The organism is Desulfobacter sp. (assembly GCA_028768545.1).
Classification (GTDB): Bacteria; Desulfobacterota; Desulfobacteria; order Desulfobacterales; family Desulfobacteraceae; genus Desulfobacter.
On sequence record CP054838.1, the window covers coordinates 3885687 to 3943357 of the forward strand.

The 57671-nt window shown below is 47.6% G+C and carries 61 protein-coding genes, 1 tRNA gene and 2 pseudogenes (1 of these 64 only partly in view); 32 read left to right on the forward strand and 32 right to left on the reverse strand.

The features are described from left to right. Positions 1-1030 carry the 3' portion of a site-specific integrase gene (locus HUN05_18780; GenBank protein WDP86916.1) on the forward strand. It extends 62 nt beyond the left edge of the window, so the window shows 1030 of its 1092 coding nt (coding positions 63-1092); its start codon lies beyond the left edge, outside the window; the stop codon is at positions 1028-1030. Positions 1031-1053: 23 nt separating this feature from the next. Here the strand turns inward: HUN05_18780 and HUN05_18785 are convergent. Beyond that, positions 1054-1130: transfer RNA gene (locus tag HUN05_18785), tRNA-Arg, on the reverse strand. Positions 1131-1272: 142 nt separating this feature from the next. On the opposite strand from HUN05_18785, the gene HUN05_18790 reads away from it, so the two are divergent. The 6 genes from HUN05_18790 (at position 1273) to HUN05_18815 (ending at position 7648) form a co-directional block, all read left to right on the forward strand. Continuing rightward, positions 1273-2232, forward strand: coding sequence for an RNA polymerase factor sigma-32 (locus tag HUN05_18790; protein ID WDP86917.1), 960 nt, complete (start codon positions 1273-1275; stop codon positions 2230-2232). A 35-nt stretch (positions 2233-2267) separates the two neighbouring features. Beyond that, positions 2268-4025, forward strand: coding sequence for a tetratricopeptide repeat protein (locus HUN05_18795; protein WDP86918.1), 1758 nt, complete (start codon positions 2268-2270; stop codon positions 4023-4025). Positions 4026-4152: 127 nt separating this feature from the next. Further along, positions 4153-4803 (forward strand): DUF4292 domain-containing protein, encoded by a 651-nt coding sequence (locus tag HUN05_18800; GenBank protein WDP86919.1) that lies wholly within the window; start codon positions 4153-4155, stop codon positions 4801-4803. Between the two features lie 56 nt (positions 4804-4859). After that, a complete protein-coding gene (locus HUN05_18805; protein WDP86920.1) occupies positions 4860-5735 on the forward strand; it encodes an Mrp/NBP35 family ATP-binding protein in 876 nt (291 codons plus the stop codon). A gap of 9 nt (positions 5736-5744) precedes the next feature. Then, a complete protein-coding gene (locus HUN05_18810) occupies positions 5745-6911 on the forward strand; it encodes an HD domain-containing protein (GenBank protein WDP86921.1) in 1167 nt (388 codons plus the stop codon). An 8-nt stretch (positions 6912-6919) separates the two neighbouring features. Continuing rightward, the gene (locus tag HUN05_18815; protein WDP86922.1) at positions 6920-7648 is read left to right on the forward strand and encodes a UPF0280 family protein; all 729 of its coding nucleotides are present in this window, start codon (positions 6920-6922) and stop codon (positions 7646-7648) included. Positions 7649-7686: 38 nt separating this feature from the next. Here the strand turns inward: HUN05_18815 and HUN05_18820 are convergent. Both HUN05_18820 and hutC read right to left on the reverse strand, forming a co-directional pair. Next, positions 7687-9067, reverse strand: a pseudogene (locus tag HUN05_18820) (histidine ammonia-lyase). Between the two features lie 46 nt (positions 9068-9113). Then, positions 9114-9830 (reverse strand): histidine utilization repressor, encoded by a 717-nt coding sequence (gene hutC / locus HUN05_18825; protein ID WDP86923.1) that lies wholly within the window; start codon positions 9828-9830, stop codon positions 9114-9116. 223 nt (positions 9831-10053) lie between these two features. On the opposite strand from hutC, the gene HUN05_18830 reads away from it, so the two are divergent. The 11 genes from HUN05_18830 (at position 10054) to HUN05_18880 (ending at position 21713) form a co-directional block, all read left to right on the forward strand. Further along, positions 10054-11244, forward strand: a complete 1191-nt coding sequence (locus HUN05_18830) for an imidazolonepropionase (GenBank protein ID WDP88140.1) — start codon at positions 10054-10056, stop codon at positions 11242-11244. A 35-nt stretch (positions 11245-11279) separates the two neighbouring features. After that, positions 11280-12467 (forward strand): 4Fe-4S dicluster domain-containing protein, encoded by a 1188-nt coding sequence (locus tag HUN05_18835; GenBank protein ID WDP86924.1) that lies wholly within the window; start codon positions 11280-11282, stop codon positions 12465-12467. An 82-nt stretch (positions 12468-12549) separates the two neighbouring features. After that, positions 12550-13203, forward strand: coding sequence for a metallophosphoesterase family protein (locus HUN05_18840; GenBank protein WDP86925.1), 654 nt, complete (start codon positions 12550-12552; stop codon positions 13201-13203). 45 nt (positions 13204-13248) lie between these two features. Continuing rightward, the gene (locus tag HUN05_18845; GenBank protein ID WDP86926.1) at positions 13249-13440 is read left to right on the forward strand and encodes a CooT family nickel-binding protein; all 192 of its coding nucleotides are present in this window, start codon (positions 13249-13251) and stop codon (positions 13438-13440) included. Then, complete coding sequence (locus tag HUN05_18850; GenBank protein ID WDP86927.1) at positions 13440-14084, forward strand: hypothetical protein; 645 nt, start codon at positions 13440-13442, stop codon at positions 14082-14084. Before HUN05_18845 ends, HUN05_18850 begins: the two co-directional genes overlap by 1 nt. A gap of 150 nt (positions 14085-14234) precedes the next feature. Next, complete coding sequence (locus HUN05_18855; GenBank protein WDP86928.1) at positions 14235-14663, forward strand: hypothetical protein; 429 nt, start codon at positions 14235-14237, stop codon at positions 14661-14663. Between the two features lie 15 nt (positions 14664-14678). After that, the gene (gene mutS, locus HUN05_18860) at positions 14679-17336 is read left to right on the forward strand and encodes a DNA mismatch repair protein MutS (GenBank protein WDP86929.1); all 2658 of its coding nucleotides are present in this window, start codon (positions 14679-14681) and stop codon (positions 17334-17336) included. Continuing rightward, positions 17333-19099, forward strand: coding sequence for an N-acetylmuramoyl-L-alanine amidase (locus tag HUN05_18865; GenBank protein ID WDP86930.1), 1767 nt, complete (start codon positions 17333-17335; stop codon positions 19097-19099). The genes mutS and HUN05_18865 overlap by 4 nt, the downstream gene beginning before the upstream one ends. 21 nt (positions 19100-19120) lie before the next feature. Beyond that, positions 19121-19909 (forward strand): enoyl-CoA hydratase/isomerase family protein, encoded by a 789-nt coding sequence (locus tag HUN05_18870; protein WDP86931.1) that lies wholly within the window; start codon positions 19121-19123, stop codon positions 19907-19909. A gap of 32 nt (positions 19910-19941) precedes the next feature. After that, positions 19942-21246 carry a phenylacetate--CoA ligase gene (locus HUN05_18875; GenBank protein ID WDP86932.1) on the forward strand — a complete coding sequence of 435 codons (1305 nt, stop codon included), beginning with the start codon at positions 19942-19944 and terminating at the stop codon, positions 21244-21246. 35 nt (positions 21247-21281) lie between these two features. Further along, the gene (locus HUN05_18880; GenBank protein ID WDP86933.1) at positions 21282-21713 is read left to right on the forward strand and encodes an amino acid-binding protein; all 432 of its coding nucleotides are present in this window, start codon (positions 21282-21284) and stop codon (positions 21711-21713) included. 110 nt (positions 21714-21823) lie between these two features. Here the strand turns inward: HUN05_18880 and HUN05_18885 are convergent, their stop codons facing one another. The 13 genes from HUN05_18885 to HUN05_18945 form a co-directional block, all read right to left on the reverse strand. Beyond that, complete coding sequence (locus HUN05_18885; GenBank protein ID WDP86934.1) at positions 21824-23017, reverse strand: GAF domain-containing protein; 1194 nt, start codon at positions 23015-23017, stop codon at positions 21824-21826. After that, positions 22984-23634, reverse strand: coding sequence for a HAMP domain-containing protein (locus tag HUN05_18890; GenBank protein WDP86935.1), 651 nt, complete (start codon positions 23632-23634; stop codon positions 22984-22986). Before HUN05_18890 ends, HUN05_18885 begins: the two co-directional genes overlap by 34 nt. Beyond that, positions 23631-23864 carry a hypothetical protein gene (locus HUN05_18895; GenBank protein ID WDP86936.1) on the reverse strand — a complete coding sequence of 78 codons (234 nt, stop codon included), beginning with the start codon at positions 23862-23864 and terminating at the stop codon, positions 23631-23633. Before HUN05_18895 ends, HUN05_18890 begins: the two co-directional genes overlap by 4 nt. A 78-nt stretch (positions 23865-23942) precedes the next feature. Continuing rightward, positions 23943-24875 carry an AAA family ATPase gene (locus HUN05_18900; protein ID WDP86937.1) on the reverse strand — a complete coding sequence of 311 codons (933 nt, stop codon included), beginning with the start codon at positions 24873-24875 and terminating at the stop codon, positions 23943-23945. Beyond that, positions 24876-25187, reverse strand: coding sequence for a hypothetical protein (locus HUN05_18905; protein ID WDP86938.1), 312 nt, complete (start codon positions 25185-25187; stop codon positions 24876-24878). It lies immediately after the preceding gene. Positions 25188-25201: 14 nt separating this feature from the next. Further along, a complete protein-coding gene (locus HUN05_18910; GenBank protein WDP86939.1) occupies positions 25202-25624 on the reverse strand; it encodes a PilZ domain-containing protein in 423 nt (140 codons plus the stop codon). A gap of 183 nt (positions 25625-25807) precedes the next feature. Beyond that, the gene (gene atpE / locus HUN05_18915; protein ID WDP86940.1) at positions 25808-26077 is read right to left on the reverse strand and encodes an ATP synthase F0 subunit C; all 270 of its coding nucleotides are present in this window, start codon (positions 26075-26077) and stop codon (positions 25808-25810) included. Positions 26078-26149: 72 nt separating this feature from the next. After that, positions 26150-26839 (reverse strand): F0F1 ATP synthase subunit A, encoded by a 690-nt coding sequence (gene atpB, locus HUN05_18920; GenBank protein ID WDP86941.1) that lies wholly within the window; start codon positions 26837-26839, stop codon positions 26150-26152. 1 nt (position 26840) lies between these two features. Further along, the gene (locus tag HUN05_18925; protein WDP86942.1) at positions 26841-27242 is read right to left on the reverse strand and encodes an ATP synthase subunit I; all 402 of its coding nucleotides are present in this window, start codon (positions 27240-27242) and stop codon (positions 26841-26843) included. Beyond that, complete coding sequence (locus tag HUN05_18930; protein WDP86943.1) at positions 27229-27459, reverse strand: AtpZ/AtpI family protein; 231 nt, start codon at positions 27457-27459, stop codon at positions 27229-27231. The genes HUN05_18925 and HUN05_18930 overlap by 14 nt, the downstream gene beginning before the upstream one ends. Positions 27460-27619: 160 nt before the next feature. Beyond that, positions 27620-28411, reverse strand: coding sequence for a peptidoglycan editing factor PgeF (gene pgeF / locus HUN05_18935; protein ID WDP86944.1), 792 nt, complete (start codon positions 28409-28411; stop codon positions 27620-27622). Further along, positions 28398-28886 (reverse strand): D-glycero-beta-D-manno-heptose 1-phosphate adenylyltransferase, encoded by a 489-nt coding sequence (gene rfaE2 / locus HUN05_18940; GenBank protein WDP86945.1) that lies wholly within the window; start codon positions 28884-28886, stop codon positions 28398-28400. The genes pgeF and rfaE2 overlap by 14 nt, the downstream gene beginning before the upstream one ends. Continuing rightward, positions 28879-29667: a carbon-nitrogen family hydrolase gene (locus HUN05_18945; GenBank protein ID WDP86946.1), complete on the reverse strand. Its 789-nt coding sequence runs from the start codon at positions 29665-29667 to the stop codon at positions 28879-28881. The genes rfaE2 and HUN05_18945 overlap by 8 nt, the downstream gene beginning before the upstream one ends. 554 nt (positions 29668-30221) lie before the next feature. Here HUN05_18945 and HUN05_18950 point away from each other — a divergent pair. Continuing rightward, positions 30222-31391 carry an IS4 family transposase gene (locus HUN05_18950; protein WDP88141.1) on the forward strand — a complete coding sequence of 390 codons (1170 nt, stop codon included), beginning with the start codon at positions 30222-30224 and terminating at the stop codon, positions 31389-31391. Between the two features lie 408 nt (positions 31392-31799). Here HUN05_18950 and HUN05_18955 read toward each other — a convergent pair whose 3' ends face one another. Continuing rightward, positions 31800-32195 (reverse strand): HD domain-containing protein, encoded by a 396-nt coding sequence (locus HUN05_18955; protein WDP86947.1) that lies wholly within the window; start codon positions 32193-32195, stop codon positions 31800-31802. A gap of 121 nt (positions 32196-32316) precedes the next feature. Here HUN05_18955 and HUN05_18960 point away from each other — a divergent pair, with 121 nt between their 5' ends. The 3 genes from HUN05_18960 (at position 32317) to HUN05_18970 (ending at position 33734) form a co-directional block, all read left to right on the forward strand. Further along, complete coding sequence (locus HUN05_18960) at positions 32317-32499, forward strand: hypothetical protein (GenBank protein WDP86948.1); 183 nt, start codon at positions 32317-32319, stop codon at positions 32497-32499. A 56-nt stretch (positions 32500-32555) separates the two neighbouring features. Then, positions 32556-32855, forward strand: a complete 300-nt coding sequence (locus HUN05_18965) for a hypothetical protein (protein ID WDP86949.1) — start codon at positions 32556-32558, stop codon at positions 32853-32855. Positions 32856-33035: 180 nt separating this feature from the next. Continuing rightward, positions 33036-33734 (forward strand): hypothetical protein, encoded by a 699-nt coding sequence (locus HUN05_18970; protein ID WDP86950.1) that lies wholly within the window; start codon positions 33036-33038, stop codon positions 33732-33734. 7 nt (positions 33735-33741) lie between these two features. Here the strand turns inward: HUN05_18970 and HUN05_18975 are convergent, their stop codons facing one another. Both HUN05_18975 and HUN05_18980 read right to left on the reverse strand, forming a co-directional pair. Then, a complete protein-coding gene (locus HUN05_18975; protein WDP86951.1) occupies positions 33742-34953 on the reverse strand; it encodes an IS256 family transposase in 1212 nt (403 codons plus the stop codon). A 152-nt stretch (positions 34954-35105) separates the two neighbouring features. Beyond that, on the reverse strand, positions 35106-36221 hold the full coding sequence (locus HUN05_18980) for a PAS domain S-box protein (protein ID WDP86952.1): 1116 nt from the start codon (positions 36219-36221) through the stop codon (positions 35106-35108). Between the two features lie 602 nt (positions 36222-36823). Between HUN05_18980 and HUN05_18985 the strand changes: the two genes are divergently transcribed. The 7 genes and pseudogenes from HUN05_18985 to HUN05_19015 all read left to right on the forward strand — a co-directional run bounded on the left by HUN05_18985 (position 36824) and on the right by HUN05_19015 (position 44166). Beyond that, positions 36824-37720 (forward strand): radical SAM protein, encoded by an 897-nt coding sequence (locus tag HUN05_18985; protein ID WDP86953.1) that lies wholly within the window; start codon positions 36824-36826, stop codon positions 37718-37720. A 585-nt stretch (positions 37721-38305) separates the two neighbouring features. Next, positions 38306-39445 (forward strand): annotated as a pseudogene (locus HUN05_18990) (ABC transporter substrate-binding protein). A gap of 48 nt (positions 39446-39493) precedes the next feature. Further along, the gene (locus HUN05_18995; protein WDP86954.1) at positions 39494-40369 is read left to right on the forward strand and encodes a branched-chain amino acid ABC transporter permease; all 876 of its coding nucleotides are present in this window, start codon (positions 39494-39496) and stop codon (positions 40367-40369) included. Between the two features lies 1 nt (position 40370). Further along, positions 40371-41327, forward strand: a complete 957-nt coding sequence (locus HUN05_19000; GenBank protein WDP86955.1) for a branched-chain amino acid ABC transporter permease — start codon at positions 40371-40373, stop codon at positions 41325-41327. 20 nt (positions 41328-41347) lie between these two features. Then, on the forward strand, positions 41348-42142 hold the full coding sequence (locus HUN05_19005; GenBank protein WDP88142.1) for an ABC transporter ATP-binding protein: 795 nt from the start codon (positions 41348-41350) through the stop codon (positions 42140-42142). Positions 42143-42145: 3 nt separating this feature from the next. Further along, the gene (locus HUN05_19010) at positions 42146-42889 is read left to right on the forward strand and encodes an ABC transporter ATP-binding protein (protein WDP86956.1); all 744 of its coding nucleotides are present in this window, start codon (positions 42146-42148) and stop codon (positions 42887-42889) included. After that, positions 42889-44166, forward strand: a complete 1278-nt coding sequence (locus tag HUN05_19015; protein ID WDP86957.1) for an AMP-binding protein — start codon at positions 42889-42891, stop codon at positions 44164-44166. The genes HUN05_19010 and HUN05_19015 overlap by 1 nt, the downstream gene beginning before the upstream one ends. A 141-nt stretch (positions 44167-44307) precedes the next feature. On the opposite strand, the gene HUN05_19020 is transcribed toward HUN05_19015, so the two are convergent. Further along, entirely contained in the window at positions 44308-44616 is a 309-nt protein-coding gene (locus HUN05_19020) for a hypothetical protein (protein ID WDP86958.1), read from the reverse strand. A 159-nt stretch (positions 44617-44775) separates the two neighbouring features. On the opposite strand from HUN05_19020, the gene HUN05_19025 reads away from it, so the two are divergent. After that, positions 44776-45987 carry an IS256 family transposase gene (locus HUN05_19025; protein WDP86959.1) on the forward strand — a complete coding sequence of 404 codons (1212 nt, stop codon included), beginning with the start codon at positions 44776-44778 and terminating at the stop codon, positions 45985-45987. A gap of 7 nt (positions 45988-45994) precedes the next feature. Here HUN05_19025 and HUN05_19030 read toward each other — a convergent pair whose 3' ends face one another. The 3 genes from HUN05_19030 to HUN05_19040 all read right to left on the reverse strand — a co-directional run bounded on the left by HUN05_19030 (position 45995) and on the right by HUN05_19040 (position 47696). Then, complete coding sequence (locus HUN05_19030) at positions 45995-46441, reverse strand: hypothetical protein (protein ID WDP86960.1); 447 nt, start codon at positions 46439-46441, stop codon at positions 45995-45997. Between the two features lie 108 nt (positions 46442-46549). Then, complete coding sequence (locus tag HUN05_19035; protein ID WDP86961.1) at positions 46550-46771, reverse strand: hypothetical protein; 222 nt, start codon at positions 46769-46771, stop codon at positions 46550-46552. 448 nt (positions 46772-47219) lie between these two features. After that, positions 47220-47696 carry an Lrp/AsnC family transcriptional regulator gene (locus HUN05_19040; GenBank protein WDP86962.1) on the reverse strand — a complete coding sequence of 159 codons (477 nt, stop codon included), beginning with the start codon at positions 47694-47696 and terminating at the stop codon, positions 47220-47222. A gap of 305 nt (positions 47697-48001) precedes the next feature. Between HUN05_19040 and HUN05_19045 the strand changes: the two genes are divergently transcribed. Continuing rightward, entirely contained in the window at positions 48002-48460 is a 459-nt protein-coding gene (locus tag HUN05_19045) for a 1-acyl-sn-glycerol-3-phosphate acyltransferase (protein ID WDP86963.1), read from the forward strand. Positions 48461-48513: 53 nt separating this feature from the next. On the opposite strand, the gene HUN05_19050 is transcribed toward HUN05_19045, so the two are convergent. The 5 genes from HUN05_19050 to HUN05_19070 all read right to left on the reverse strand — a co-directional run bounded on the left by HUN05_19050 (position 48514) and on the right by HUN05_19070 (position 53781). Next, positions 48514-49017: an alpha/beta fold hydrolase gene (locus tag HUN05_19050; GenBank protein ID WDP86964.1), complete on the reverse strand. Its 504-nt coding sequence runs from the start codon at positions 49015-49017 to the stop codon at positions 48514-48516. 14 nt (positions 49018-49031) lie between these two features. Beyond that, positions 49032-50192, reverse strand: a complete 1161-nt coding sequence (locus HUN05_19055) for a hypothetical protein (protein ID WDP86965.1) — start codon at positions 50190-50192, stop codon at positions 49032-49034. A 56-nt stretch (positions 50193-50248) separates the two neighbouring features. Beyond that, positions 50249-50431 (reverse strand): hypothetical protein, encoded by a 183-nt coding sequence (locus HUN05_19060; GenBank protein ID WDP86966.1) that lies wholly within the window; start codon positions 50429-50431, stop codon positions 50249-50251. Between the two features lie 185 nt (positions 50432-50616). Beyond that, positions 50617-51561, reverse strand: a complete 945-nt coding sequence (locus HUN05_19065) for a hypothetical protein (protein ID WDP86967.1) — start codon at positions 51559-51561, stop codon at positions 50617-50619. A gap of 132 nt (positions 51562-51693) precedes the next feature. Beyond that, complete coding sequence (locus HUN05_19070) at positions 51694-53781, reverse strand: carboxypeptidase regulatory-like domain-containing protein (GenBank protein WDP86968.1); 2088 nt, start codon at positions 53779-53781, stop codon at positions 51694-51696. A 137-nt stretch (positions 53782-53918) separates the two neighbouring features. Between HUN05_19070 and HUN05_19075 the strand changes: the two genes are divergently transcribed. Then, a complete protein-coding gene (locus HUN05_19075) occupies positions 53919-55088 on the forward strand; it encodes an IS4 family transposase (GenBank protein WDP88143.1) in 1170 nt (389 codons plus the stop codon). A 7-nt stretch (positions 55089-55095) separates the two neighbouring features. Here the strand turns inward: HUN05_19075 and HUN05_19080 are convergent, their stop codons facing one another. From HUN05_19080 to HUN05_19095, 4 genes are all read right to left on the reverse strand, one after another. Beyond that, a complete protein-coding gene (locus HUN05_19080; protein ID WDP86969.1) occupies positions 55096-55347 on the reverse strand; it encodes a hypothetical protein in 252 nt (83 codons plus the stop codon). 4 nt (positions 55348-55351) lie between these two features. Further along, entirely contained in the window at positions 55352-55528 is a 177-nt protein-coding gene (locus tag HUN05_19085; protein WDP86970.1) for a hypothetical protein, read from the reverse strand. 14 nt (positions 55529-55542) lie between these two features. Next, the gene (locus HUN05_19090; protein ID WDP86971.1) at positions 55543-56310 is read right to left on the reverse strand and encodes a hypothetical protein; all 768 of its coding nucleotides are present in this window, start codon (positions 56308-56310) and stop codon (positions 55543-55545) included. A 226-nt stretch (positions 56311-56536) separates the two neighbouring features. Further along, entirely contained in the window at positions 56537-57658 is a 1122-nt protein-coding gene (locus HUN05_19095; GenBank protein ID WDP86972.1) for a hypothetical protein, read from the reverse strand. Between the last annotated feature and the right edge of the window lie 13 nt (positions 57659-57671).

Consider the following 57671-nt stretch of genomic DNA (forward strand, 5'->3'; position numbering starts at 1 on the left):
GTTTACCGAGTCGGGTTTCAAAACCAAACGGGAAGCAAAGCAAGCCGAAGCGCAAAAACGGGAAAAACTGGACAGCCCGATAATTCAAAAGGATGGGCAGACAATCCCAACCGACATGGCATTCTTGGATCTGGTCAATAAACGGCTGGATTATATGCAGGCATATAATTCCCAACGCCATTACCAAGACCATACCTATCTTGCCAGACGCTGGGTAAAACAATGGGGGAAATTTCATTGCAGTCAAATCAGCCTGGAAATGGTTGAACACTATCTTTTGAAACGGAAACGGGCAACATCGGGGATTACAGCAAATAAGGATCTCAGAAATTTAAGAGCATTATTTAATTTTGGTCTGCATCCCAAACGCAAATGGATACAAGCCAACCCTACAACAGGCATTGATTTTTTCCCTGTTGAAAAACGAATTAGATATGTTCCCCCCAAAGAAGATGTTTTAAAGGTCATCTTGGCAGCCGATAAGGACACCCAGGATTATTTATGGACTATCTTTCATACCATGGGCAGAATGACTGAGATTAACCGCCTGACCTGGCAGGATATCAATTTTGAAGAGCAATGCCTTATCCTGTATACCAGAAAGAAAAAAGGCGGTCACTTAACGCCCCGTAAAGTACCCATGACCGAAAAGCTATTTGATGTTTTATCCTATCGGTACAAGTCTCGTGATAAAAGGAAACCCTGGGTATTCTGGCACCGGTATTGGAGTAGAAAAGCCAAAGAATGGATAGAAGGCCCTTTCATTGATCGCAAGTCCATAATGAAAAGCCTTTGCAAAAAAGCCGGTGTTAAATATTTCAGGTATCATGCCTTGCGACACTGCGGTGCTTCACTGCTCGATAATGCCAATGTCCCGATTGGGTCAATTCAAAGGTTTCTGGGTCATGAGAACAGACAGACCACGGAAATTTACCTTCATTCAATTGGTAACTCGGAAAGGGAACAGATTAGAGTGTTAGACATGGATTATGAAAAAGTCTCACCCCAAATAAAAAAGCTCCTGGGGTAAAACCCCAAGAGCCTTGATATCAATGGTACGCCTGACAGGATTCGAACCTGTGGCCTACGGATTAGAAGTCCGTTGCTCTATCCAGCTGAGCTACAGGCGCAAACAAGAGACTCTTTTACCAAAAAGAGATGGTTTTGTCCACAAAAAAATAATGACCATCTGATAATTTTCAAAATATATTGCTTTTAAGAAAACTGTGATAATGGTATACTTACTTTTTAATTCAACTTAAGGTTCTTTGAATGAAAAAAACAGCTGACCAGAACAACTCCAAGAAAAATAAGCGACTGACCAAAAAAGATTTCCTGGTGCCTGCCAAATCAAGGACAACCAATACAAAGGCCCTGGTGAAATCCGATCCCATTCAAAGCTACCTCAATGAGATCAACCGGTACAAGCTTTTGACCCGGGATCAGGAAGTGGAACTGGGCAAACGGATCCAGGAAGAAGGGGACCAGGAAGCCGCCTATATCATGACCACCTCCAACCTGCGGCTGGTGGTGAAAATTGCCCTGGAATTTCAGCGGATCTGGATGCAGAACCTTCTGGACCTTATCCAGGAGGGCAATATCGGCCTTGTCCAGGCGGTTAAAAAATTCAACCCCTATAAGAATGTCAAATTTTCCTATTATGCCTCGTTCTGGATCAAGGCCTATATATTAAAGTTTATCATGGACAATTGGCGGATGGTGAAAATCGGCACCACCCAGGGCCAGAGAAAATTATTCTTCAGGCTGAAAAAAGAAAAGGCAAGGCTGATTGAACAGGGATTTGATCCCAAGCCAAAGCTTTTATCCGAGCGGCTGGGCGTCTCTGAAAAAGAGGTGGTGGAAATGGACCAGCGCCTGGCCAACTGGGATCTGTCTTTGGACGAACCTCTGAAAAATGATTCCAATACCGAGCGAATTGAATTTATCAATGTGGAAACCGACTCCTCCGAGGACCGGGTGGCCAAAAAAGAAATCGAAGATATTCTACATGCCAAGGTGGCTGAATTCAAAAAGACCCTGAATGAAAGGGAGTTGGATATTTTTGACAGGAGAATCTTTTCCGATTCACCCCAGACCCTTCAGGAAATCGGAGAAATTTACTCTATCTCCAGAGAGCGGGTCAGACAGATTGAAAATAATATTCTTAAAAAAATGAAGGCCTATTTTAAAAAAGACATGCCGGATTTTGACATGTACGATCATACCCAATAACAGCGATACAATTGTGCACAAAAGGTGACGTGTTCATGAAAAAAACCAGTCTCTGGATTTTGATATCAATCCTACCTCTTTTTTTGTCCAACGGGTGTGTCCAGGGCACGGCAACGACATCGCCCCAGGGCCAGGACAGCTTAAGTGCAGGCCCTGACGGATTTCAATCTGACCCGGATGAGAATCTGACAGCCCCGTATTTTTATCTGATTGCCAGAACCCATGTAAACAAGGGCAACCTGGATCTTGCAGAACGAGCCCTTGAGACTGCCATTAAAAAGGACGAGGCATCTTCCTTTCTCAAACGCGAACTCATCCGCATCCTTCAGGCCCGTAAAAAAACAGACCAGGCCATGGCCTTGGCAGAAGCACTTGCCCAAGCAGCCCCGGATGATGTGGAAAATCTTTTACTTTTGGCCAGGCTGAAAAAGGGCAATGACCCGGAGTTGTCCACTATTCTCAAGCAGATCCTGAAAATAGATCCTGAAAACAAAGAGACCTTTTTACGTCTTGGCAAAATTTACATGGATATGGAAAACGTGACCGAGGCCCTGTCTCTGTTCAAAAAGATGGTCAAGGTCTTTCCAGACTATTATGTGGCAAGATTTTATCTGGGAGAGGCCCTGCTCATGACCGGACAGCCGGCCAAGGCGGAACAGGCCTTTTTAGAAACCTTGGAATTGGAACCCGAACTTGTGGAGCCCAGGTTCAAACTCATTGACATCTACCAGACCACAGATCCCAAAAAATACCAGAAAAAAATCATAGACAATTTTCATATGGTTCTGGAAACAGAGCCGGGCAATGAACGTGCGGCCCTTGAGCTGGCCCTGTTCCACTATAAAGCCCAGAACATGAAAAAGGCAGATCCTTTGTTTACCCAGATGGGCCAGGAACTCAAGGAAAATCCAAGACTGGTCATGACTGCAGTGGATATCTTAATTACCCGGAAACGGTATGAAGATGCCGTGATCGTCTTTTCCCAGCTTCGCCAGGCAGACCCGGCAAATACCAACCTTAATTTTTTCCTGGGCATGGCCCATGAGGCTTTGGACCATAAGGATCAGGCCATTGAATACTATCTCAAGGTGACCCCGGATCATCCCCAATATAAAAAAACCATTTTAAGCATTGCCTTTTTATACCGGGATAAGGGCAATATAGACGAGGCATTGCAGTTCCTCGAGCAGCACCACCAGCAGAGCCCTGCAGATATTGACATCCTTTCCTACCTGGCCTCTTTTTATGAAGATGCCGCCCGGTACAATACAGCCATGACCCTGCTTCAAAGGGGGTTAAAAACCAGTCCGGACAACACCACCCTGCTGTTCAAGCTCGGGGCGATCCAGGACAAGGCAGGGCTTCGCCAGGACTGCATCAAAACCATGAAATCCCTGATCCGGCTGGACCCGGAACATGCCAGCGCCTTAAATTACCTGGGGTATACCTATGCGGAAATGGGCATCCTTTTGGATGAAGCCCTGGACCTTGTAAAGCGGGCCATGAAAATCAGGCCGGATGACGGATATATCACCGACAGCTTAGGCTGGGTCTATTACCAGAAAAAAGAGTATGAACAGGCCGTTGTCTACCTTGAAAAAGCGGCACGGATTTCAAATTTTGAAACCATTATTGCAGCGCATCTAGGCGATGCCTATGAAAAAACAGGCAAATTAAAAAAAGCCATGACCGCCTATCAACAGGCCCTGGCAAATGCAAAAAAAGATCAGCAAGAACAGGTTAAAGCCATCAAGGAAAAGATCAAACGCCTTGAAAAACGGGCAGATGAATAAGCCGAGGATTAAGGGATCTTCCCGGTTTATACTACTGGAACTCTTATGCCTGGCACTCCTTGGGGCAGGTCTTTCAGGATGCGCTTCAATCTCATCTTCTCCCCGGCCTGCCCCGGACCAGCACGCCATGAACCAGGTTTTAAAGGCCAGGTCCCAAAACGCCCAGGTCACCACGTCCAAAGGCATTGGCCGGCTGACCCTGAACAACGGCACCCAAAAAGAACAATTTAAAATGGCCTGGGCAGCCCAGGCTCCGAACCGCCTTCGCCTGACCCTGCTGTTGTCGGGCCATCTCTTTGAAACCATTGCCGCCTCAGGCAACTGGGTCAGCTTTGTTTCCCATACCGGAAGGCACAAACGCCACTCTGCCGTGTCCACGGACCCGGATTTGGCCCCCTATATCCAAATCCCCATGCGGCTTTCCCAGATGATTGCCCTACTTTTGGGCCGGGTTCCGGTCCGGGAGGCTGACAGGGCCTGGATATCGGAAAAGAATCCAGACCTCATTCTTGCCGGTAAATCATTTTTCTCAACCCTCCAGAGCATTGAGTTCAACCGTCAAGGACAGGTATCAGAATACAGGCTGATGGACAAGGAGAAACACCTGATTTTCGGCATCCGTTACAAAGACTACACCCCGCAAAAAGGCGTGCTTATGCCAAGTGCGATCCTGATCTATGACCCCTCGGGCAGAACCATTGAGATCGCCCTGCCCCGGATAATTCCCAATGCACCGGTAAAAGAATCCATGTTCAGGTTGACTATTCCCGGATCATGATCATTATGTAAGAGGATTTTTATTAATACCATATCTCATAAGGAGAAACATATATCATGATTCACGACAATCCAGAACAGGCAAAACAAAGTAAGGGCTGCCCCTCCCAGGGCGGTGGAAACGACCGGGCCCAAAAACAGCAGGAACAAGAGGCCATGATCAAATCCAACCTGGCCAAAATCAAACACAAGGTCTTTGTCCTTTCCGGCAAAGGCGGGGTGGGCAAAAGCTCTGTTTCTGCCAATCTGGCCGCAAGCCTCTCCCAAAAAGGGTATAAAACAGGACTGATGGATGTGGATGTTCACGGTCCTTCCATTGCCGGAATGTTCGGCATGACCGAGCTTCTGGACATCAGCCCGGACCAGCATCTGCTCATGCCCAAACAGATCAATGAAAACCTGAAAGTGGTATCGGTCCAGGCCCTGATGCAGGACAAGGACCAGGCCATTATCTGGCGGGGCCCTGCCAAAACCGGCATGATCCAGCAGTTTGTGGGATCTGTGGAATGGGGAGAACTTGATTTTCTGGTCATTGACGCCCCTCCGGGAACCGGTGACGAGCCTCTGACCGTTGTACAGACCATCCCCGAAGCCCAGGGCGTGATTGTGACCACCCCCCAGGAAGTGGCCCTGGCAGACATTAGAAAATCCATCTCCTTTTGCAAAACCGTTAAAATGAAAACCCTGGGCATTGTTGAAAATATGTCAGGGTTTACCTGCCCCCACTGCAACGAGCACATTGACCTGTTCAAAAACGGTGGCGGAGAAAGAACGGCCAAGGCCCAGGGCTTAAATTTTCTGGGATCGATCCCCTTTGACACCCGGGTGGTGGACTCGGGTGACAATGGTGTGCCCCTGATGATGGAAAAGGCTGAAACCGATTTTACCAAAGCCTTTGCAAAAATCGTGGACAATATCCTTGAACAATTATAGCATTTTGGGATGATCCCGGACACTTCAGCCAGGGCACTCAAGGCCCGCCTCGACCAGAGGGAAGAAATCTCCTTTGGTGCCCTGGCCTGTTTTTCCCATGCCGCTGTCCGGCGGCACCCGGAACCTCGTTCCAAGACCGAGTACCGCCTGGCGTTTTCCGCAGACGCAGACCGAATTCTTAACTCCATGGCCTATACAAGGTACTCGGATAAAACCCAAGTTTTTTCCCTGATCAACAATGACCACCTCACCCACAGGGTCCTCCATGTCCAGATGGTGGCAAGGGTGGCCAGGACCATTGGCCGATATCTGGGCCTGAACACCGATTTAATCGAAGCCTCAAGCCTGGGGCATGATATCGGTCACCCCCCCTTCGGCCATGACGGGGAACGGTTTTTATCCAGGCTGACCTTGGCCTGCGGGGCTGGAAAATTTTTCCACAACCTCCAGTCCATCCAGTTTCTGGACCGGATTGAACGAAGGGGAAACGGATGGAACCTGAGCCTCCAGACCATGGATGCCATTCTCTGCCACAACGGGGAAACCCACACGGCCAGGCTCACCCCCGAACCCAGAACCCGGTTTCATGATTTTGACGCCCTTGTCAGGGATCTCAAAAACGGGAACCGAACAGACCCGATTCCCATGACCATGGAAGGATGCGTGGTCCGCATGGCAGACACCATCTCCTATATCGGCCGTGACCTGGAAGATGCCATCCGTCTCAAGCTCATCACCCGGGACCAATTGCCCGGGGAATGCAAATCCCTTTTAGGCCAGACCCAGGGCAGCATTGTATTCAACCTGGTCACCGACTTGATCCAGACCAGCCTTGACCAGGACTTTATCGGTTTTTCCCCCAAAGTCTCCAATACCTTAAAAATTCTGAAAACCTTCAACTACCGCCATATATACAAAAACCCGGCCATTAAAAAGCACCTGACCAGTATTGAAGATATTTTCAAGCATCTCTTTGAGAGCTACCTTGAGGATATTGACAAAGAAAACCGTGAATCCGTGATCTTTACCGAATTTCTCCAGGGCATGGATGAACAGTATAAAACAAGTCATAAACCCGGGGAAATTGTCAGGGACTTTATCTCGGGCATGACAGATTCCTATTTTATCCGCCAGGCCCCGGCGCATCTCAGGCCGGATACCATTGACCATGTGTGAGGCAGATCATGTTTGACAATAGAAAAACATACCGCCGATGCCACGGGAAAAAAGGGCTGACCGCCTTTACAATCACGGTCAAAGAGACCAACCTTAATATCCAGGCCCAAACAAATCTGACAGATACTGCCCTGAGGTCAATTTTAAAGTACAGGCAGCATATTGAAGCCCATATTGCCCAATATCCCGAGTTTGCCCAAAGCCTTGCCCCTTTAAAGGATCCCGGGCCTGCACCGGCCATCGTCAATGAAATGATTCACGCCGGTAACATTGCCGGTGTCGGCCCCATGGCTGGTGTGGCAGGGGCAGTGGCTGAATTTACAGGCAAAGATCTTCTGGAATTTTCGCCTGAGGTGGTGGTGGAAAACGGAGGGGATATCTTTGTAAAATCCGACTCTGAAATGGTGTTTACCATCTACGCAGGCCAAAGTCCTTTGAGCATGAAAACAGGGATCCTTGTGGCCCAGCGACACACCCCCTTTGCCATGTGCACCTCGTCGGGCACCATCGGCCATTCCAAAAGCTTTGGCCGGGCAGATGCTGCCTGTGTGCTGGCAGACTCCTGCGCCCTGGCCGATGCCGCAGCCACGGCCATAGGCAACCAGGTCAGCAGCCCCAAAAAAATCGAAGCTGCCATCGCAACCGGCCGTACCATGGAAGGGGTCCAGGGCATCGCTATCATTGCAGGCAAGCAGATCGGACTCTGGGGGGACTTAAAACTGGTCCGGATCCCGTGACTTTCGCCCAAACAAGAACATAAACACAGGGCTAAACCCTAGTAAAGCCCCCCCACCTTTTCTTCCACTGCCCTGACAATTTGTCCAGAGCAAAGCAAGGCCTTGACCTTGGCAATATCCCGGGACAATTGGCGGTCTTCTTTCATATAATCCACCTGGGTGCGGATGGCCTCATAGGCGGCCATGGTGCCTTTGCCGGCCTTGAGGTTGGTAAAAAGGTCAATGGCCTGGGCCCCGCAGAGCAGTTCAATGGCAATGACCTGTTCGACATTTTCAACAATATCCCGGCATTTTCTTGCGGCCACCGCCCCCATGGAGACATCGTCTTCCTTGTTGGCCGAGGTGGGGATGGAATCCACAGAGGCTGGATGGGCAATCACCTTATTTTCAGAGACCAGGGAGGCGGCCGCATACTGGGCAATCATGAATCCTGAGTTCAACCCCCCGTCTTCCACGAGAAAGGCGGGCAGGCCGGAGAGCTGGGGATTGACCAGGCGCTCGATCCTCCGCTCTGAAATATTGGCCAGTTCGGCGATGGCAATCCCGAGAAAATCGCAAGCCAGGGCCAAAGGCTGACCATGGAAGTTCCCCCCGGACAAAAACTCCCCGGATTCAGGGAAAATCAAAGGATTTTCAGTCGAAGAATTCATTTCCACCCGTATGACCCGGTCCACATAGGCAAAGGCATCCCAGGATGCCCCGTGGACCTGGGGAGAACACCTCAGGGTATAGGCATCCTGAACCCTGGAGCAATCATGGTGTGAAGAGATGATCTCGGAATTTTCAGTGACCTTGAGCATGTTCTGGGCCGCCTTGATCTGGCCTGAATGGGGTCTTGCCTGGTGAATCCTGGGATCAAAGGCGCTCCTTGTGCCCATGAGGGTTCAAGGGTCATGGAGGCGGCAATGTCCGCATGTTTGCAGACATTCAAGGCATCCTAGGGCAATCATGAACTGGGTGCCGTTGATCAGGGCCAGGGCCAGGTGGGCCATGGGCACAAGATCTCCCGAAGCCCCCACAGAGCCTTTTTCGGGCACCAGGGGGATGATGCCCGAATTGAGCACCTGGGCCAGGGTTTCAATGGTTTCAAGGCGCAGGCCTGAATTTCCCCGGCAAAAATCATTGATCCGCAGGGCCATCATGGCCCTGACCACATCATCATCCATGGGAGCGCCCATGCCGGCAGCATGGGACAGCAAAATTTTTTTCTGCAGCTTTTGGGTATCTTCATAGGAGATGGTTACATCGGAAAGCGCACCAAATCCCGTGGTCACCCCGTAAATTCGTTCTCCTTTTTTCACCCAGTTGTCCACCAGGTCCCTGGCCTTTTGAGGACGAAGAAACCGCAACCGTTTCCCCTTTTCTGGCAATGGTCACCAATTGTTCAAGCTGAAAACTTTTTCCGTCTAATTGAATCATGCGCCCCACCTTCCCTCGCTTAATGTATCAGGCTTATCTTCATTTATCATCGTTTGAACCGGCCCTTGAGTGTAAACCGGCTGCCCGGAGACACCAGGCGTGAATAGGTGGCAACCCTGTCAAAGGACCAGGTCCTCCGGGTCAGACAAAGACAGGGCTCTTGTGGCCCGATCTCCAGGGTCTGCCTGAGATCCGGATCCGGCTGAACCGCTTCAATCACATGTTCAGCTTCCTGGAGCGGGGCGATTTCCAGCAGATAATCACTGGGGGTAATCTGGGTAAAGTCCTGTTCCAGATAAAGGGGGGCCACCTTTGGATTGACATACCGCTCTGAATACTGAACAGGTACGCCTCTGTCCAGGTGCAGAAGAATTGAATGAAACACCTTGTCCCCGGATTCAAGCTTCATCTTACCGGCAATCTCAGGCCCCAAAGATTTTGATTCCAAAGCCAGAATCCGGGCGCAGTGCTCCCCGCCCCATTCTTTGATCTCTCGTGCAATACTCTTGATTTCAAAAAGAGAGGCTTCGGGCTTGGGCCTTGCCACAAAGGTGCCCACCCCCTGAACCCTTAAAATCCGGTTCTCTTCGGTCAATTCCTTCAACGCCCGGTTCGCCGTCATTCTTGATGCATTAAAGGTCTTTGCCAGTTGAGTCTCAGAAGGGATTCGATCATCTGGTTTTAATTTTCCGGATTCAATATCCTTGATCACGCTTTGTTTGATTCTTTCATACAGGGCAAAACTTCGTTCAGGTTTTATCATTTAATTTGCAATCTCCGGGGTTTTTGGCCAGCCCCTGGTTTATTTTATCTGCTTGACTTCACTTCTATACTTGTATAGACAAGTACTATAAAATCAATGGATAAATGTCAACACTATATAATAAAGGTGTCAAGCACCATGAAGGAGAAAAAAAGTGACTTCATCCAAAGGCCGTGACCAGGGCTCCTGGGACCTGTTATTCATCCATGCCAACCTGGCCTGCATGACAGATGCCAAATACACGACGATTAAAAACGGGGCACTGGCCGTTTCAGGCGATAAAATTGCCTGGATTGGCCGAACAGATGAATTAAACAAAGAGATATCTGACCTGGCAGACCAGGTGATTGACTGCAGGGGCAAATGGATACTTCCCGGATTTGTTGACTGCCATACCCATTTAATCTGGGCAGGATCCAGGTCCACTGAATTTGAAATGCGGCTGGCAGGCAAGACCTACGAACAGATCGCCTCCCAGGGCGGGGGAATATTTTCTACGGTAAATGCCGTGCGCAAAGCGTCCCAAACCCAGTTGTTTGATACTGCTGCCAAACGGGTCCAATATTTTTTAACCCAGGGCATCACCTGTGTGGAAATCAAATCCGGGTACGGACTGGATCTTGAAAATGAGCTTAAAATGCTGGCCGTGGCCCGGCGGCTCGGCCGGGAACTGCCCGTTCATGTTGAGCCCACATTTTTAGGGGCCCATGCCCTGCCCCCTGAATTTTCAGGCAGGTCCGACGATTATGTGGATCTTGTAACAGAGACCATGCTGCCCTGTGTCAAGGATCAGAACATTGCAACGGCAGTGGATGTGTTCTGCGAAACCATTGCCTTTTCCAAAGACCAGACCCGCACCCTGTTCAGCAAGGCCCGTGATCTCGGGTTCAGGGTCAAACTTCATGCAGAGCAGCTTTCAGACAACAAGGGCGCACAATTGGCCTCAGAATTTGAGGCGCTCTCCTGTGATCATTTGGAATACCTCTCCCTGGACGGGGTCAGGGCCATGGCCCGGAAAAATGTTGTGGCCGTTCTTCTGCCAGGAGCCTTTTATATGTTAAAAGAGACCCAAACACCTCCCATTGACCTTTTAAGGCAGTATGGGGTGCCCATGGCGCTGGCCACAGACCTTAACCCTGGCACAAGCCCCGTGTTCAGCATGGCTCCGGTCATCAACATGGGCTGCCTGCTCTTTGGCATGACCTGTGAAGAGGCCGTTGCCAGGGCCACCATCAACGGGGCAAAGGCATTGGGACTGGACTCAAAAAAAGGGAGTTTGGAAATTGGAAAGGATGCTGACCTTGTGGTCTGGGATATTGATTCTCCTGCCGATTTAGCCTACCTTATCGGCCGGGCGCCGGTAAATATGGTGGCTGTTTCAGGTAAAATCGAGTATAAGGCAAAATCCTGTTAACCCTTAATCCCAATTGCCCTCCAGGGTATGCACCCTTGGGGGAAACCCGGGCCGCCTGGATCTCCCTGGATCTGGCAGCAGCGGCCCTTATCTTCTGGTGCCTTGTGATCCCGTCCACCACTCTTTTTTTCAACAGCCTTGCCATTGGAACCCTTTTGGCTGCAGTTGCAGTCTCCCTGGTCTCTTTTTTCCCGGGCACGCCTTTAAGAAAAACACCCACGGCCCTGTATGATGAACGGGACACCATGTTTGCCAGGAACAATATCCAGCATTATCCCGACCTCATGGAGGCCTATTATACCCTGCGGCCTGAAAATTATTCCAAAGACAAGCAGATTCACAACAAACCCGAATTCGGTGACCGCAGCCAGCGTTTTCACGATGACTATGCCGCCCCCTGCTATGGGGCAGCCTTTGACTACCTGGAAAAAACCATCCCCTTGTCCCAGGGAGAACCTGCCCCTGAAAAAAAACAGGTCAACCCAGATGCGTTTAACCATGCCCTCAAAGAGATGATCCTCTTTTACGGGGGGTGTGATATGGGCGTCATCCGCCTTTGCCCCTATCATTTTTACACGCACAAGGGGCGGCATGAAAAAAACTGGGGAGAAAAAACAGACCAGAGGTTTACCACGGCCATTGTTATTGTGGTGCCCATGCGGGTTGAGATGATCAAACAGGCCCCGACCTCAACGGTGATCCAGGAATCCGCCCAAAAATACGTGGAAGCCGATAAAATTTCCAATATCATGGCCGGGTATCTCCGGCAGTTCGGGTATGGTGCCCGTGCCCACAACGATGCCAACTATGAAACCCTCTGCGTTCCCCTGGCCGTGATCACAACCGATCTGGATCTGCCCGTCACCCGCCCTGGCAAAAATATGCACATGGCAAATTTTTGCCTCATCTGTAAAAAATGTGCGGACAACTGCCCGTCCGGCTCCATCACCCACGGGCCCGAACCCGAATCCAGAGGGTTCCGGCATTGGACCATTGACCAGGAACGCTGCTTTTCATATTGGAAAACCATTGGATCTGACTGCGGCATGTGCATTTCAGTCTGCCCCTATACCAAACCCAACACCCTGATCCACAAACTGGTCAGATTCTATATTTCCAGAAACGGGATCAACCAGCGCCTGGCACTGCTCATGGACGATCTTTTATACGGACGGAAAAAAATTATACCCAAGACAAACCCAAAAAAAATTTTCAGGTGTTAAAAAATATAAAAAACCGCTTCCCTCCCTGGCCCATGAGTCCTATAATCACCCCTGTTGGCGTGTATTCAACCAGAGGAAAAATATGAGAATTTATGCCATTGCCGATATTCACGGCAAGCAGACCCATATTAAAAGCATTTATTCGGTGATCAAGGCCTTTGATCCGGACCTTGTTGTAGCGGCCGGGGATTTGACCCATTTTTTAAACTTTCGGACCTGCCTGGCCCAGCTGGACAGTCTGCCCGTAAAGGTTTTAGCCGTCCGGGGCAACACGGACTTAAAACGGATTAACTCCCACATAGACCGGGCCTCCAACATGACAACCCTCACCCATATCCCCTTAAAAATAAAAGATTTTTCCTTTGTGGGTGCAGGCGGAACATGGGTGCTGCCCTTTGCCTCCCGCATCTGCCTTAGGGAAAGGCAGAAACTTGCCGCCTTTGCCTCTCCCATGACCTTGGAAACCATCATGGTGGTCCATCCCCCGCCCAAAGGAATCTGCGACCGGGTGGGAAAAAGGTTCAGTGCAGGAAGTAAAAACATTAAAAATTTTATTCAAAAGGCCTGTCCCGGCCTTGTGATCTGCGGTCACATCCATGAGGATCCGGGATGGGCGCGACTGGGAAAAACAATTGTGGTCAACTGCAGCATGGGAAAAACCTGTGCCGGTGCCATCATTGACCTTGAACAAGGGATTGAGCCCAAGGTGACGCTAGTGCATCCGGACAGGATCTGACCTTGTTTTAAGGCCGACATAATTAAATTGATAAAGGAAAACAAGATGTGCGAATCCAATGTATATTTAAAGCAGGGAGATCAGGAAAAACTGATCATGGAAAATGTAGCGGCCATTACACCGGCAGAACCGGGCAAATTTATTCTCAAAGGACTTTTAGGGGAACAAATGGAAATTACCGGGATCATCCATGACATTAACCTCATGGGGCATAAAATTATCCTGAAATCCGTATAATGCAAAATTTTTCAAACTATCTTAAGGCCATTGCCCAGGCCAACGCTATTGGTGTGCCATCTTGCCCCCAGGCGCTTGAACCCTCCCAGGATTGTCCGGACCAAGAGCCCTTTCAGCCTTCCGGGATCGCATGGATTTTCCATCCCGGCATGCTCCAGGACAGCCCGGACAAATGGTGGGCGGATTTTAAATTTCGAAAGACCCTTCACGAGGGTATTGATATCTGCTTTTACAAAACAAAAACCAAACTCAAAGCCCTTAAACCCGGATCTAAGGTGCCGGCCATGGCCCACGGCATTCTTTTAAATATTTCCTGCGACCTGCTGGGCCATAGCATGGCAGTCTCCTATCCATATGCCCCATCTGTCCATTGTTCAGACAAAGCCAAAAATTGCCAAGAATATTTTCCGGTGCTGGTCTATTCACACCTGGACCCAAACCCCAAATTAAAACCCGGAGACAAGATTGCCAAAGGCCAGCTCATCGGACACACCTTTGATACAAGGACCATCAAATCAAAGCTGTTGTCCCACCTTCACCTGTCCTGTCTTCTCATTCCAAAGACGACCCCGGACAGGGCCATGGACTGGACTCTTTTTTCAGACCGGGAAAAGGTGGGGTATATTAATCCGGTTTTTCTATAAAGAAATCCGGGCAAACCCTTTTGGGACAAGAACCCGGGATTCATTATCTTCAGGGTGTAAACCCAAAAGAAGAATTGAAAAAATTAAAAATTTGATCTATGATCACCTTCAATTTGAAACGCAGTTGAAAAACTTAGACGGAGAGGATGAATGAAGACAATTAAATTCCTATTTTTTCTTATTATTCTGGGCCTTTTAGGCCTGCTTGTGTACCAGAACCAGGAGTATTTTCTTGCAACCTACCCATTGCACATTGATTTTAAAATATCCTCTTGGCAATACACGGCCATCCCACTTGCAAACATCGCCTATTGGGGAATTTGCCTTGGTCTCGGACTTTTAATCACAGGGCTTCGGGGCCTTTTTACTGCATTTCGCCTGGGGCGTGAAGTAAAAGAAAAAAATACCCGGATCGACCTGCTCAAAGGAGAGATCAACACCCTGAAAACAGAACTGGATGTTTACATCCATGATCCCTATATTAAAAAGCATTTAGAAAACCAGGCCGCCAGCCTCCAGGACGCACCTGAAAACGCAGCCGCCGAAAACGCGGAAGCGAAGGAAGAGGTCCAGGCGTAACCTTATAGACCATCCATGACCAAGAAAAAACAAACGCCCATGATGGCCCAGTTCCTGGCCATTAAAGAAATCCACCAGGACGCCATACTCTTTTACCGGATGGGGGATTTCTATGAGATGTTCCTGGAAGATGCCGTCAAGGCAGCCCATATTCTGGAAATTGCCCTGACATCCAGAAATAAAAACGATTCAGACCCCATCCCCATGTGCGGGGTTCCGTATAAGGCTGCGGATACCTATATTGCAAAGCTTATTGAAAGCGGATGCAAGGTGGCCATCTGCGAACAGGTGGAAGATCCGTCCCAGGCCAAGGGGCTGGTCAAACGAGAGGTGGTCAGGGTCATCACCCCGGGAATGATTCTCAACGAATCTTTACTGGACAAGGGATCCAATAATTTTCTGGTGGCCCTGTCCAGGGTCAGGGACCATGCAGGACTTGCCTGTCTGGATATTTCAACGGGCAGTTTCACCACCTGCCAGGTGAACCGCTCTTCAGGACCGCTCCCCTTGGCCCTGATCGACGAGGCCCTGAAACTTGCCCCAGGGGAAATCCTTCTGCCGGAAAGCTTTAAAAACGACCCCAGTTACGCGCAGGTCAGACAGGCCTTTTCCCATCTTCAGATCACCTATATTGACAGCCGGGCCTTTGACCTGGAAGAGGCTAAAAAACAGCTCGTCGAAAAATTTGCCACCCGCAGCCTTGAAGGATTCGGTATTGAACGCATGCCGGCGGCCATCTGCGCTGCAGGAGCGGTCATGTCCTATGTGGGGGAAACCCAGATGCAGGACACCCGGCATATTTTTAAAATCAGCCCCTATGATCTTAAGGATTTTCTGGTCATAGACGATAGGTCCTGCAAAAATCTGGAGCTGCTTTCAAACATCCAGACCCAGGATACCAAAGGCACCCTGATCCATATCCTGGATAAGACCGTCACAGCCATGGGCAAGCGCTTGATCAAAAAATGGATCCGGTATCCCCTGGTGGACAAAGAGAAGATCTGTGAGCGGCTGGACAGCCTGGATGAATTTTTAAATGCCCCGCAAATTCACCAGTCCATTACCAGCCGGTTGAAATCCGTATATGACCTGGAGCGCCTGGGCAGTAAAATTGCCATGGGCCAGGGCAATGCCAGGGACATGATCTCTCTTAAAAATTCACTTGCCCACATTCCGGATCTGATCCGGGATTTATCCCAATTCACCCATCCCATGCTCAACGGCAGCCGGATCAATGACCCTCAGGAGCTGATTGACCGCTTGGGCCAGCTTACCCGTCTCATTGAATCGGCCATCAGGGAGGATGCTGTCCATCTCCTCAACGAGGGCAATCTCATCAATGACGGGTATGACCCAGAACTTGACGAGCTTTTGGCCATTACCCGGGACGGTAAATCCTGGATCGCCAAGACCGAGGCCCGGGAAAAAGAAAAAACAAAACTCTCCTCGTTAAAAATCAAATACAACAAGGTCTTTGGGTATTTTATCGAAGTGTCCAGGGCCCAATCCGCCCAGGTGCCGGATCACTATATCCGTAAACAGACCCTGGTCAATGCCGAACGCTTCATCACCCAGGAGATGAAAGAGGTGGAAACCACCATTTTCAACGCCCAGGACCGCAGAAACACCCTTGAGTACGAAATTTTCTGCAAGGTCAGGGATGATGTGACCAAAGAGGCCAAAGCCATTCTGACCATGGCTGAATTTATTGCCCGGATTGATGTACTCCAGGGGCTTGCCAGGGCTGCCGTGGAAAATGGATATGTAAAGCCTGAAATCAATGAAAATGATGCCATCACCATCAAAGAGGGCCGGCATCCTGTGGTTGAAAAACTCATCCAGGGAGAGCGCTATGTTCCCAATTCCATTGCCATGGACAATGAGGCAAACCAGCTTTACCTGATTACAGGCCCCAATATGGCCGGTAAATCCACCGTCCTTCGCCAGGTGGCCCTTACGGTGCTCATGGCCCAGATGGGCTCTTTTGTTCCGGCCCAAAGCGCCTCTGTCTGCATCACGGACCGCATTTTCACCCGGGTGGGCGCTCTGGACAATTTAAGCTCCGGACAGAGTACCTTTATGGTGGAAATGGAAGAGACGGCCAATATTGTGAATAATGCCACAAAAAACAGCCTGATTATCCTGGATGAAATCGGCAGGGGCACCTCCACCTATGATGGGATGAGCATTGCCTGGGCAGTGGCGGAGTATCTCCACGATCTTCAGGGTAAAGGGGTAAAAACCCTCTTTGCCACCCACTACCATGAGCTGATACGATTGGAAAAGACAAAACCCAGGATTAAAAATTATAATATTGCGGTTAAAGAATTCAAGGATAATATTATATTTTTGCGCAGGCTTGTGCCCGGGGGAACCAACAAAAGCTACGGTATCCAGGTGGCAAGGCTTGCCGGGGTGCCCGACCCGATCATTGATCTTGCCAAAGCCGTGCTTGCTGAGGTTGAACAAGAACAGCCCCGGGTAGTTGAACCCATTCTTCCGGTAAAAACGAAAAAAAAGGCGAAAAAGGCAACCAACAAAGCGCAGATGGACTTGTTCGGTCCTTCAAATTCAGAACTCAAAGAGATGCTGGACCAGGTGGATATTGCCATGATGACCCCCCTTGATGCCTTGAACTTTCTCAACAAACTCAAGCAAAAGGCCTGTTCATGAAAAAAGCCTGGCACCATATTGTCCTTTTGCTTGTCCTGATGGGATTTTGCTCCCTCGTCGTTGGGCACAAGGCCGTGGCAGGCCCTGCCAAGTCCAAATACCTGTCAGCAGATGGCTGCATCAAGCGGGTTAAAAAATCTCCTGTTGAACGCCAGAAAATTTCTTCATGGCTCAGGTGCATTAACCGATACAAGGATGTATACCAGCTTTATCCCGAAGATTCCTGGGCACCGGCAGGCATGTTCAAGGCAGGAGAACTCTATCACCAGCTTTACCGGCAGTCGGGCAGCATGGCCTATGAGGACAGGGCCCTTGAACTATTGACGCGGATTACTAAAAAATATCCCCAAAGCGCCTACAGCGGCAGGGCTAGAATCCTGAAAAAATCCATTGGTAAAAAACCATCCCCAGCAATCAAAACCTTGACGTCCAAAAAGGCAAAAACAAGGGATGACAGGGCCATTGCCCTTTACCAAAAAGAACTCAAGTCAAAACTTCGAACCAAGCATGCCAAACCGGTCCAGGCCAAATCCCCTGAAAAGAAAAGACCCGATCCCCTGCCCCTGGCAAGGCCTAAAAATATCCCGGTTCCTCTTCCTTTGCCCAAAACAGACACCCGGGTGACCGGCTTAAGGTTCTGGTCAAACCCGGAGTATACCAGAATCGTTGTCAACGCCGAAGGAGAAAGGCCCTATGCCCACAGGCTCCTGAAAAAAGATCCAAAGCTGAACAAACCCTTTCAGCGGCTCTACGTGGACATTGAAAAGGCAAGGCTTGGCAACAATGTATCCGAACACACACCCATTAACGATAATTTACTCAAACAGGCCAGGGCAGGACAATATAAGCCCCACACCGTCAGGGTGGTGGTGGATATAAAGGCCTTTGAAAACTATAAAATATTTTCATTGAAAGATCCTTTCCGAATTGTCATAGATGTCTGGGGGAAAAACGGACAATCTGCGCCCATGGACCAGATGCAGACCGCCTTGAATACAAAAGCCCTACCGGAAAAACAAGACCGGGTGACCACGGACAATCTTAAATCCTCGGACATTGCAAGACAGCTGGCCCTTGGGGTCAGAAAGATTGTTATTGACCCTGGACACGGGGGCAAGGACCCTGGGGCGCCCGGCTATATCAAAGGGTTCTGGGAAAAGGATATTGTACTCAAACTATCCAAAAACCTGGCAGAAAAACTGCGCAAGCGGCTCAACTGCGAAGTGCTGCTCACAAGGACATCGGACAAAAAACTCACCCTTGAAGAACGCACCGCCATTGCCAACACCCAAAGGGCAGACCTGTTTATTTCCATGCATTGTAATGCCGCCCGAAACAAACGGCTGGCCGGTATCGAGACCTATATCCTCAACCTTGCAACCGATGACCAGGCCATTGCCGTTGCTGCCAGGGAAAATGCCACATCTGAAAAAAATATCTCAGACCTGGAATATATTCTGAGCGATCTGATGAAACATGCAAAAATCGAAGAATCCACCCGACTGGCCAATGATGTTCACAAATCAATGGTAAAGGGAATGAAGAAAAAACATTCAAAGATCAACGATCTTGGGGTAAAACAGGCTCCCTTTTACGTTCTTTTAGGGGCCAGGATGCCCTCTATTCTCATTGAATCCTCCTTTATCTCCAATAAAACAGAATGCAAGCGGCTCATGACCCAATCCTTTAGGGATGATATCTGCAACGCCATCACCGACGGGGTTGAAAAATATATCAATGCCACAAACCCAAAACATCTATAATCTATTAATAAGGAGAAGCCCATGTCTTTTGAAAACATTATTCTCGAAATCCAAGAGAGCATTGCCACAATTTTTTTTAACAGGCCAAAAGCGCTGAACGCATTGAACAATGCCCTGTTTAACGAGCTGGACACGGCCCTTGACCAGATTATTGAAAATGAGGATATCAAGGTTCTTATCCTTACCGGCACAGGAGACAAGGCCTTTGTGGCAGGAGCGGATATCTCCGAACTGGCCAAAATGACCCCGCTTCAGGCAAAAGCCTTCTCCCGCAAGGGACAAAAGGTCTTTTCAAAAATCGAATCCCTTTCCATTCCCGCCATTGCAGCGGTTAACGGATTTGCCCTGGGCGGCGGCTCTGAAGCAGCCCTTGCCTGTGATTTTATCTATGCCTCTGAAAAGGCCATTTTCGGCCTGCCTGAAATCAGCCTGGGCCTGATCCCGGGGTTTGGCGGCACCCAGCGCCTGGCAAGACTGGTGGGAAACAACCGGGCCAAGGAAATGGTATTTACCGGCAAAAATATCCCTGCTGACAAAGCCATGGAATATGGTATGGTAAACCAGGTATTTCCCCATGAAGAACTCATGGAAAAAACGCTTAAAACCGCGGGCCTCATCGCTTCAAAGGGTCGGGTGGCATTACGGGCGGCAAAACAAGTCATCCACAACGGAACCGCAGCAGACCTTGAAACCGGATGTATTATTGAAAATGATGCCTTTGGCATGACCATGACAAGTGAAGATGCCAAAGAGGGGACCGCAGCGTTCATGGAAAAACGAAAACCAGTATTCAAAGGCACCCTTAAATAAAGGGGGCTTAAAATAATTTAGGGAGAAAAACCATGCCCATTTACGACATTGACTTTGAAACCATGCCCAGGGAAGGCCTGGAAGCCATACAATTACGAAGGCTCCAGACCACCATTGAGCGGATTTATGCCACCGTCCCCTTTTACAAGGAGACCTATAAAAAAGCCGGTATCACTCCCGGAGACATAAAAACCTTAGATGACTTGAGGCGTCTGCCCTTTACCACCAAAACAGATCTGCGGGACAACTATCCCTATGATATGTTTGCCGTGCCCATGGAACAGGTCGTCCGCATCCATGCCTCTTCAGGCACCACAGGCAAACCCACGGTGGTGGGATACACCAAGCGGGATATTTCCACCTGGGCAGATCTCATGGCCAGAAGCATGTCGGCAGCCGGTGCCACCCAGGGAGATATCATTCACAATGCCTGGGGCTATGGGCTTTTCACCGGAGGGCTTGGGGCACACTACGGTGCCGAACGACTGGGCGCATCTGTGATCCCTGTTTCCGGCGGCAACACCAAACGTCAGATCACCATCATGCAAGATTTTAAACCCACCATTCTCTGCGGAACCCCCTCTTATATTCTTCACCTGGCAGAGGTTGCCGATGAAATGGGAGTCGATTTCAGGGATCTCCACTTTAAATCCGGTATTTTCGGGGCAGAGCCCTGGACCGAAAAAATGCGCCAGGAACTCGAGGCAAAGCTCAACCTAAAAGCCGTTGACATCTACGGTCTGTCCGAGGTGATGGGCCCAGGGGTCTCTGTTGAATGCGTTGAAGAACAGGCTGGCCTCCATGTATGTGAAGACCATTTCATCGTCGAGGTGGTGGACCCGGATACCCTGGAACCCGTCCCTTACGGAGACCCGGGAGAATTGGTGTTCACCTCTATCACCAAAGAGGCCTTTCCTGTCATCCGCTATCGGACCAAGGATATCACCTCTTTGAATCCTATTCCCTGCACCTGCGGCAGAACCCATGTCAGGATGAACAAACCCACGGGCAGAACCGATGACATGCTCATTATCCGGGGGGTTAATGTATTCCCCTCCCAGATCGAAAGCGTTCTCATGGAAACCCGTGAAATTGCCCCCCACTATCAAATGGAAGTGGACAGGGTAGATAATTTAGACACCCTGACCGTAAAAGTAGAAATTGACGACACCATGTTCAGTGACGATATCAAGGGGCTCCAGTCCATGGAATCCAAAATTTCCCATGATATTAAAGAACATCTCGGCGTTTCTGCCAAAGTGGCTTTAGTGGAGCCTAAAACCATTGAACGAAGCCAGGGCAAAGCCGTCCGGGTCATAGATAAACGTAAACTATAAGCTCAAGGGTAAAAACACCTTAAAGGAGAAAAAATATGATGGCTGAACAGATATCCGTATTTATCGAAAACAAGGAAGGCCGCCTGGCTGAAGTCACCGCAATCCTAAGGGACGCCCAGGTCAACATCAGAGCCCTTTCCCTTGCAGACACCACGGATTTTGGTGTGCTGCGCCTTATTGTGAACGACAATGACAAAGCCACGGCAGCTCTAAAAAGTCAAGGATTCACCGTGGGCAAAACCCAAGTGCTTGCCGTGGAGGTCAGTGATGAGCCCGGGGGCCTGAACCGGGTACTGGACCCCTTAAGCGAGTTGGACGTCAATGTGGAATACATGTACGCCTTTGCCAATCCCCAGTGCAAAAATGCCATCATGATTTTCCGGTTTGACGATATTATAAAGGCAAAAGAAATTCTTACACAAAACAAAATAAAAGTCATTAACGCCCAGGAAATCTGTAGCCTATAATGGTTTCAGATCCTTCATCCCTTGTGGTCACCCACAAGGGATGATCTTGGGATACTCCCAAAAGCCAGCCTCTCCTCCCAAAACGTACCCCAGGACTGCAATTGTTCAGATCAAAGATTCAAGGGAAGCCTGACAATAAAACTGGTGCCCCTGCCCTGCATGGAATCCACTTCAATCCGGCCGTTGTGATTTTCAGTGATAATAAAGTAGGACACAGCGAGTCCCAGACCGGTGCCGGCCCCGACCGGTTTGGTGGTGTAAAAAGGTTCAAAAATCCGCTTTTGGTTTTTTTCTTCCATGCCTTGGCCATTGTCCCTGATCTCTACGCAAACCTGATCTTTTTTCATGAAGGTCTTCATGAAAAATTCAGGCGCATCTTTTGACGGCATGTTAAACATGGCCTGGGCCCCGTTGGAAAAAATGTTGAAAAACACCTGTTGAATTTCACTGGCCCGGCACTTCACCTTTGGAAGGTCAGGGTCATATTGCCGGGTAATTTTAATCTGCTTGAAATCAAACTTCTTTTTCAGGTTGTAATCACTTACGGCCAGTTCCAGGGTCTGATCAAGGAGCAGGGAAATATCTTCAGCAATAAAGCCTGAATCACTTTTTCGTGAAAAAGAGAGCATGTTGGCAACAATGGCAGCGGCCCGCTTGCCGGCATCCATGACAGAATCGAGCATCTTATGAATATCCCGGCGGTGCATATAGGTGTCCATGGCGGTGAAGCTCAGTCCCAACTCCTCTGCCGTGGCCAGATTTTTCTGAATGGGCTTTTGGATCCGATTTCTGATGACCTGGATATTCTGAAGAATGCCTGCCAGAGGATTGTTGATCTCATGGGCCATGCCGGCCGCAAGTCCACCCAAGGAGACCATTTTTTCAGATTGGACAATCATCTCTTCGAGCCTGAGTTTGTCATCCTGTTGTTTTTTAAGGCTCAGGGCCTCTACCAGGGCCATGGAAAGCATCTTGGCAGCATCCCTGTCTTCTGAGTTAAACCCGTTCTGCCTGCCGGCAAAAGCCACCATCCCCAGCACCTTGGATCCCAAAACCATGGGAATTCCCATAAACGAGTCCACCTGAAGATGGTCTTTGGGCAAAAAGGCAAAATCCGGATGTTCAGACGTATCGTTTACAACCACACATTCCTTGTCAACAAGGATTTTAGACCACCCGCCCTGGATCGGTTTTTCAATATCCTCCATCCTGCGGCCGCTTCCCATCTTTGGGCTGTCCTGACCGGACCTGTCCGACATGGCCAAAATATTTAAAAGAGAGCCGTCTTCACTGATTTCTCCCACAATCCCACAAAACAATAGGGGCCCGGAATTACCGAAAGGGCAATGGGGATAAACAATTGAGCGATCTGCTCGTAAGAATCGGCCAGCATGGATTTATGAAAAAACATATTCACAGATGACATGACCTTGCTCTGGTGAAGTATCTTTTTTTCCTTGAGAATTTTCTGCTGGATCTCATCTTCGAGGTCGGCATTGGTGTGGGCCAGATCTTCAATCTTATCTTTGATGGCATCACGCATGATGGCAAAATTCCGGGATAAGATCCCGACTTCGCCCACCCCGCTCTCCTCGATCTTTTTGTCCAGATTGCCGGCAGCAATCTCCGAGGCAACGTCTGCCAGAGTGATCACAGGCTTCATCAGGGCATTGATTACAAAGACCAGCACAATGGCCAGCACCAGGATAACCGAAAAAGTAAACCAGAGCATTTCCCCCCGGAATCCGGCCAGTCTTTTTTCGATCAGGCTGGTGGAGTAAACCACAGAAATTTTACCCAGTTTCAACCCGTTATAATAGATGTAAAAACTTTTATGAATATCCATTCCGCCGGGATCAAACTCGCGTTCCAAATAGATGTCAATATCAATATCTGATTCGAAAATACCGATACTCTTCATATTTTCATCATCAAAAAAGGTTCCATATTGACTTTAAGCGTTTCTAAATCGACATTGTAGAGGGGACGGGTATTGACCAGGCGCATGACATAGGCGGCCTTGTCGATTTTGGTCCGCAGACTTTGAAGCTCAATATCCCGAACCTGCTGGGTAATATAAAAGCACAAAAACAGGCTGATAATACTGCATGCAACAACGACAACCGTGATAATTCGCGATCTCAGGCCCATGAATTTTTCATTCCTGTGAATGCAATCTCAACAATTTTAATTGTGACGTCTCTCTATTTTCCCCAACAGCCAACTCTCCTAATTCCGGGATATTTTTTGAATCAATGCCCTATAATCTTCCGATGCGGTTGAGCCCGGTGCGAATTCAAAAATGGTCTTGCCAAAAGAGGGTGCCTCAGCCAGGCTCTCGTTGTATCGGATAGGGGTGCACAAATGCTGGGGATATAATTTTTGAAGCTGTTCATAAAGGGCCTGGGGCCCCTTGATCCGGGCATCCAAAAAGGTGGGGACAATATATTTCAGCTGGATTTCCTTTCTGTACTTCTGGATGGCCCCAAGGCTTTTGATAAACTCGGAAAGACCGTGAAGCGGCATGACTTCAAGGGCCACCGGCACCAGAACCTCCCTGGCATAAAAAAGCACATTCACGATCAGCTGGTCCCAGCCCGGGGAGGTATCAATGAGGATAAAGTCAAAGTCCCGGTCCAGGGGGGTCAATGCCTCGACCAATGTCCATTCCGCACCAAAACTCTTGCGGTCAATGATCCGCTTTACACCGGCCAGAGATTTTCCGCCGGAAAGCAGCCATAAATTCTTGCGGGCCTCGACCAGGCACTCTTTAACAGGCAGTTCCTTGGTCAACAGTTCAGTCAAACCGGCTTTGGGCCGTTTGCCGAGAATATATGAGGACTGGCCCTGGGTGTCGGTATCCACCAACAATACCTTATATCCGGCCAGGGCAAGGCCTGCGCCAAGATTCACACTGGTGGTTGTCTTGCCCACACCGCCTTTGCTCAAGGTAATACAGATTTTTCTGGCAGGCAGCCGGTCCTGGATTGGGGGAGGGGCGTCTTGATGAGGCCCGAGCAATGTCTCCATGGCTACCGGAAATTTGAATTTACACGAACGGCAGGTGACCAGAAGATTTTTTCTGCCGCTTTTGGCATATGCTTTGATATTGTCAGGATTAACCTTGTGTTTTCTGGCACATTTCGGGCAGGTGATAATCACTTAGGATCCCTCCTTTTCTAACTCAGCCATAATGGCATCCACTGCAATACTAGCCAGTTTCCTCATGGAAACATGGGTCGCCTCACCCGAACCGACCTTGATCTTAATCTTGGCCTTTCCTTCCCAGATTTCAACCGAGACATTTCCCTTGGATGCCTTCCAGGAGGCTGGAGAGGCAGGTTCAACAACCTCTTTTTTACTTGCCTGATTTCCGGTGCGGTAAATCAGGCAGTCCAGTTCACGGGTTGAGCTTTCAAATTCCTTGTCATCGGCGCCAAGGATACTCTCCATGACATCTTTCTTTTTCGCCATTCTTACACCACCGCCTATTGTGCCTGCTCGTCAGGCAGATCATCTTTTTCCAGGGCCCTGGCCTTCATTTGCCCAAGTATTTTTTCTAGCTTTTGTCTTTTGTCATTGGCCATATTCAACCAGACCATTCCGAATTGAAGGTCGCCGGAGTCGTGAACAGAGCAATGGATTACTTTGGCGGTAAGGTTGGTGATCCGCTGGGTCCCCAACAGAAGTTCGGCATCTTCAATCTCCTGGTTGGATTCAAATGCAAGACAGGAATCTGCACGGATGGCAATGCCGCTGACCGAAACATTGGCCACAGAATAACTCTGCCCAAAAAATACAGCCAGAATATTGTCCTTGTCAGACGCCGGTACTCTGAAAAAATGGCGTACTGACTCGTCCTCATTATTGTCGCCGGGCATGGGCTGGAATTCTATGGAATTTTCATTCATTCTTATCCTCCTGCCAGCAATTATATTCAGAAAAATTTATGACATTTATTACATAACATTCAAAACATATCAGTTCACCCGGAGCCATGCAAGAAAAAACCCGGGGAATTGGAGATAAAAAAAAGGGGGTTCTCCAATTTCTGGAAAAACCCCTTTAAAACTTTCTAATGAAAGCTATACGGCTTAATGTCCGCCAAGTGCAGCTACTGCAGGAGCGATAGCAGGATGAACAAAAAGAAGAATCATTGCAACAACGAGAGCATAGATACAAAGAGACTCAATAAGAGCCAGACCGATCAGCATGTTCACCTGAATTTTACCGGCTGCTTCGGGGTTTCTTGAGATACCGGCCATTGCGCCGTTCAAACCAAGACCCTGACCAATGCCGCAACCAAATGCTGCAATACCGATGGCAAGACCTGCTGCCCATACACTACCAACTAGAAATTCCATGTTTTACTCCTTAAAATGATATATATTATAAACAAACGGGGCTTCTTCCAAAAATCCCGTAAAACGCTTAGATTAATGCGCCTCTTCTATGGCACCCGCAATGTACATGGTGGGCAGTAAAAAGAAGACAATGGCCTGAATCAAAGAGACCAAAATACCCATTGCCATGATGGGAAGGGGTACGAGGAACGGTCCTGCCAGCATGAGAAGAATTCCAACAACCAGCTCATGGCCCATCATGTTGCCGAAGAGACGAAGGGTCAATGAGAGCACCCGTGCCAGATGGCCGATGACTTCGATAACAAAAAACAGGGGCATCAATGCTTTGACCGGCCCTAGAAAATGTTTGATGTATTTGATTCCGTGCATCTGAACGCCGATGACATGGCTCCATAAAACCACGATAATGGCCAATGCCACTGTGGTATTGATATTTGCAGTCGGCGGGTACAATGCCGGAACCAGTCCGAACAGGTTGCCCAGAAGGACAAACAAAAAAACAGTCAGCAGCAGGGGAAAAGATTTTCGGCCTTCTTCACCGGTAATCCCCACCATAAACTCTTCAAGGCCGGAAATGATGACTTCGAATACATTCTGGATTGTATTGGGAACCATGGAGATTCCTTTGCCGCCCAGCCAGCCGAGAATAACCAAAATAACCATGGCCAGCCACATATATGTTACATGGGGATGACTTGCCGCCCATTCTTCCAAACCGAACATGCCGAACAATGAAGTAAGAATTAAATATGGATGTTCCACCTTATACTGCCTCCTTGAATAATAATCTGGTTAACTCAATCGCCGCCGCCAGAAAAGTGCTTGCAACAACAACCGAAAGGCCCGCCAGAAGACCTATCGGATGCACAATATGGTTTGATATCAGCAGGAAGATAATGGCTGCGGTCAATGTAAACCGAAGATAATACTTGACCAGGATATTCCCGACCAGGGATTTTCCCTTTTCCATCACCCGTTCCTCACAGATATTTTTGGTGACCGTTCTCTTGAGCATTTGAAAATTCACCGTCACGATCAGACCGCCCAGCAACACCCCCAGATATACCTTGTGGGGCGCAAGCCAAAGGGCAATAAGGCTGGTTCCCAAAAAGATCAGCCAATTGCTCCGTGTGATAAAATTTACAATTTTTTCAAGATCCGCCATCAATTTTTCTACTCTTTTGCCCTGCCCTGATGATGTTGCTGAATCCGGCTGCAATACCGAATCCCAATCCCACCATCAATAAAACAGGCTGTGTGTCAAATTTTTTATCCAGCCAGTATCCAATGGCCATTCCGATACAAATGGATAAAGCCACGGACATGCCGAGACTGGCAAAATACCCAAGTTCCCTGATGGTTTTGCCCTTATCCTCTTTCATCTTTAACCTTTGCAGCCACTGGTCTTTTCGGCTTTCAAATTATCAAATATCATGAGAGCAAATATCATATGCTTTGGACGAAGTCAATGTGAAAAAAGGGTAAAAAAACCCTTTTAAAATCTTCTTTTTGATCCAAAACACATCCTCGTTTACCACCGAATCAGCCCCGCTCCTTTGTCACAGCAATCACAGCCCCGAACCGGCCTGTATTTTTTTCTTCCCGAAATGAAAAAAATCGATCCGTCCTGCATTGAGTGCAAATTCCCATGGAAAGGATGTTCTCCTTTTTTACCCCTTTTTCAACAAGTTGATCACAGGACAGCGTCCAAAAATCAAAATATGAACCTCCCTTTAATTTATAGGCCCACAAAGATTTGGGAATTTCTCTTTTATAATGGATAAATTCAGCACAGCAGGGCCCCAGAGAGGGAGAGATTCCGGCAAAAATATCCCTGGGCTGAGATGAGAACGCTTCTGCCATGACCTGAACACAACGGCCTATAATATTGGCAACACTTCCCCGCCATCCGGAATGGACATTGGCAATCACCTGGTTCACAGGGTCATAGAGCATTACCGCCTGGCAGTCTGCCACCTGGATGACAAGGGCCAGATCCCTGATATTGGTAACAATACCGTCAGCCGAAATGGGGCAAGGGGTCCTGCCAAATCCTTTATCCCAGGTCACAGCCTTGATATCCTCTCCCTGCTTGAGCACCTTAATCTCTGTGCCGTGAACCTGGTTTAAAAAAACAGCCCGGACCACCCCAAGGGTATCCATCATGTAATTCCGGTTTTGAACCACGGCAGGTTCATCGTCCCCGCAGTTCAAACCGATATTCAGGCTGGCATGGGGCCCTGTGCTCATCCCGCCTTTTCTGGAAAACACCCCGTGAACCAATTGGGGAAAAGATTTAAAATGATCAAAGGCCAGGATATCAGGATGCGCCATAGAAACGCTTTCCAATCCGCTGGATGATTTGGGTGGTGGAAATATCCTGGTCAAAGGCAATCCGGGCCACCTGCCCCTGATTGGCCTTGACAAAGTCGCCCCCGATAATTTTATCCTCAGGCCAGTCCGCCCCCTTGACCAAGACATGGGGAACAATCACCCGTATCATATCCCCCGGATCAGGCGCATCAAAAATCACCACATGATCCACAACCTCCAGAGCAGACACCACACAGGCCCGCTGTTCCTGGGAGACCACCGGCCGCTGGTCCCCCTTAATTTCCCGAACCGAGGCGTCTGAATTCAATCCAACCACCATCACGTCTCCCAAGGCCTTTGCCCGGGTCAGGTAGGAGACATGACCGGCATGGAGAATATCAAAACATCCGTTTGTAAAGACCACGGTCCTGCCCTGGCTGCGGTATTCATAGGACAACCGGCACATCTCATCCAGGGTAACAATTTTCTTATCCATATATATCCTCTCTTCTATCCTCTATTATAGGGATCAGGGCCCTTGCCCGGTCCACCTCGCCCATATCCACCCCTGCCGTGATCGTTCCGGGATCATCATCGGCCTGGGCCAAAATTTTTCCCCAAGGATCCACAATGGCGGAAAGTCCGGGAAAAACAAGGTCCTCATCCTCTCCTGTCCGGTTGCTGCAGATAAAAAAGGCCTGGTTTTCAATGGCCCTGGCCTGGATCAGGGTCTGCCAATGCGCCTTTCTGGGACTTGGCCACTGGGCGCAGACTATACATATTTTTGCTCCCTTTATAAAGAGATGCCTTGCCAATTCCGGAAATCTTAAATCATAACAGATCATCAGCCCGACTCGGCCAAAGACAGTATCAATCACCACCGCCTTATTTCCGGGGGTATAAAACGCATCCTCACAGGTAAGCCTGAAAAGATGAAGCTTATCGTATGCCCCTTTTATCTCTCCTCTTTGATCAATAAAATAAAGGGTATTAAACACCTTGTCCCCTTCTGCCCTTGCAAAGGTGCCTGCAACGGCCATTGAACGCTTCTTTGCAAATTGAGCCAACCGGTCCAGGCAGTCTTGGGTTGTCCGGGCATGAAACCGGATGTTTTCATTGTCAAACCCCGAGGCAAAAAGCTCGGGCAGCACCCCTAAAGAACCGCCCTGGTCAGCCAGGCAACCAAGATAATAAAGTGCCTTGTCCATATTGGCATTAATATCTCCGTTGATAATATCAAACTGGATGACCCCTGCCTTAAATTTGTTGGTTATCATTTTCTTTTTCCTCTACTCCCGGGTATCTGTTCCATGCGTTCCTGAATCCGATACCATAACGATTCATCAGATTCAGGTCAATATTTTGCTTTTGCAGTTGCAGACGATTCTTGGCAAAAATCAGTGTAATTTTTTTTTAAGGGATTTAGATAACGATTGGATTTTTTGACCCGGCAAAACAGATCGGCTGCCCTGTGCCCGTAGGATTGAACAGCAGCGAACCGTTCGTGGCCTGGACTAAAATTATATCTATTTGTTTTTTTAATAAAAAATTGCCATAATGGCCAAAGCATTTGTTCAAGATATTACCTCTTTGACCGGTCTCAATAGATGCAAGGATACAAAATGAGAGAGCCCACGATCAAAAGCACCTACAAAGATTCAACCCGGGATATTACTTTTGAAGTCATTTATTTTATCCCAATTCAGTAGTGTCCGGTTAGGTTGTTGCATATAAAAAGCATCTAAAATCATTGAAAAAACAGTCTGTTTTGTGTTGACAAATGTGCGTAAAAATTTTTGTGCGCCTTGAAAATTTAACTCAAGGAGCTCAAATGACGCACATCTCAGTCCCTAAAAAACAACTACGGTCCCTGAACTTTGACAATTTCAGGTGCCCTCTGATAAAGTCACTTTCAAAAGCACCGGAATTACAATCTCGAGGAGACCGCCCTTTAAAAATGACATTCGAAGACCAGATAAATGCTTTGGTTTATTTCCATCTTCAGGAGCACAAGTCTGCCCGACATTTAATTCAGGATCTCAAGGAGAATGTTTTTGCTAAAGAAAATATTGCGCCAGACGGTGGTATCAGCCGTAGTAGTTTCTGTGAAGCCATCAATCACAGGGGACTCGAACAACTGCAATTTATCTTTGAGGATCTTTATAAACAGGCTCTTGAGTGTCATCCGGGTGAACACGCCGAGTTAGGAGAGTTGGTTTCCATTGACGGTAGTCTCATAAATGCAGTCCTTTCAATGCACTGGGCGAACTACAGAAAAGGAAGTAAAAAAGCCAAAGTACATTGCGGATTTGACATTAATCACGGAATCCCAAACAAAATCTTTTTGACTGAAGGCAACGGCGCTGAACGCACTTTTGTTCCCAAAATACTTTCCAAGGGGCAAACAGGTGTTATGGATCGTGGATATCAATCCCATAAAGAATTTGACCTGCTTCAGGAGCAAGGCAAACATTTTGTCTGCCGTATAAAAACCAGGACAACAAGAACAATTATTGATAACCACGAGACCCCTTCCGACAGCTACATTTTTTATGATGCACTGGTTAAACTTGGTACTCCGAATCAAAACCAGACGAAAAGGCCTGTTCGGGTTGTTGGCTATAAAATTGCTGGCGTCAAATACTATGTGGCAACTGACAGGCATGATTTAACAGCGGAACAAATAGCAACAATTTATAAACTCCGGTGGACCATTGAGGATTTTTTCAAATGGTGGAAAGAACATCTGAAGGTATATCATCTCATTGCCCGCAGTGAATACGGCCTTATGGTTCAGATTCTTGGCGGCCTTATCACTTACCTGTTACTGGCAATCCATTGCCAAAAACAGTTTAATGAAAAGGTCACGATCAAAAGAGTTCGGCAGCTGCGAACCGCCATTCTAAATGACCTGTTTGGCTGCGAGGAGCAGGGCTCTCATAGTTCAAACAGGGACAATATTGTCAAAGATCAAAAAATTATTGAGCAAGCAAAAACCTAACCGGACATCACTGATCCCAATTAAAAAAAAACAAATAAAACAAATAAAACAAATAAAACAAATAAAACAAATAAAACAAATAAAACAAATTCTGGACGAATATTACCGAAAATACAATATTGTTTTCCCTGAAAACGGAAGCACCGTAAAAGTTGTTTGCGACCATTTAAGCCCCCGCCCTCCGATCCGCCCGATATAAAAAAGCCTCGCCTTTTAGTTTAAAAATTTGAGTTGTTCCCAAAAAACGCTCCCGAACAGTTCATCCAACAACTTGCATAGGCCAATAAAACAGATCAAAATGAACCGATACGTTCATTCAAACAAGCTATCGCGAACAGAGTCTTCCAGCAAAGTGTCATATCAACGCAAAAAACAGGGCGGTCATCTAAACTTAGCAATCGATCCGTATCAACCGATCATCAGGTTGACTCTTTCTTCATCATAATCCGCGTGTTCAATAGCTATTTTTCTAAACTCTTCTTTTAATTGCCAAAAAGCCTCAACCATGTCCGGATCAAAATGACTGCCTTTGCCCTCCATTATAATTTCAACAGCTTTGGAGTGGGTAAAAGGTGGTTTATAGGCCCGCTTGCTGATCAAAGCATCGTATACATCTGCAATGGCCATCAAACGGCCTGACACAGGGATCTTGTCTCCCTTTAATCCATTCGGATATCCGGAACCGTCCCATTTTTCCTGGTGGCTTTCAGCAATTTCAAGTGCAAGAAGCAAGAAAGAATCACCTCCCAGTTTATTTTCCTGGATGGCAATTGCCTCCTTTCCATAGGTTGTATGCTTTTTCATGATTTCAAACTCTTCATCGGGGGCGCATTCCCATTTTCCCGGTTTTAAAAAGGCCTGTCTTTTAGAGCAAAAAGAATGATATCCTCTGTTACGCTGAAATGAACATAAATGGATTGTGCTAATGAAGAAAGCTGAAGATTGTAATACTGTTGATGAAGTCCTTGCATGCCTCAAAGAACTGGAAGAAGATCCAAATCGCTTGGTTCGTAACGCTAACGAATTAGAACAGATGGAGCAGGAAATCCTTGAGTATACAAATCGGATAAGCGCCTTTTTTTTAAAAAAAAGATCCAGGCCTCAGTAGATTCCTCTGAACAGGTCGACCAAGAAAAAGAATTGATGTCCAATTGGCCGGGACGGATGAAAAGCGAAGGGCTTGAGACCGTTTGGATTCAGCTTTGTACAGATAGTTCGGTTGATATTCATGTTCGATACTATCGAAGGTCCTGTGACCGCCGAAAAGGAAAAAGATATAAAGGTGCATACGCTGGCTTAATCCTTCTTGGAATCCATGATCGCTGCTCGCCTGCTTTGGCTTCTATGGTGAGTTCTTGGTCAGCCTTATTAAGTTCTTTTGAAGAAGTCCGTCAAGTGCTTTGTGACCGTGGGATGACGTTGGGTATAAAGGTCATCCGTAAACTGACCTATCGGTACGCATAGCGGGCTCGAGCCGAACAACAAGCGGGCCGAATCCCATTAAATGATAGAGATTTACTTGAAGGGCGGCGAGTCGTTATCAGCACTGATGGTGGCCGCACTCGGCTCAGAGAGAAGAAAAGGGGACCAAAAACCCAAAAGGATAGAACCCGATTTCGTGGGGCATGGCGAGAACCCAAGCTTTTGATCATTTATGTAGTGGACGCCCATGGAAAACAAGAAAAAAGCTTTTCACCATTTATTGATGGCTGTTTCAATGGACCGGATGGTGTATTCCACTTGTTAAAGGGTTATTTGAACTCCCTTCATATTCAGAACTCAGACAAAATACTGTTTGTTGCAGATGGGGCACATTGGATTTGGAATCGAATCCCCGGACTGCTAAAAGCATTGGGTTTGGCTCCTGAGCGTGTGTATGAACTTCTCGATTTCTACCATGCAGTTGAGCATCTGGGTAAAGTAGCAGGCTTAAGGAAGACCTGGTCATCCAAGGAACGCAAACACTGGGTATCGAAGCAGCGAGGTCTTCTGCTGAAGGGAAAGGCGATTGAGGTGGTACAGGCCGTCCAGAAGCTTTGTAGAGGCAGAAACAGTAAGGCTATCAAGACGGAACGGGATTATTTTGTGCGCAATGAACTGAGGCTTAATTTCTCAACTGTAAAAGCGTTGAACTTACCTATTGGCAGCGGTGCTATTGAAAGTTCGATTCGGAGAGTCGGGGAATGTTCAGAATTCTGTGTCACGGTTTCGGTTCCCGGATCTGCCTCAGCGCCAGCGGAAGTAAAAGTCAGGTCCGAGAATGGGCCTTCAATCAGCCACGTCGGAGGAGTTGACTTTTGCTGGAGTGGAGTTCCTGGAACCATCTTTTCCATCTGTAAATAAATCCCTATCAAATTCCCAGCTCTTTATCCAGCCGGCCTTCAAAGAAAATTGCCAACTGGGAAATTGTCAGTGACCAATTTTGAATCGGTATTGTCCATTTTTTACTGGCGTTCTGGATCCCCATGTAAAGCAGCTTTAACAGGCTGTCCTGGTTCGGGAATGATCCCTTTGTTTTGGTCAGTTTTCGAAACTGTCGATGCACAGCCTCAATGGTATTTGTGGTGTATATTATCCGTCGAATCTCTTCTGGATATTTAAAGAAATGACTGAGGCGTTCCCAGTTGTTCCGCCAGGATTTTATCACAATCGGGTATTTGTCATTCCATTTATTTTCCAAGATATCCAGTTCTTCTTCGGCCAGATCCTTATTGACCGCTTTATAAACACGTTTTAGATCTGCCATAAATTCCTTTTTATTTTTGGAACCAACGTATTTCAATGAATTTCGGATCTGGTGGACTACGCAGAGTTGAACTTCTGTGTCCGGGAATATGGTCTCAATGGCCTCGGGAAAACCTTTTAGACCATCAACACAGGCAATCAGGATATCTTTTACCCCTCGGTTTGAAAGGTCTGTTAACACCTGCAGCCAGAAGTTCGCACCCTCATTCTCGGATATGTACAGCCCAAGAACCTCTTTGCGGCCCTCGATATTCACCCCAAGAATTGTGTAAACGGCCTTGCTGCCGACCTTTCCGTTTTCTCGTACTTTATAATGTATGGCATCAAGCCATACGATTGGGTACACATTTTCCAACGGCCTGGCCTGCCATTCTTTGACGGTATGGATGATTTTATCGGTAATGGTGCTCAGAGTGGCATTTGAAATCTCAAGTCCATAGATTTCCTGTAAATGGGAAGCCATATCATTATAACTCATGCCCAGGCCGTAAAGGGCTATTATCTTTCTTTCAATTTCATCGCTGAGCGTTGTCTGATGTTTTTTGACGATCTGTGGAGAGAAGGTTCCGGCCCTGTCACGCGGGGTTTCTAGCTCAAATTTACCATCCAGGGATTTAATGGTCTTTTTGCTTTTTCCATTACGGCGGTTGGCAGAAACTTCCTGCCCGAGATGGGACTCCAACTCTCCTTCAAGAGCAGCTTCAGCAAGATTTTTGATTAATGATGTAAGGACGCCGCCCTTACCTGTGAAGGGTTTACCTTCCTGGATGCCTTTAAGGGCTTTTTGAAAATCAAATTCGGTGTTTTCTTCGGTCATGTCAGTTCTCCTTATTTAGCTGAGTATATCAGCTTTCATTCAACTGACACAGAATTTTGAACGCCCTCGAGAGTCGTGAATTTACGTCTTAAAGGTCCATGCATCTTTTGGTATCGAGAGAATGCAGAAAAAATGATTATGCTGCGATCATTTTATAAAGCAGGGCGTTGGAACTGCCTGAAGCAGATGGCAAACATGCACAATCCAGTGCCAGCGGTATAACCGGGAAAATGGGAATGCGCCCCTTCATCGGTTAATTTGCCGGGCTTGAGCAAAATATTATCCGGTATCCCAACCTTGCCGATATCATGAAGAGGTGCAGACTTATATAAGAGCTCTATGGTTTCATCATTTAAAGCATCTTTGAATTTTGGATGATCTTTTAATTGGGCGGCTAAAATTTTAACATACCCCCGGGTTCGCTTAATATGCCCGCCTGTTTCCGGATCCCGATATTCGGCCAGGGTGCCCATACTTTCAATGGTGACATCCTGGGTCAAAGAAATTTTTTCTTCTGCCGCTTTGAGTTTGGATATGTCCTTGGCGATTGTGGCGATGCCGATGGGGTGATTATTGTCATCTTTTAAAACAGACAGGGTTAATAATACGGGAATAATTTTTTTTTCTATGTTCCATCTTAACCCCTCTATATTTTTGACCCTTTCTCCTTTTTTACTCCGCCTGAGCAAATCATCCGCCTCCTTGTACCGTTCCGGAGGTACTATGGTTTTTATGGGCTTGCCCACAAGATCTTCATGGGACCATCCATAGGCAAGTTTGGCTTCATTATTCATATCAATGACAATACCGTCAAGATCCTCAATAAGAATTGGCACGGTTGCATCCATAAACACCTTAGACATTCGTCGATATTTTTCTTCTAATTTTTTTTGCCTGCTAATATCTTTTACAAATGTCGCCACGGCCGTTGGTTTTCCAGCCTCGTCTTTGAGCAATGACAAGGTGATCAAAACCGGTATAATCGTCTTGGATTTATCCCATCTCAACCCTTCAACATTTCTGACGCCCTTACCTTCCCTGCAACGTTCCAGCAGTTCATCTGCCTGCTTGTGCCTGTCAAAAGGAACGATTGTTTTGATCGGTTTTCCGATCAACTCTTTCCTGGACCATCCATAAGATCGCTCGGCTTCTAAATTCATATCCACGACAATCCCATGAAGATCTTCAATAAGAATTGGATCGGTGGCATCCATGAATACTTTTGTCAATAAGTGGGTGTTGACTTTATTTTTTTCAATCTGAGTCATACGATCCTCCAGTGAATCGAACAGCCATGATTTAGCAGCCGTGTCTGCAGGGTGCTATTTATTGCTGAATCAGGACCTCTTGGTTGTTTTTAAGTCCAATACCAATTTTTTTTCGAGGGGTGGTATAAACAGACAGGATCATTTCATCCCTCTTTGATATGCATCGTATTGTCACGTGTTAAAATCGCCGCCCGGGCAAAGAGCGAACACGCCATGGGCTTAGGACATTCCGGTAATATTATTTTCTCTGTAACCTTTTATTTATCTTCCGATAATTGGCCAAATCAAAAAAAGAGTAGCACACCACCTGAAATAATCATCCCTGGTACTAAAAAGCAACAGAAAACCGATAATACACGACTCACCTATTCGGTTGTCATAAACATTGGCATGCACCCAAATTGTTTTTTGGCAACAGATCAATTTCAGCTATTCAGATTTAAACATACTCCTTGGGATTTGGTTTCCAGAGGGCTCAGGCCCAACGGAATTTATGATAGCTATTCTCTGTAAAATATTTTATATCTTTTTTGATGCCCCTTGTTTAAGTGTTTGCTTAAATGCGGGACTTACCCAAACCACTATAGGAAAAAGGTTTTTATATGACCCCCAAACTGATTCCAAATGGATTTCACCACGTGGGAAATTGCATCCGCCCGCCAAGTGAAGCCAATGCCATACTCCTCCAGGCAACACTGGGTTGCTCCCACTCTAAATGCACCTTTTGCGGTGCTTATGAAGGCAAACCATTTGCCCTGAAAGAAAGAAAATACCTGGAAGACGATTTTGAATTTGCCAAAAGATACTGCCGGCACCAGGACCGGGTTTTTGTCATGGACGGAGACGCACTTATCATGCCCATGAAAGACTGGAAATGGCTCCTGGAGATGATCCACGAGCACCTGCCATGGGTCAAAAGGATCACCTGCTATGCCAATTTAAAATCCATTTGCCTTAAAACAGATGAGCAATTGGCCTATCTTCATCAAAACGGTCTAAAGGCTGTTTTTCTCGGGTTGGAATCAGGCCATGCACAGGTCCGAAAAGAGATCAAAAAAGGCGGCACCCCAGAAGAGTTAATCCGGCACTGCCGGCGCCTCAGAGCTTCGGGCATCAAATTGGTCACCATTGTGCTGCTGGGACTGGGTCAAATTGAATTGAGCCTTGCCCATGCCCGGGAAACAGGAAAAGCCCTGACGGCCATAGATCCTGAAGCGGTCAGTGCCCTAAGCCTCATCCCCTTGCCAAACACCCCCCTAGGCCGGGCCTTTGAACGGGGTGAATATAAGATTCCCGATGCCCTGGGCATGATAAAAGAACTCAGAGAACTGGTAAAGCACACCACCCTGACAAGGGGGGCGTTCCGGTCGGTTCATGCCAGCAATTATTTGTCGGTTGATGCCAGGTTTCCCCAGGATAAAACAGCAGTGCTCAAAACCCTGGATCTGGCAATGAACGGCGATATCGACCTTAAACCGGAATGGATGCGCGGACTATAATACCTTTTAAGGATTTTTTCTTCCCCGGGGAGGCCATGGTCAGGCAATCAACATTGACATGCCTGACACCCCCATGGTTCTGGCCGGTGCAAAATAATATTTTTTTATATTAGGAACTTTGTTCAAATCCATTAATTTTCTATACCTAAAAAAAGATTTCACAGAACTTTCACAGGTATTTCCAGCCCTTCCCCTTTGATCTGGTTTGGCGCAAGTATCTGTGTTCTTTAAAAATGCTTAACACCTTTGGCAGGGTCCTTTAGGTATGTACGAGCCTGTACATTTTAAATTTGGAGAAAAAATGATTTTCCGGTATTTTAATTTTTTTATATTTACACTCTTTAGCGGCTTCTTTATGGGGTCTGCCTGTGGAGAGTTTATGTAAAATATCGGAAGATATCAGGTAAACTCGAACCATGGGCAGACTGGCAGCCAGTACCCATGGTTTTTGTATTTAAGGGACTGTGGGGAAATTCGACCCGCATTTTAAGTTTTCAGTCAGTTCTGGGTCGAGCCAATAAAACCCATGGGTAATTTTCATATTTTAATCATTTTTTTAAATTAAAGGAGAAAATGAAAATGGTAATGAAAAAAATGGCAATTGCCGCCCTGGCCCTGACCCTTATCTGTTTACCCGCATCAGGCCTCATGGCCGGGACCGTGTATAAGGTGGGGGGCATTTTCTCTTCCACCGGCCGGGCCTCTTTTCTGGGGGATCCGGAAAAAAAGACCATGGAAATGATGGTCGAAAAAATCAATGCCCAGGGCGGTATTGACGGAGTCATGCTCGAAGCGGTGATCTATGATTCAGAAGGCGACCCTGCCAAGGCGGTGAGCGCTGTAAACAAGCTGATCCACAAGGACAAGGTTTTGGCCATCATCGGTCCTTCAACCACACCCACAACCCTGGCCATTGTCAATTTTGTAGAACGGGCAAAAGTGCCTTTGATCTCCTGCGCCGCAGGCGTTAAGATCACCTCGCCTGTAAAACCCTGGGTATTTAAGACCGCCCAGAGCGATCTTCTGGCCGTGGCTGCCGTGTATCAGCATATGCAGGCGGCAGGCATTAAAAAAATCGGGGTGCTGACCGTGTCCAACTCCTTTGGGGAAAGCGGGAAACACCAGCTTTTAAACCAGGCTGAACATTTTGGTCTGGAAGTAGTAAAAGCGGAAAGCTTCGGGGCCAAGGATACAGATACCACAGCCCAGCTTACCAAGATCAAGGCCGCCTCTCCTGATGCCATTGTCTGCTGAGGAACCAATCCCGGACCTGCGGTTGTCGCTAAAAACGTCAAACAGCTTAAGATTGATCTTCCCTTGTACCAAAGCCATGGGGTTGCCTCTCCCAAATTCATCGAGCTTGCAGGGGATGCAGCAGAAGGCATTATTCTGCCCACAGGCAAAATTCTGGTCACCCCGCTTTTAGATGAGACTGATGTTCAAAAAAAGATCCTCACCAGCTACCAGAATAACTATCACGCCAAATACAAGGGCAATGTCTCAGGGTTCGGCGGGTATGCCTATGATGCTGTAAACATTCTTGCAGCAGCCCTCAAAGGAAGCAATGGAGACAAGGATAAAATCCGCCAGGCCCTTGAAGCCACACAAAATCATGTGGGCGCCACAGGTGAATTTAACTTTTCGGCCAAGGATCACAATGGGCTGTCTCCTGAAGCCTTTGTCATGGTGGAAATTAAAAACAGCACCTGGAAACTGATCAAATAAACATGGTCACCCATGAAAATCTCCCAGCTTATTATTTAAGGTAAATCCATGCAGGAAATCATTCAGTATCTTTTTTCAGGCATTACCACCGGCGCCATATATGCGGTGATTGCCGTGGGTCTGTCCATGCTCTACGCCTCAACCGAACTCATCAACTTTGCCCATGGGGAATTTGTCATGGTCGGAGCCATGGCACTGGTCACCCTCTGGGTTCACCTGGGCCTGCCCCTGCCCATCGCAATGGCAGGGGCTGTGCTCCTGGGCTGTGTCCTGGGGCTCTTGTTTGAACGATTTGCCATACGCCAGGTCAAAACCCCCAACCCCATTGTCCTTGTGATCATCACCGTGGGGGCCTCTATTTTTCTGCGGGGCCTTGGAATGGTGGCCTGGGGAAAAGACCCTTTCAGCATTCCCTCTTTTTCCAGTCATGACTCCATTGAAATTGCAGGGGCAGCACTTTTGCCCCAGAGCATCTGGATTGTGGGAACAGCCCTGCTCCTGGCAGGAGGCATTCATTTTTTCCTTAAAAAAACCCTCATGGACAAAGCCATGGTGGCCTACGCCGTAAATCAGACGGCTGCCTTTCTCACTGGCATTCCATCGGAAAGAATGGGGGTGCTGGCCTTTGCCATCAGCACGGGATGCGGCGCCATTGCCGGGATCTTTATTGCCCCCATCACCATGAGTTCCTATGATATGGGCACCATGCTGGGGCTCAAAGGCTTTTGCGCGGCAATGATCGGGGGACTTGGAAGTCTCTGGGGCGCCTTTGCCGGAGGAATTTTGCTGGGGGTGCTGGAATCTTTGGGCGCCGGCCTGATTTCATCGGGCCTCAAGGATGCCATTGCCTTTATTCTGCTTCTCCTGATCCTCTATGTCCGTCCCGGAGGCATTTTTTCAGCCCAGGAGGCCAAACGGTTTTAATATGGATGCCATCAAGAAACAACACTGGAGAGAAAACACCATCTTTCTGGGACTGATCCTCCTGGCCGGAGGCATGACCGAAAACACCTACTATCTCCAGATCATGACCTTTATCGGCATCAACACCCTTTTGGCATTGGGGCTTAATATGCTCATGGGGTATGCAGGCCAGGTATCACTTGGCCATGCCGCCTTTTACGGTATCGGGGCCTATACCACGGCCATTCTGTCCGGCAGCTTTGGATTTTCCCCCTGGATCGCCCTGGTCTGTGCTGTGGCCTGTGCCGTATTCATTGCCCTTGTGGTGGGACTTCCCACCCTCCGTCTCTCGGGATACTATCTGGGAATGGGCACCCTGGGGTTTGGCATGATCGTTAATATTTTATTCAGGGAATGGTCCAGTGTGACCGGCGGTGCTTCCGGGTTTGTGGGAATTCCCGTACTCCAAGCAGGACCGGTCTCTTTTATGTCGGGGAAAAACTATTTTTTTCTGGTCTGGGGAGTGGTGCTTCTGGCCATCCTTGTCTGCAAAAGAATTTTATCCTCGCGCATGGGAAGAGGGCTGCGCGCCATCCATGACGGGGAAAACGCCGCCCTGGCCGTGGGCGTAAACACCCATTATCTAAAACTTCAGATCTTTATGTTTTCGGCAGCCCTGGGCGCTGTGGCCGGATTCTTATATGCCCATTTTGTCCTTTTTATCTCCCCTGAGTCCTTTGGATTCATGGTTTCAGTAAAAATGGTAACCATGGTGGTTATCGGCGGGATGACCAGTGTCTGGGGGGCTGTTTTAGGGGCTGCCCTGCTCACCCTTTTACCCGAAGTTCTCCACGGGTTTGCCGAGTATGAAATGATCATTTTCGGCCTGATCCTCATGACGGTGATGATTTTCATGCCCCAGGGCCTGACCCGGGGATTTATTGATATTTACCAGAGGGCAAGGAAAAAAAGACAATGATATCCCCTTCAAAAAAAGAGATGGACCGTTCCAGGGATGATAAAAAGAGCCAGGCCCGAAAAATTCTCAAGGTTCAGGGCCTGACCAAGATGTTCGGAGGGGTCAGGGCCCAGGACAATATCAGTTTTTCCATTGAACAAGGCATTGTATGCGGGCTGATCGGCCCCAACGGGGCAGGCAAGACCACCTTGTTCAACATGATCACAGGAATTTACCCCCCGGACAAGGGACAGGTGATTTTCAACGAGAAAGACACCCGTAAAATGGCGGTGCACCAGCGGGTCAAGGCCGGCATTGCAAGGACCTTTCAGCATGTGGAGCTGTTCAGCTCCATGACCCTGGTTGAAAATATCATGGTCGGCATGCATGTCAGAACAAAGACCGGATTCTGGGGCGCTGTGACCTGCCTGCCCTGGGTACAAAAGGAAGAAAAACAGGCCCGGCAGAAAGCCTTTGATCTCCTTGAGTTTACCGGGTTGAGCCCGTATGCCCAAACCCCTGCCTGCGACCTTCCTGTGGGCCGCCAGAAAATGGCGGAGATTGCCAGGGCCCTGGCCTCAGATCCCCTTTTACTGCTTTTGGACGAACCGGCCGCAGGCCTCAATGCCGTAGAGACCGAGACCTTGGGCAAACTCATTGCACGGGTCAAAAAAAAGGGGGTGACCATGATGCTAGTGGAACACGACATGAGCCTTGCCATGGGGATCTCAGACAAAATCATTGTCCTTGACCAGGGCATAAAACTGGCCCAGGGCACCCCAAGACAAATTCAGAACAATGAAGCGGTCATGGCCGCCTACCTGGGACAGGGGTAATTCATGCTCAAGATTAAAAATCTTAAATGCCGTTACGGCAGTATTGTGGCCATTCACGGGGTCAGCCTCTCGGTTAAGCAAGGAGAGCTGATCTCCATTATCGGGGCCAACGGGGCCGGAAAAAGCTCTTTGCTCCTGGCCATTTGCGGGCTTTTAAAAAACTGGTCAGGAGAAATCTTTTTCAAGGATCTCCCCATCAAGGGGATGTCTCCTCCGGCCATTGTCAAGTCCGGTATCAGCATGGTGCCCGAAGGCCGGCAGATTTTTTATCCCTTGAGTGTCATGGACAATCTTGAAATGGGGGCCTTTACCCGGTACCAAAAGGGAGAAAAAAAACAAGTGGCAAAGGACTTTGAGATGGTCATGGATATGTTCCCCATTTTAAGGAAACGGGCAGACCAGCTGGCAGGGACGTTGTCCGGCGGAGAGCAGCAGATGCTGGACATTGCCAGAGCCTTGATGGCAAGACCCTCCCTCCTTGTTCTGGACGAGCCCTCCATGGGGCTTGCCCCGAAATTTGTGGAGATGATTTTTAAGACCGTCCAGCACCTGAGAAACCAGGGGGTGACCATCCTTTTGGTGGAACAAAATGCCAGGGCCGCACTCAAAATTTCTGACCGGGGCTATGTGCTTGAAACCGGAAAAATGGTACTCCAGGGCAGTGCAGATGAACTTTTAGTGGATGATGATGTCAAGCGGGCCTATCTGGGTCAGGATTATGGGAATTTTTATGACGGGAGGGATTGATGATGCCGGATATGACCTTTGAAGAAAAAGAACAACTCAAACTGGAAAGACTCCAGAGCACCTTGAACCGGGCCTATAAAAATGTTCCCTTCCACCGCAAACGGTTCACGGAGAATACGCTTCTTCCCCAGGATATTGTGGCTCTCAAGGATATTGTGGCTCTCAAGGATATTGAAAAACTGCCCTTTATGGACCGATCCCATTTGAGCACCCATTACCCTTACGGTCTATTTGCCGTGCCCCTAAGGGACATCGTTCGTATCCATACCGCTCCCGGAACAGGAAAAAATCCATCCATCAGCGGATATACCAAGGCAGATCTTTTGATCTGGAAAAAACTTGTGGCCAGAAGCTATGAGGCTGCCGGCATCACCCAGATGGATATTATCCAGATTCACCTGCCCCCGGGACTTGCCAATTGGGGACGGGATTACAAAGACGGGGGCGAGGCTGTGGGGGCAGGGGTTATTCCAAACAGCTCACTTTCCCTGTCAAAAACCTTGATGGTGATCAGGGATTATAAAACCACCACCCTTGTCACCACCCCTGCCTTTGCAGAAAAGCTCATGGCGCATATGTTTGACCTGGGCCAGAACCCCAATGAACTCAACCTCAAGCGGATCATTCTTGTGGGAGAACCTGTGACCGGGAAAACCTTATCTAACCTGGCAGAACGCCTGCATGTGGATGTGTGGCTCAATTACGGACTCAGTGAAATCCCGGGACCAGCCATTGCCCATGACTGCGGCACAACACCCTTGGGAACAGACCATGGCCATCGCCTCCTCCACATCAATGACGATCATATTTTACCGGAAATCATAGATCCTGAAACAGGCACCCGGGTTGAATCCGGAAAAAAAGGAGAATTGGTACTGACCACACTTTCGGCCAGGGCCTTGCCCCTGATCCGGTTCCGCACAGGCGACATGGCAAAATTTGTGACCCAGCCCTGCGGGTGCGCCTCTGTTTTGATGAAAATTGAATGGCTGGACGAACGGGCGGATAATGCGATCATCATTTCCGGAATCAAGGTCAGCCGGGACCAGGTAAAACAATATCTTAAGGCCGCCTTAAAATGCAAAACCCCTGACTGCACCATGGAAAAAATCCGCCAGAACGGCAGTGAAATCCTCATGATCTCCCTGGTCATGGATGAGACGCTTTTTTCCGACGAAATCAAGGGACTGGAAAGACTCATGGCCGGCACCCAGAAAAAACTCACAGAACAGACAGGCATCCCTGTCAAAATCGGCCTGGTTCAAAAAAGGGAATAAAACGAATCGGATTCAAGCATAATAACCGTGGTTAAATTCAGTCTATGGTTTGAAATTCAAAATCGGGTAGAGATCTGAATTTTCTGATTCATAGAAAGGCTGATCTGTACCTAATGTTTCAACACGGCTGTTTATCCGAACTCAGAGGATTGTTAATAAAGCTGGAACCTTTTTGGCTATCTTGACAGATAGTTCACCCAAGGCACGAATCCTGCCGGCCAATTGAGCCTGATTTTCGTTCCTTGCAGAGGCTTCCTGAACAACGGCCATTAATTGCTCATACATGGCCTCGTCACGGGTATCGGGTGTGATGTTTTCGATTGTATCAGGATCAAGGCTCCGCAGGCCTTTATACTCGTTTGCAAGAGAGCCTTCAAGTGCCAAACGGGCGCGTTCTGCCGCAAGGTCCATTTGTGCAAACAAGGCGTCAAGATCAGTATAATCAGTCATTTTAATTCTCCTCAGGCTTTATTTGGTTGATGGTCTCTTTTATTTTCAACAAAACCTCTTCGACTTTGTCCATTTTCCCTTCTGCTTTTTCGAGGGCGTTCAAAATTCTGTGTCAGTTAAATGAAAGCTGATATACTCAGCTAAATAAGGAGAACTGACATGACCGAAGAAAACACCGAATTTGATTTTCAAAAAGCCCTTAAAGGCATCCAGGAAGGTAAACCCTTCACAGGTAAGGGCGGCGTCCTTACATCATTAATCAAAAATCTTGCTGAAGCTGCTCTTGAAGGAGAGTTGGAGTCCCATCTCGGGCAGGAAGTTTCTGCCAACCGCCGTAATGGAAAAAGCAAAAAGACCATTAAATCCCTGGATGGTAAATTTGAGCTGGAAACCCCGCGTGACAGGGCCGGAACCTTCTCTCCACAGATCGTCAAAAAACATCAGACAACGCTCAGCGATGAAATTGAAAGAAAGATAATAGCCCTTTACGGCCTGGGCATGAGTTATAATGATATGGCTTCCCATTTACAGGAAATCTATGGACTTGAGATTTCAAATGCCACTCTGAGCACCATTACCGATAAAATCATCCATACCGTCAAAGAATGGCAGGCCAGGCCGTTGGAAAATGTGTACCCAATCGTATGGCTTGATGCCATACATTATAAAGTACGAGAAAACGGAAAGGTCGGCAGCAAAGCCGTTTACACAATTCTTGGGGTGAATATCGAGGGCCGCAAAGAGGTTCTTGGGCTGTACATATCCGAGAATGAGGGTGCGAACTTCTGGCTGCAGGTGTTAACAGACCTTTCAAACCGAGGGGTAAAAGATATCCTGATTGCCTGTGTTGATGGTCTAAAAGGTTTTCCCGAGGCCATTGAGACCATATTCCCGGACACAGAAGTTCAACTCTGCGTAGTCCACCAGATCCGAAATTCATTGAAATACGTTGGTTCCAAAAATAAAAAGGAATTTATGGCAGATCTAAAACGTGTTTATAAAGCGGTCAATAAGGATCTGGCCGAAGAAGAACTGGATATCTTGGAAAATAAATGGAATGACAAATACCCGATTGTGATAAAATCCTGGCGGAACAACTGGGAACGCCTCAGTCATTTCTTTAAATATCCAGAAGAGATTCGACGGATAATATACACCACAAATACCATTGAGGCTGTGCATCGACAGTTTCGAAAACTGACCAAAACAAAGGGATCATTCCCGAACCAGGACAGCCTGTTAAAGCTGCTTTACATGGGGATCCAGAACGCCAGTAAAAAATGGACAATGCCGATTCAAAATTGGTCACTGACAATTTCCCAGTTGGCAATTTTCTTTGAAGGCCGGCTGGATAAAGAGCTGGGAATTTGATAGGGATTTATTTACAGATGGAAAAGATGGTTCCAGGAACTCCACTCCAGCAAAAGTCAACTCCTCCGACGTGGCTGATTGAAGGCCCATTCTCGGACCTGACTTTTACTTCCGCTGGCGCTGAGGCAGATCCGAGAACCGAAACCGTGACACAGAATTCTGAACATTCCCGCTTTTCTGCCTCTTCAATCAAACAACTGATGCGGTTGGATACTTTTTCGGTATTTTCAGATAATTTTTCACGCATTCCTTCAAGACCGACAGTCTTCAGGACGTCATTCTGGGCATCATGGACGTTTCGCACGGAGGCAAGATGACCGGAAATTATTGCTTGAGCTGCCTGCAATTGCCGATGAGAGGCATCTATGTCCTCGATAAGCTGATTTCGCTGGGATCTTACCGGATTGAGCAGTTCGCCTCTTTTCTTCTCAATGACTTCGTAGGATTTTTCCACAAACCGGGTCAGTACCGGCAAAAGATTTTCAGGCGCATTTTCTACAATCCCTTTGACCTTATCATCCAGCCTGTAATCGTCTGCAAACTTTTTAATGTATGCAGGCGCTTATATCTCATCAATAAATTTGTTGATATCTTTTTCCATAATATCAAAAAGAAGTGAGGCCAATGCTCTGTGAGCCCTGTGGACTTCCTCAAGATCACGACCAACGGTATTGGCCAACTCAATTGACGCCTTGGGGACACTTGCACACGAACTCAAAATAAGTGCAAACCCCAAAAATATAAAAAGCAGAACTCTTTGAACAGGATGTTTGGTTAATTTCATCTTGGCTCCTATTTTTAAATTATTGTCAAATTAAAGGCCCTTGTTTTGCCATTGAATCGTCAAGGCTAAGTTTATGACTTTCATGTAATTGCTGCTCTATCTGAAAAACTTCGCCGAAATAAGCGTCTCCATTTTCAGTTTTGGCATCAAACGAACATGAATTTTCGCTTCATTGAGAAACAATACCACAGCGAGGCATTGTTCAATTATGGGGTTGGTCCCTGAATTGACAAGGGCAATTTTACCCAGGCCGTTAAAGCATCGTGACCTTACTGCGAAAGGTCTGCAAAGCCGCAGATAAATTAAAACCGGTTCGCCCCAAGGGTGACAATTTACCCCTTAAAACTGGCGTGGCAACTTATTACAAGTCACTGTATTTAATACTCTTACAATTCAATTTACCCAAAGTATCATGAAATATCCTGGCCAAACCATGGAACCTATATATTTATACCCGATGCTCTTCTTCCAAATCCAGGGTCAGTTTTTTTTTGTCCTTGATGCTGTCAATAACAAAAGATGATTGGATTTTTTGGATCCCCTGAATCTGGGTGAGTTTGTTGTTCATGAACTCGCCATAAGCCTTGATATCCCTGGCGATGACCTTGAGAATGAAATCATTGGCTCCTGCAATCTGATAGCACTCAATCACCTCTTCAAGCTGGCAGAATCGTTCCTTGATCTGTGCAACCGAGGACAGCTTGCTTAAACTCAGGGAGATGGAAACCAGGGCCATGATGGAAAAACCGATCTTTTCGTGGTCCACCACTGCCGTGAAATGAGAAATCACCCCTGAAAGTTCCAGGCGCTTGACCCGCTCCAGAGTTGCCGGCGCAGAAATCCCCACAATTTTAGACAATTTTGCATTGGTCATTTTCCCATTTTCCTGAAGGGTATTAAGTATTTTTTTATCGATTCTGTCCAATAGTCCATGTCCCCTGAATTAAATTAAAATTTTCGCCTTTCCATGGTTATAGTTTTATGATCCCTTTCGCAATACTTTACCCTGATTCGTCCAAAAAACTTTGTATTTTAATTGTAAAAAGGCCTTTGATGAATATCTTTTAACTTGCCTGGTGAATTATAAGTTAATCTATTTTTCAAAATTTGAAGGGAAACATTTTGTACCCAAGCCTGTTAAACAATCCAATTCTCAAACCGATATTCTACCTGGTTGCCAGGATAGGACTCTTTATCTTTGGATGGAAAACCTGCGGCAAAATGCCTGCTATGAAAAAATTTATTCTCATTGCAGCACCCCATTCCTCCAACTGGGATTTTGTTTTTTTTCTGCTCATCATTTTTAAATTCCAGATTCCCGTGCACTGGATGGGAAAAGACACCATGTTCCCTCCCCTGTTCAGCCATTTGCTCAAACGGCTGGGGGGAATCCCCATTAACCGATCCCAAAAGGGAAATACCGTCAAACGCATGGCCCAGGAGTTTAACCGGGCAGACCAGCTTATCCTGACCATTGCGCCTTCAGGCACCCGGCAGAATGTGGACCAGTGGAAGACCGGGTTTTACAGGATTGCCCTTGAGGCAGAGGTACCCATCGTCTGCGGGTTTGTGGATTATAAGCGTAAAACAGGAGGGATCGGCCCCATTGTTCACCCCAGCGGCGACCTTGAAACGGATTTAAATCAAATGCGCCGATTTTACAAGGACAAGTCCGGCCGGTATGATTGATGAGCGTCCGGCTAAAAACGCTTTGTGAAATATGCGGGCTAGGTCTTGATTGATCAGTCCGGGCAAAGGTATGCCAGCAAGATATTTCTCAATTCATTTAAATGACCCGAATAAAAATGATCCCCGCGGTCAAGAACGGCAAGCGTTGGCGATATGCCCCATTGGTCAGCAAGGGATTGAATTTTGTCCAAAGGCGCCAGGTCATCGGCATCGCCGGCAATGATCAGCCCGGTGCTGGGCAGCCTTGGAATGGAATCAAAAGAAAGAAAAGCCGCTGGCGGGGAAACCATGATATGATCATCAACCCTCGCTCCTGCGGCCACCACATGGGCATTGACCCAGGCCCCAAAAGAATATCCGGCCAGAAAAAGAGAGGAGACATGATGTTCTTTAAGCCAGTCCAAGGCCGCCTGCACATCCTTTTGCTCCCCGTCCCCGTTGTCATAAAACCCAAGGCTTTTACCCGTGCCCCTGAAGTTAAACCTCAAGCAGGTGAATCCGGCTTCAAAAAACGAATTTGCCATCTGCTTCACCACAGGACTATCCATGGGGCGCATTCCCATTTTCCCGGTTATACCGCTGGCACTGGATTGTGCATGTTTGCCATCTGCTTCAGGCAGTTCCAACGCCCTGCTTTATAAAATGATCGCAGCATAATCATTTTTTCTGCATTCTCCCGATACCAAAAGATGCATGGACCTTTAAGACGTAAATTCACGACTCTCCGAATCGAACTTTCAATAGCACCGCTGCCAATAGGTAAGTTCAACGCTTTTACAGTTGAGAAATTAAGCCTCAGTTCATTGCGCACAAAATAATCCCGTTCCGTCTTGATAGCCTTACTGTTTCTGCCTCTACAAAGCTTCTGGACGGCCTGTACCACCTCAATCGCCTTTCCCTTCAGCAGAAGACCTCGCTGCTTCGATACCCAGCGTTTGCGTTCCTTGGATGACCAGGTCTTCCTTAAGCCTGCTACTGTACCCAGATGCTCAACTGCATGGTAGAAATCGAGAAGTTCATACACACGCTCAGGAGCCAAACCCAATGCTTTTAGCAGTCCGGGGATTCGATTCCAAATCCAATGTGCCCCATCTGCAACAAACAGTATTTTGTCTGAGTTCTGAATATGAAGGGAGTTCAAATAACCCTTTAACAAGTGGAATACACCATCCGGTCCATTGAAACAGCCATCAATAAATGGTGAAAAGCTTTTTTCTTGTTTTCCATGGGCGTCCACTACATAAATGATCAAAAGCTTGGGTTCTCGCCATGCCCCACGAAATCGGGTTCTATCCTTTTGGGTTTTTGGTCCCCTTTTCTTCTCTCTGAGCCGAGTGCGGCCACCATCAGTGCTGATAACGACTCGCCGCCCTTCAAGTAAATCTCTATCATTTAATGGGATTCGGCCCGCTTGTTGTTCGGCTCGAGCCCGCTCTGCGTACCGATAGGTCAGTTTACGGATGACCTTTATACCCAACGTCATCCCACGGTCACAAAGCACTTGACGGACTTCTTCAAAAGAACTTAATAAGGCTGACCAAGAACTCACCATAGAAGCCAAAGCAGGCGAGCAGCGATCATGGATTCCAAGAAGGATTAAGCCAGCGTATGCACCTTTATATCTTTTTCCTTTTCGGCGGTCACAGGACCTTCGATAGTATCGAACATGAATATCAACCGAACTATCTGTACAAAGCTGAATCCAAACGGTCTCAAGCCCTTCGCTTTTCATCCGTCCCGGCCAATTGGACATCAATTCTTTTTCTTGGTCGACCTGTTCAGAGGAATCTACTGAGGCCTGGATCTTTTTTTTAAAAAAAAGGCGCTTATCCGATTTGTATACTCAAGGATTTCCTGCTCCATCTGTTCTAATTCGTTAGCGTTACGAACCAAGCGATTTGGATCTTCTTCCAGTTCTTTGAGGCATGCAAGGACTTCATCAACAGTATTACAATCTTCAGCTTTCTTCATTAGCACAATCCATTTATGTTCATTTCAGCGTAACAGAGGATATCATTCTTTTTGCTCTAAAAGACAGGCCTTTTTAAAACCGGGAAAATGGGAATGCGCCCTTATAGGTTCTGCAGGTTTTAAAGTTGAAATTCTTTCCTTTGTAAGTAAAATAGTAGGTGTAGTAGGTGGTCTTGCCTCTGAAGTCAGCACTGTTTGAGATATGGTAGCCTTGTTTCACACTGGCCTGGCAACAGAACATTGGTGGATTGCTCGTTAACCCTTAAAACGGTTTCGCTGCCGTCCAAGTGTTTAACCTTTCTTTTGGATTTACCACAGGGATACTTTGTACCGTCGGGCTTGGTGCAGAAATGAGCCATCTTTTTAAATGCATCAATTACAACCTTGGTAAATTTGATTTCAGAATCCGAATGATTTTCCGTGATGATTCTGTAAAACATACGATATTTTGTTGATTCCCAGCCTTTGCCGATCTTTTCATTGTTAAAGGGCTTGGTTCCCATATATGTGGATTGAAAATCCATGATATGGTGGCCAAAAGGATCATAAATTTTGAGCATGGCCTCGCATCCCTTGCCATGGCGGTCCACCTTAATGGCGGAGGAGGTCTGAAGCGTGTTCTGATCAGGTGTTGACTGCGGTTGATCGGCACCCGGATAATACCAGGTATTCATGGCATGCCTGACCTGCTGCCTGTCTTTCAAAGACAAGCCCTGGAACACATAGCTCACCCCTTTGTACCTTGACGCGACCAGGGATGAATCAAAGAATGCGCCATTGGGGGTGTGCCCGGAATATACCCGGGTTACGGCGGGGTATCCAGAGACCTGGCCGGGTTGTTCTGAAATAAAATTCTGAAAGGGCAGGCCCTTGTTGGTCATTTCCCTGGTCCAAAAATCCAGGAGTTGCTTGAGGGGAATTTCCTGTCCGGGAGCTGCATATAATTCAATGACTGCGTCCTGTCTCGGGGCAATACATTGTTTTATGAGATCATTTCCCCTTGCCGAGGTATTGTCCGTCCATCCCTTCGGGCATTGCAGCCCCTGGGACATATCCATTCCAAAGGCGGATGAAATAAAAATCAAAGATGCGAGGATACTCAACCACAAAACATTAGAGGCCCGGTTCATTTTGTTCTCCTTTAATTTTCAACTATTTTATTCGATAAAAAATCACTTTAACATCATTGGAATGCTTTTCAGACAGGTTAAGACTGTCAGGTCTATAATTTTATATTCAGGGTCAACCCCAAATATGGCACCTCACTTTTTTTTCTTTTCAAATTTTACAGAGGCATACCGGATTGTTCTGACGGCATATCCCTGCTCGTTTGTAATGGTGGCCACAAAGGGCATGAGTACGGCAGCATCCCATCCAAGGGCGGTACGCTGGTATTCAATATAGCAGTCATGGGTGGTTTTGGCTGCCGTATAGATCAACTTGAGTGCAATCAGCCGTTTTCCCGCCTGGTCAATGGCCTTGCTTCCCCACTTCGTAACCCCTGCGCCAGCCTCAAAAAGCCCGTATGCCGTTGAGCCAAGCTCAATGGCATTTTTCTGGGCAGACAATTGCCCGGAAAAGGGTCTTCCCCCTTGGGCCATGGCCCTGAGGGACAGACCGGCTTTTGCATTTTCAAGAATTGCCCCGGACACCGCCAATATCTCGTCTCCGGTTACCCCTGCGGTGATATACCTTCCAGCCTTGGACTGCATCTCTTTGGCAGATGTCATCACCATGGCGGCATGGTCTGCATCAAATTTTGCCTTGGCAGCTGCCTGCTGGAATCCCTGGGCCCAGTCCATCTTGTTTTGGGCCGCTTTTTTCATCCGATCAACAGCATCTGTTGATCCCACCCGGGTGGTGCCGTATTGGTTCATCAGGTTTCCGCCCAGCTCCCCCACGGCCAGCTCGACCACGGAATCAGACATGGCCTTTCCCATGGCCATACCATAGTCAGGAATATCATTGAAATCATCAGCCCCTTCAACCCTGGGCATATAACCGAAAAAAAGACTTGGATCATTGTCCGTCCAGACCTTAACGGTTTTATCCGCCTCATATCCCTTGACCCTGAACCTGCCGTATGCCTTGAGTTCCACCTGGCATTGATTTTCACTTAAGATCAGCTGTCCCCTTGCAGAAGGCCACTTCCCATTCCAGAGGCCCGGCAGAACAAGTTTTAAAACCCTGGGATATGGATTCCCGTAATTCACAGACGCTGTGACCGATTTCTCAGTCATCCCGTCAACAAAGGTCACCTCCCCTGAAATGGGAAACAATAGATCTGCAGGATTCTCCTTTGGGGTCTGCTTTAACAGATATTTTTTCACCCTGGGCACGGGGAATAAAATCTTTGCCCGGCCCTGTTCGTCGGTGGTAAAAGCGGTTGAAAGACCTGCTGGAAAGGGTCGCTCAATATACCATACCGGTATTCCCTTGACCATGAACCTGGAAGGCGGATTGAACATCATTTTTTTGTTTGCCCAGGGCTGCCCTTGATTGGTAACAAGAATCTGGGCTTCCAAGGATCGGCCGTCAGCCCGGGGCATCTGGTCCGTATTAAAATCAATACTCACGCCAAGGGCGTTGGGAGTGGTCTGAAGGACAAAATCCTGGGTATGATTTAAACTGCCCTTACCGTCAACAAAGGCCAGTTTGAGGCTATATTTCCCGTCTTCATCGGTTTTTGCGGTCTCATCATATTCATCAATGCGGATGAGGGCTCCCTCAACCGCGTCCCCTGTTTCATTTTTTACAACGCCGCTGACCCTGATGGTCTGGGGTTCAGTTTTACTCCCAACGCTCCGGACTTGGGTTTTATACCCGGTTGCCTGGCAGCTTATATCCACAATATAAGGGTCTTGCCCTGTCTTTTCGACCATTTTCCCCCCAGACCCCATGGCCTTGAACAGCCCGTCTGCAGCCAGCCTGAAAACATCAACAGGAATATCGTCCCCGACCCTCTGGGGGCGCAAGGAAACCGCCCAGCACCCTTCAGTCATCCATGCATTTTTGCCCCCCCGGTCATTGACCAGCTGAATGGAGTTGCCCAAAAGGGTTTCAACCCTTTGCCCCCTGGGAAAAAAAACATTGTACTGAAAATTGGGTTTCTGGGTTGCCGATTGGGCAAGGTTTCCGGAAAACCCATAGATTTCAAGTGTGAGAATCATCCGGGTTTTTGCATTGCTGGACACAGGTCTGGCCTTTCCCCCTTTATGGGTCGCCCCCATGGTATATTCGGGTTTTAAAGAAGGATAGGCCTGCCATGCCGCTTCAAACGTAGGCTTGACTTTGCGCTGGAGCATATTTGAAGAGGCCGCGGTAAAATACAGGGTATAGGCTTTTTTCATAAATAAAATCAGTAGTGTCCGGTTAGGTTGTTGCATATAAAAAGCATCTAAAATCATTGAAAAAACAGTCTGTTTTGTGTTGACAAATGTGCGTAAAAATTTTTGTGCGCCTTGAAAATTTAACTCAAGGAGCTCAAATGACGCACATCTCAGTCCCTAAAAAACAACTACGGTCCCTGAACTTTGACAATTTCAGGTGCCCTCTGATAAAGTCACTTTCAAAAGCACCGGAATTACAATCTCGAGGAGACCGCCCTTTAAAAATGACATTCGAAGACCAGATAAATGCTTTGGTTTATTTCCATCTTCAGGAGCACAAGTCTGCCCGACATTTAATTCAGGATCTCAAGGAGAATGTTTTTGCTAAAGAAAATATTGCGCCAGACGGTGGTATCAGCCGTAGTAGTTTCTGTGAAGCCATCAATCACAGGGGACTCGAACAACTGCAATTTATCTTTGAGGATCTTTATAAACAGGCTCTTGAGTGTCATCCGGGTGAACACGCCGAGTTAGGAGAGTTGGTTTCCATTGACGGTAGTCTCATAAATGCAGTCCTTTCAATGCACTGGGCGAACTACAGAAAAGGAAGTAAAAAAGCCAAAGTACATTGCGGATTTGACATTAATCACGGAATCCCAAACAAAATCTTTTTGACTGAAGGCAACGGCGCTGAACGCACCTTTGTTCCCAAAATAGTTTCCAAGGGGCAAACAGGTGTTATGGATCGTGGATATCAATCCCATAAAGAATTTGACCTGCTTCAGGAGCAAGGCAAACATTTTGTCTGCCGTATAAAAACCAGGACAACAAGAACAATTATTGATAACCACGAGACCCCTTCCGACAGCTACATTTTTTATGATGCACTGGTTAAACTTGGTACTCCGAATCAAAACCAGACGAAAAGGCCTGTTCGGGTTGTTGGCTATAAAATTGCTGGCGTCAAATACTATGTGGCAACTGACAGGCATGATTTAACAGCGGAACAAATAGCAACAATTTATAAACTCCGGTGGACCATTGAGGATTTTTTCAAATGGTGGAAAGAACATCTGAAGGTATATCATCTCATTGCCCGCAGTGAATACGGCCTTATGGTTCAGATTCTTGGCGGCCTTATCACTTACCTGTTACTGGCAATCCATTGCCAAAAACAGTTTAATGAAAAGGTCACGATCAAAAGAGTTCGGCAGCTGCGAACCGCCATTCTAAATGACCTGTTTGGCTGCGAGGAGCAGGGCTCTCATAGTTCAAACAGGGACAATATTGTCAAAGATCAAAAAATTATTGAGCAAGTAAAAACCTAACCGGACATCACTGAAATAAAATATCTGTATCCGGGATGCTGCGCTCCTTGCCGCCCCCGGATTGCCGTAGTTCTGACCAAACATAGGGTCCGGTTGTCCTGGACCAGCCTTTTCTGATAAATTCCTTAAACCCTGGCAGAGATTTTTCCGTGTTGATCTTGGCGGCAATAATTCCAGGATCCGGCGCACCGGCAAACCCAGGGCTGCTGCCCATAAACATCAAAAAAAAGATAAATACAAGTCTCATATAAACGCGCATCTGCCTAGTCTCCCATCAATTTTTTCAATGCATTTTCAGCGGTTATCCCAAGGGTGGAAAGCCTCATGGCACTGGCCCTGAAAACCCTTTCAATCTTCCAGTTGTTATTTCGTGCACGCCGCATGCAGACCATAAACGGCTCATTGATCTTGAACCGTTCTTTTCCATCCCCCCGGATCACCTCACCATTGACCCTTACCTTGACAATACACCCGGTGCCGTCGGCACTGTATTTTTTTCCATAATATCCAGGTCACGGATCTTTTGGTCCACAGAACTGAACACCAGGCGGTAGGCCCCAAGCTCCTGACTGAGACGTCCTCCTGGAGAAGCAATTAAAATAGTTTCAAGGGCGTTAAGGTCCTCAGACTCCAAAATCCCATAGTAGGTTTTCACCATCTGTTCAGGTGAAACCGTCCCCTTGGTTTCAGGCCGGGGCTGCTTTGAGACGGGTCCTGCTGTTTTTTTGGGGGCCCTGCCCGGTGTAAAGGTTGAAAAAGCCGATAAAAGAGGACCGCCATAGGTCTTGTAATCTTTTGGATAAATCCCCACCACAATGACAATAAACCCGTCATACTGCATAAAATTTACGATGCATCCAAGGGTTGACCCATTGTGCACCCCGGAGTAGGTTCGCTGGATGGCAGGGGTGTTTTTATAGGCATAGGAAAGGTGTTTTGAGGTATGTTTATAGGTCAGATAAGGGGTGCCCCTTTGACGGCCGGCACCTTCCCACTGGTCAGCCATATTTTCTAAACTGCCTACGGATCCCTTGTTATAATACACTTCAATCATGGCATTATTGCCCGGTTCCACAATCTGATGAAGCAAATCCTGTGAGAGATTTTTTCTTTGGGCCCACCCCGCGGGTGTCTGAATTCCATACTCAGGATAATTAGCAGCCAGACCAGCACTGCATAAAAATAAAAGTACCGCAGCAGCAATAACAAAAATTTGTTTCATAACATATCCTTTTTTATCCAGGCATAATCTATTCAACCATTTTAATCTTGATTATAAAAAAAAATCTCCGTCCAGCGTATGCCAGTTAAACTGGCTGGTCAAAACGAATCAACCAGGATCATCTGGATAGGCCATCTCTCCTCCCGAATTGACAAATTCAGAAAGATCTCGACGCCAAGAGACTCTGGGATGCAGTGCTGGGTTTTTCGCGGACCGCCTTGCTCCCCTATTGTCCAAGAAGAGACTCAATGGTTTCGGCCAGATCATTTCTGCCCTGTTCTTTGAGCAGGGGAATCATGGGCCGGTAAAAAGGCGGCCGGACCCGGATGGTAATATCATATTGGGCAATATCTTCAGGCCGGACCTCATCGGCCTCAAAGGCCCGGGTCTTGTCCAAAAGGCCCAGGGCGGTAAGCTCGGTCATGGTGCGCACGCATTTTTCACATTTCCCGCAGTTGAGCTGGTCCTCCACATTGGCCAGGCAGACCCGGAAATTCTGAAAGGCTGCATCCCATTGGGAAACAACCTTTATTTTTTCCAGGCGGGACAATTCATAATCCCTGTGCCGGATCCGCATCCCATAGGAAGAATATTCAGGATCCAAAAGGGGATGGGATCCGCAGGGATGAAGATTGGTAATATCATAGGAAGAGGGAATGAACATCAGGTTAATCCTGCCTGAAAACGCGTGGGCCATGGCCGCCAGAACCGCGCCGAAAAAAGAATCCAGCCAGAGTTCTCTTTCATCACAAAGATGGCGCAGGTTGGTATACACCGGAACAAGGGTTGTGCCGGCATCCTGGGTCACCTTTGAAATGGCCTCAACAGCCCGGTCAAACACATGGTACTTCATCCCCCGTTCCACAACCCCGCCAATATCAAAGCCGTGGAGAAAAAATGAATCCTTTACCCGGGCAGGATGACCCTCAGGATAGTGAAGATGGTTCAGCCTTAGCCCGGCCAAAGAATCCATGCCCCCGGACATGACCATCCCTGCCCTGGGGCTTTGGGGTAATTTGATCTGTTTACGGACCTTTGTTTCCAAAGCAATGGGGGCATACCTGCCTAAGGTCCAATGGGAAAAAAGATTCATGGCCACCTCTAATCCCTCTTTTAAAAAGGGAGAGACCTCCTGGTCCACAAAAATTCGTTTTTCTCCCAGGTGAAGGGCCGGCAAGAGCGCCCCCACCAAAAAGGCATCCGGGTTTGCACCAAACCCATGGGCAAACTCTTTTTTGGTTTTAATAAACACGGTCTTGTCTTTTTGATCTGTCTCTTCAAACACCACACGGGCTGAGGCCGTTTGCATATCTGCATTGGTTTCAAGATTAAAATCCGAAATTTTCATATCTATATCGTAT

Bases quoted from the DNA above. Each gene is read 5' to 3' on its own strand.
- HUN05_18790 (WDP86917.1), top strand. From the start codon at position 1,273: ATGAAAAAAACAGCTGACCAGAACAACTCCAAGAAAAATAAGCGACTG.
- HUN05_18795 (WDP86918.1), top strand. From the start codon at position 2,268: ATGAAAAAAACCAGTCTCTGGATTTTGATATCAATCCTACCTCTTTTT.
- HUN05_18800 (WDP86919.1), top strand. From the start codon at position 4,153: ATGAACCAGGTTTTAAAGGCCAGGTCCCAAAACGCCCAGGTCACCACG.
- HUN05_18805 (WDP86920.1), top strand. From the start codon at position 4,860: ATGATTCACGACAATCCAGAACAGGCAAAACAAAGTAAGGGCTGCCCC.
- HUN05_18810 (WDP86921.1), top strand. From the start codon at position 5,745: ATGATCCCGGACACTTCAGCCAGGGCACTCAAGGCCCGCCTCGACCAG.
- HUN05_18815 (WDP86922.1), top strand. From the start codon at position 6,920: ATGTTTGACAATAGAAAAACATACCGCCGATGCCACGGGAAAAAAGGG.
- hutC (WDP86923.1), bottom strand. From the start codon at position 9,830: ATGATAAAACCTGAACGAAGTTTTGCCCTGTATGAAAGAATCAAACAA.
- HUN05_18830 (WDP88140.1), top strand. From the start codon at position 10,054: ATGACAGATGCCAAATACACGACGATTAAAAACGGGGCACTGGCCGTT.
- HUN05_18840 (WDP86925.1), top strand. From the start codon at position 12,550: ATGAGAATTTATGCCATTGCCGATATTCACGGCAAGCAGACCCATATT.
- HUN05_18845 (WDP86926.1), top strand. From the start codon at position 13,249: ATGTGCGAATCCAATGTATATTTAAAGCAGGGAGATCAGGAAAAACTG.
- HUN05_18850 (WDP86927.1), top strand. From the start codon at position 13,440: ATGCAAAATTTTTCAAACTATCTTAAGGCCATTGCCCAGGCCAACGCT.
- HUN05_18855 (WDP86928.1), top strand. From the start codon at position 14,235: ATGAAGACAATTAAATTCCTATTTTTTCTTATTATTCTGGGCCTTTTA.
- mutS (WDP86929.1), top strand. From the start codon at position 14,679: ATGACCAAGAAAAAACAAACGCCCATGATGGCCCAGTTCCTGGCCATT.
- HUN05_18865 (WDP86930.1), top strand. From the start codon at position 17,333: ATGAAAAAAGCCTGGCACCATATTGTCCTTTTGCTTGTCCTGATGGGA.
- HUN05_18870 (WDP86931.1), top strand. From the start codon at position 19,121: ATGTCTTTTGAAAACATTATTCTCGAAATCCAAGAGAGCATTGCCACA.
- HUN05_18875 (WDP86932.1), top strand. From the start codon at position 19,942: ATGCCCATTTACGACATTGACTTTGAAACCATGCCCAGGGAAGGCCTG.
- HUN05_18880 (WDP86933.1), top strand. From the start codon at position 21,282: ATGATGGCTGAACAGATATCCGTATTTATCGAAAACAAGGAAGGCCGC.
- HUN05_18890 (WDP86935.1), bottom strand. From the start codon at position 23,634: ATGAAGAGTATCGGTATTTTCGAATCAGATATTGATATTGACATCTAT.
- HUN05_18895 (WDP86936.1), bottom strand. From the start codon at position 23,864: ATGGGCCTGAGATCGCGAATTATCACGGTTGTCGTTGTTGCATGCAGT.
- HUN05_18905 (WDP86938.1), bottom strand. From the start codon at position 25,187: ATGGCGAAAAAGAAAGATGTCATGGAGAGTATCCTTGGCGCCGATGAC.
- HUN05_18910 (WDP86939.1), bottom strand. From the start codon at position 25,624: ATGAATGAAAATTCCATAGAATTCCAGCCCATGCCCGGCGACAATAAT.
- atpE (WDP86940.1), bottom strand. From the start codon at position 26,077: ATGGAATTTCTAGTTGGTAGTGTATGGGCAGCAGGTCTTGCCATCGGT.
- HUN05_18925 (WDP86942.1), bottom strand. From the start codon at position 27,242: ATGGCGGATCTTGAAAAAATTGTAAATTTTATCACACGGAGCAATTGG.
- HUN05_18930 (WDP86943.1), bottom strand. From the start codon at position 27,459: ATGAAAGAGGATAAGGGCAAAACCATCAGGGAACTTGGGTATTTTGCC.
- pgeF (WDP86944.1), bottom strand. From the start codon at position 28,411: ATGGCGCATCCTGATATCCTGGCCTTTGATCATTTTAAATCTTTTCCC.
- rfaE2 (WDP86945.1), bottom strand. From the start codon at position 28,886: ATGGATAAGAAAATTGTTACCCTGGATGAGATGTGCCGGTTGTCCTAT.
- HUN05_18945 (WDP86946.1), bottom strand. From the start codon at position 29,667: ATGATAACCAACAAATTTAAGGCAGGGGTCATCCAGTTTGATATTATC.
- HUN05_18950 (WDP88141.1), top strand. From the start codon at position 30,222: ATGACGCACATCTCAGTCCCTAAAAAACAACTACGGTCCCTGAACTTT.
- HUN05_18955 (WDP86947.1), bottom strand. From the start codon at position 32,195: ATGAAAAAGCATACAACCTATGGAAAGGAGGCAATTGCCATCCAGGAA.
- HUN05_18960 (WDP86948.1), top strand. From the start codon at position 32,317: ATGAAGAAAGCTGAAGATTGTAATACTGTTGATGAAGTCCTTGCATGC.
- HUN05_18965 (WDP86949.1), top strand. From the start codon at position 32,556: ATGAAAAGCGAAGGGCTTGAGACCGTTTGGATTCAGCTTTGTACAGAT.
- HUN05_18975 (WDP86951.1), bottom strand. From the start codon at position 34,953: ATGACCGAAGAAAACACCGAATTTGATTTTCAAAAAGCCCTTAAAGGC.
- HUN05_18980 (WDP86952.1), bottom strand. From the start codon at position 36,221: ATGACTCAGATTGAAAAAAATAAAGTCAACACCCACTTATTGACAAAA.
- HUN05_18985 (WDP86953.1), top strand. From the start codon at position 36,824: ATGACCCCCAAACTGATTCCAAATGGATTTCACCACGTGGGAAATTGC.
- HUN05_18995 (WDP86954.1), top strand. From the start codon at position 39,494: ATGCAGGAAATCATTCAGTATCTTTTTTCAGGCATTACCACCGGCGCC.
- HUN05_19000 (WDP86955.1), top strand. From the start codon at position 40,371: ATGGATGCCATCAAGAAACAACACTGGAGAGAAAACACCATCTTTCTG.
- HUN05_19005 (WDP88142.1), top strand. From the start codon at position 41,348: ATGGACCGTTCCAGGGATGATAAAAAGAGCCAGGCCCGAAAAATTCTC.
- HUN05_19010 (WDP86956.1), top strand. From the start codon at position 42,146: ATGCTCAAGATTAAAAATCTTAAATGCCGTTACGGCAGTATTGTGGCC.
- HUN05_19015 (WDP86957.1), top strand. From the start codon at position 42,889: ATGATGCCGGATATGACCTTTGAAGAAAAAGAACAACTCAAACTGGAA.
- HUN05_19020 (WDP86958.1), bottom strand. From the start codon at position 44,616: ATGACTGATTATACTGATCTTGACGCCTTGTTTGCACAAATGGACCTT.
- HUN05_19025 (WDP86959.1), top strand. From the start codon at position 44,776: ATGACCGAAGAAAACACCGAATTTGATTTTCAAAAAGCCCTTAAAGGC.
- HUN05_19035 (WDP86961.1), bottom strand. From the start codon at position 46,771: ATGAAATTAACCAAACATCCTGTTCAAAGAGTTCTGCTTTTTATATTT.
- HUN05_19045 (WDP86963.1), top strand. From the start codon at position 48,002: ATGAAAAAATTTATTCTCATTGCAGCACCCCATTCCTCCAACTGGGAT.
- HUN05_19050 (WDP86964.1), bottom strand. From the start codon at position 49,017: ATGCGCCCCATGGATAGTCCTGTGGTGAAGCAGATGGCAAATTCGTTT.
- HUN05_19055 (WDP86965.1), bottom strand. From the start codon at position 50,192: ATGAAAAGCGAAGGGCTTGAGACCGTTTGGATTCAGCTTTGTACAGAT.
- HUN05_19060 (WDP86966.1), bottom strand. From the start codon at position 50,431: ATGAAGAAAGCTGAAGATTGTAATACTGTTGATGAAGTCCTTGCATGC.
- HUN05_19065 (WDP86967.1), bottom strand. From the start codon at position 51,561: ATGAACCGGGCCTCTAATGTTTTGTGGTTGAGTATCCTCGCATCTTTG.
- HUN05_19070 (WDP86968.1), bottom strand. From the start codon at position 53,781: ATGAAAAAAGCCTATACCCTGTATTTTACCGCGGCCTCTTCAAATATG.
- HUN05_19075 (WDP88143.1), top strand. From the start codon at position 53,919: ATGACGCACATCTCAGTCCCTAAAAAACAACTACGGTCCCTGAACTTT.
- HUN05_19080 (WDP86969.1), bottom strand. From the start codon at position 55,347: ATGCGCGTTTATATGAGACTTGTATTTATCTTTTTTTTGATGTTTATG.
- HUN05_19090 (WDP86971.1), bottom strand. From the start codon at position 56,310: ATGAAACAAATTTTTGTTATTGCTGCTGCGGTACTTTTATTTTTATGC.
- HUN05_19095 (WDP86972.1), bottom strand. From the start codon at position 57,658: ATGAAAATTTCGGATTTTAATCTTGAAACCAATGCAGATATGCAAACG.